Below are 57671 nucleotides of genomic sequence, written 5' to 3'. Positions count from 1 at the left end.
GCGATTTACGGTCTGGCCGCCATGCATGTCCTCTCCCATGCCCCTTACGGCCGTGCGATGCAGGTACGCGAAATCGCAGCGATGACGAAAATATCCCACGGCTATCTCGAACAGCTTTTGTCGATGCTGCGCCGCAATCATCTGCTCAACAGTACACGGGGAGCAAGCGGCGGATACAAACTCGCGCGCCCTCCGCATGAAATCGAAGTGCTCGAAATCATCGAGGCGTTGGAAGGACCGTTTTACAAAATCGACGGGAATGTCGGATCGAGCCTGATCCTTGAGTATTTCTGGGGCGATATCGAAGAGAAGATGCGCCGCCTTTTCGGAATGAAGCTTTCCGAAATCGATCAGGCGTACCAGCCTTATCATTACGACATCTAAGGCTTAGTTTCCCCGTCCCCGTTTGGCGTCGATCAGCTTGCGGTTATGCCGCATCATCGATTCGATCTCGGACGCGTCTTTGACGAGATACTGCTGGCGGAAGCTTTGGGCGTTTTTGGCGTCGACTTCGCGGTAAAATTCTTCGAGGGTGGCCCCGCGTCCTACGCTCTGAGGAGTGAAAGGGCGGCTTTCGATTTTTACCGTCGTCGGGGTATAGCGGTCGATAATCAGGTCTCGGGCGGTTTTTTTACGCATGGGAAACTCTTTGTGTATTCGGAATACAGACGACAAGCAAATCGCGTACCCGAAATCTTGAGGGGATACTTGAAAGATCAAAGACCTTCATTGATGACGTACCATAGCCTTTCCACTTCGCGGTCGTCCAAAAAGAGGGTGGAAGCGTGTTCGTAAAGCCATTCGAGCCCTTTGGGATTGATGCTCAGGGTGTGGGAGCACTGGCGGTGGGCGGGTAAAAAAGCGCGAATCAGCGATATGTCCCCTTCGATCGGGAGATCGCAAAAAAAACAGTCCATATCGCGGTGCAGCCGCCCTTCGTGTTCCAGGAGGCGTACGTAGGCTTCGACGGCGACCCGTTTGGGGTTTTGTTCTTTCCATTTGGATGCCGCATCGTCGAGAAGGGCAAAATAAAAGCTGCCGATCTCTTCGGCGTCTTTGAGGTGAGGGTAGAACAGGGAGATAAATTGCTGCCACAGCCTCATCCGTTCAAAATCCCCAAGCCACGGATACCCTAGGTGAATCACGTCGCGCAGTCGGGCGATGGAGGACTTGAGCGAATGCTCGGCTTCGAAATCGATTTTGTAGCCGACATTGATCGGGCTGTGCCGTGCGCCGTAAAAACGATAAAGCGTCTGTAAGCTTTCCTCGGCTATGATGGTGACGATCGTATCTTCTTCCCGCGCACGGTTGAGACGGATGATGAAGCCCTGCATATTTGGTTCTACTCTACACAAAAATCTGATAAATTTCTAAAACGCTCCGCTATTTTAACCTTTTTTAACCTGACAATCGGTATAATTTACGAAATTTTGACCTCTATAAACTACTTATGTTTAAAAAGAGATTAAAAAATAACAATTTGCCGAAATTGTTCCGGTGAAAGGTGACGATTCCAGTGGAATACCGAGATTTATTACGTTCATTCAAAGACAACTGCGGGTTTGGTCTGATCGCCAACATCAAAAACCGCCCTTCGCACGAAAACCTCGAAAACGCGATTACCGCGCTCGAGCGGATGATGCACCGCGGCGCCGTCGCGGCGGACGGAAAAACGGGGGACGGCAGCGGACTGCTCCTTTCCCTTCCCCGCGAGTTCATGCGCGCTACCGCGGCGGAGCTGGGAGTAGAACTCCCTAAAATGTACGCCGTTGCGGTGGTGTTCACCCGTGATGCGTCCCAACTCTCAACGCTGGCAAAAGTATGTGCCAACAACGACCTCAAAGTGGTGCTGGACCGTGTCGTTCCGGTCGATACGAACGCGCTCGGAGAGCAGGCGCTGGCCACTCTGCCCGAAATTCACCATATCTTTATTACGCCCAATTCGCTGATGGCGTCCCAGCGCTTCGATGCGCTGGTCTACCTGAGCCGCAAAGAGACCGAACACGCCCTGGTTGACGATCCCGATTTTTACATCGCGTCGATGTCGACCCGCGTCGTCTCCTATAAAGGGTTGATCATGCCGACCCATATCAAAGAGTTCTACCCCGATTTGCAAAACGAGAAATTTAAAATCTCGTTTGCGCTGTTCCATCAGCGCTTTTCGACGAATACCCTTCCCAAATGGCGTCTTGCCCAGCCTTTCCGCGCAGTCGCCCACAATGGGGAAATCAATTCGGTCGAAGCGAACCGCTTCAACGTCGCGGTCAAATCCGAGTCGATCAAAAGCGACGTGTTTACGGCCGAAGAGATCGAGCGCCTTCTGCCGATTCTTCAGCCGGGAGGTTCGGACAGTGCCAGCGCCGACAATTTCTTTGAGTTCCTGATCGTCAACGGGATGGACTTTTTCAAAGCGGCGCGGGCCGTCATCCCCGCACCGTGGCAGAACGCTCCGCACATGGACCCCGAGCTGCGCGCATTCTACGAATACCACTCGACCGTGTTCGAAGCGTGGGACGGTCCTGCGGCGTTCTCCCTTACCGACGGACGCTACATCGGGTGTGTACTCGACCGTAACGGGCTTCGTCCTTCCAAATACATCATTACCGACGACGATACGCTCCTCATCGCGAGCGAATACGGTGTTATCGATATTCCCGAAGAGAACATCAAGGAACGGGGACGCCTCCAGTCGGGACAGATGATCGGGCTTGACCTCAAATTCGGGAAAGTGCTTAAAGACGAGGACATCAACAATTACCTCAAAAGCTCCAACCCGTACATGAAATGGCTCAACGATCATATGATCTACCTGCAAGAGCACGTCGAAGAGCAGTACGTCACCCGCTGCGACTACGATGCCGCCAACCTGGTCGCCCGCCAGCGCTTTTACAACATCACCCAGGAAGTGGTCGAGCAGGTGATCGAGCCGATGATCCGCGACGGCAAGGAAGCAGTCGGATCGATGGGAGACGACACGCCTCTTGCCGCGTTCAGCACCGTACAGCGCAGTTTCAGCGACTATTTCAAACAGCGCTTCGCACAGGTGACCAACCCGCCGATCGACCCGATCCGTGAAAAAGTGGTTATGAGCCTCAACACCGGCTTCGGCGAAACTCATAATATTCTTGATGAGATCCCAAGCCATGCCCATCGCCTCAAGGCGACGTCGCCGGTCATCACCCGTGAAAAACTCGACGTCCTCAAATCATTCGGGGATAAAAACTCTCCGCGATTCGAGCCGTTTTACGCAAACCGCACGTTCTCGACGGCCTACAAAGGTTCTTTGAAACCGGCTCTTGAAGCGTTGGTGGACGAAGTGGTTAAAGCAGTCCGCGAAGAGGGGATCCGTATCGTGATCCTTGACGACGCCGGTTTCGATGCCGAACACAAAACGATTCCGATGCTGATGGCGGTAGGGCGCCTGAGCCGTGCGTTGCTGGATGAAAAAATCCGCCACCTCACCTCGATCGTCGCCTGTACGAGCGAAGTAGTCGATTCTCACGGTGCTGCAACGCTTATCGCCTACGGGGCAAGCGCCGTTTATCCTTCGCTTTTGTTTGCGACCGTGGCGGCGCACCTGGATGAGCACGGCAAAGAGATCAGCTGTTCCGAAGCGTTCAAGTCGGTCCATCACGCCATCAATTCCGGATTGCTCAAAATCATGTCCAAAATGGGTATTTCGACGATCGCGTCGTATCGCAATTCCGGTCTTTTCGACGTCATGGGACTCAGCCGCGAGATGGTCGAGGAGTGTTTCGGCGACTCGCACGTCCTTATTCCGGGGCTGACGTACGACGACATCGACGCGCGTCTTGAACGTAACCACAAAGAGGCGTTCGCCGCAGGCGGGTTCAATCGGATGTTCCCGCTTAAAATCGGTGGCTTCTATAAATTCTACAACGGGCAGGAACACCACGATTTCAGCCCCGACGTAATCCATGCGATTCATCGCGTTTCGAAAACAGGAAAAAGGGAAGACTTCGACCGCCTCAGTGCACTGGTCAACGGCCGCGGTCTGAAATTTATCCGCGACTTTTTCGAATTCAAATCCGACAGAGCACCGATCGACATCAGCGAAGTCGAGCCCAAAGAGGCAATCTTCAAGCGGTTCGCTTCCGCGGCGATGTCGCTGGGATCGATCTCTCCCGAAGCGCATGAATGCCTGGCGGTAGCCATGAACACCATCGGGGCACAGTCCAACTCGGGTGAGGGCGGCGAAGACGCGGCGCGTTTCGGAACCCTCAAAAATTCGAAAATCAAACAGGTCGCATCGGGACGTTTTGGGGTTACTCCCGCATACCTTCGCAGCGCCGAAGAGATCCAGATCAAAATTGCCCAGGGGGCCAAGCCCGGAGAAGGAGGACAGCTTCCGGGGCACAAAGTCAGCGGCCTGATCGCCCGATTGCGCTATACGATGCCGGGCGTCACACTGATTTCGCCTCCGCCGCACCACGATATCTATTCGATCGAGGATCTGGCACAGCTCATTTTCGACATGAAACAGGTCAATCCTGATGCAACGGTGGCGGTCAAACTCGTCTCCGCAGCGGGTGTCGGTACGATCGCGGCAGGGGTTGCCAAAGCCTATGCCGATAAAATCATCATCTCCGGCGGCGACGGCGGTACCGGTGCGGCTCCGCTTACGTCGATCAAATTTGCGGGGAACCCTTGGGAACTGGGCCTCTCCGAAGCCCATAACGCCCTCAAAGCGAACAACCTCCGCGGACTCGTCCACGTTCAGACCGACGGCGGGCTCAAAACGGGGACCGATATCGTCAAAGCGGCCCTTCTGGGTGCCGAGAGCTATGCGTTCGGTACGGGTGCGCTGACCATTATCGGATGTAAGATGCTCCGTATCTGTCACGTCAACAAATGTTCCGTCGGGGTTGCGACGCAAAACGAAAAACTCCGCAAAGAGTATTTCACCGGAACGGTCGATCAGTTGATCAACTATTTCACCTACCTCGCTGAAGACGTGCGCAAAATCATGGCGCAGCTCGGATACCGCACGATGGAAGAACTGATCGGGCGTAGCGACCTTCTCCGCGTCGTGGATGATGAATTCGCGAAAAAATTCGATTTCAGCTCCGTCCTCCACCGCGAAGAGGGGGTTAATACCTGCCAGTCGCGCTCAAACGAGCCCTTCGACGACAACGCGTTCGAGAAAAAAGTTCTCGCCGAAGTGATGGATGCGATCAAACATCCCGAACGCGGAGTTCGCGTTGTCCGTGACATCTGTAACCTCAACCGGAGTTTCGGTGCCCGTATCAGCGGTGAAATCGCACAGTATTACGGAGATGCGGGGCTTAAAGAGGATACGATCCGCATCGATCTTAAAGGGATCGCCGGTCAGGCCCTCGGCGCTTTCTTGATCAACGGCGTGTCGATCCGTCTGGACGGCGTGGCGAACGACTACATCGGTAAAGGGATGCACGGCGGTAAAATCGTCATCAAGTCCCAGAATCAGGGAGAGGCGTTCAGTGCCGGCGGTAATACGTGTCTTTACGGCGCAACAGGCGGTAAACTCTTTATTGCCGGTTCGGTCGGAGAGCGTTTCGCGGTTCGTAACTCGGGTGCGCTTGCCATCGTCGAAGGGACGGGTGACAATGCGTGCGAATACATGACCGGCGGTGTCGCCGTCATCCTCGGTAAAACGGGAATCAACTTCGGTGCTGGGATGACGGGAGGGTTTGCGTTCGTGTACGACGCCGACCACAGTTTCGTTGAAAACGTCAACCGCGAGCTGGTCGACGCGTTGCGGATCGATACCGATGACGGCGACGAAGCGCGCCACTACCTCAAACGTCTCCTCAAAGAGTACGTTACCGAGACCGAGAGCGAAAAAGCGAAAGAACTATTGAAAAATTTCCGTGTCGAGATCCGTAATTTCTGGCTCGTACGCCCGAAAAACCTAACCAAACTCCCACTCAATCCGGACAAAGGGGACTAAACCATTATGAGAGAATTTTTAACGATTGAGCGTATCGATCCCAGCAAACGGCTGGTGGTCGAGCGTCTGAAAGACTTTAACGAAATTTACGAGCAGATGGGACAGAACGACGCATCGGCCCAAAGTGACCGCTGTATCCAGTGCGGTGACCCGTTTTGTCTGAATAAATGCCCCCTTCATAACTACATTCCGCAGTGGTTGAAATCGGTCGCGGAGAAAGATTTGAAATTCGCGTTCAAGCTCTCCAACGAACCTTCGCCGTTCCCGGAAGTGATGGGTCGCGTATGCCCGCATGACCGTTTGTGTGAAGGGGACTGTACCCTCAACGACGGCCACGGGGCCATCACGATAGGAGGAGTCGAGACGTTTATTAACGAAGAAGGGTTCCGTCAGGGGCTCAAACCCTATTTCCCCGGGATCACCACGGATAAAAAAGTGGCGATCATCGGTTCGGGTCCTGCGGGCCTCTCGTGTGCGACCTATCTGCTCCGTTCGGGAATCGCCGTGACGATGTACGAGCGAAGTGACCGTGCGGGCGGGCTGCTCACCTACGGCATCCCCAACTTCAAGCTCGACAAAAAAATCGTCGAGCGACGCGTGGAATTTCTCAAAGAGGCGGGGCTGAACCTGGTTCTTGAATGCGAAGTAGGCAAAGACATTGAATTTAGCGAAATCGCCGACAAACACGACGCGGTATTCGTCGGGATCGGCGCGACCAAAGGGAAATCGGCCAAAATCGCCGGCGAAAACGCTTCGAACGTCTACGTGGCGATGGATTACCTGACGGCGATCCAGCGTAAAAATTTCGGCCTTTCCTACGATAAAAAATTCGATTTCAAAGATCTCGACGTCGTCGTCATAGGGGGCGGGGATACGGCGATGGACTGTGTCCGTACCGCACGCCGCGAAGGGGCGAAAAACGTCACGTGCCTTTACCGCCGCGACGCGCACAATATGCCCGGATCGGTCAAAGAGTATAAAAACGCGATCGAAGAAGGGGTGGAGTTCGTCTTTCACGCTTCCCCCAAAGAGGTTATTCTCGGAGATAACGGCAAAGCGGTCGGTATCCATATGGCCAAAACCGTTCTCGGCGCCAAAGACGAAAGCGGCCGCCAGAAAATGGAAGAGGTAAAAGGGGGAGATTTCAAGGTTAATGCCGACGTCATCATCATGGCGCTCGGTTTCGATCCGGTCGTCCCTCCGTTCCTCGCCGAAAACGGCATCAACGTCAACAGCTGGGGCGGTATCGTCGTCAATGATAAATTCGAGACGACAACCCCCGGTATCTACGCCGGCGGCGACTGCCAGCGCGGTGCCGATCTGGTCGTCACCGCGGCATATGACGGCCGTGAGGCGGCCAGAGCGATCGCCAAATCATTGCTGGGCTGATGAGCCGGTTTGTCGAGTCGGCGATTGCGGCGTGCCAGGAAGTGCGCCGCGTGTGCGGTGAAGAAGGTGCCGCCCATTTCGCTTCGCACGATCGAGGCTTCGGCGGCGACGTGAGCAGCGGGATCGACCTCAAAGCCGAATCGATCTGTTATGCCCATCTGCACCCGTATGGGGCGGTGTTTTCCGAAGAGGCGGGGTGGATGGACCCCGAATCTTCAGTGAACATTATCCTCGATCCGATCGACGGAAGCGACAATTTTCTCTCCCGTTTTCCTTACTACGGAATTTCGATTGCCCTGGAAAAAGAGGGAAAGACTCTCGAATCGCTGGTGTGCAACCTCGCCAATGGCGACGTTTTCGTCCGGACAGCCGAGGAGTATTACCGTACATCGCTCGATGCTCCCCAAACCCGCGAGTCCGTTATCGCCAATCCTTATGCAAAAATAGGCCTATTCGAAAAATCCCCGAACCATCCCGAACTCGCGGCAAAACTGGTTGCAGAAGGGCTCAAATTCCGCTCACCCGGAGCACTGGCCCTCTCGCTCGCTTACGCCCCTTATGTAAAATATGTGCTATTTTTGGGTACAATGCGCCCATACGATATACAGGCGGGTCTCCATCTGAGCCGTCATCTGCACACGTTTCAAAACGACTGTTTCTTGCTCGTAGCACAAGACGCAGAAGTGTTCGAACGTATTCTAGCGATTGTACAAAAGGAGATTTTTTGAGTCTATTCAATCTGTTCGGCGACTCCGAAAAGAAAAAACAGCCTACGAAAAGCGAGGCACCTTCGCACTGGGTGAAATGCCCCTCATGCCAGTCCCTGATGTACTATAAAGAGATCGAAAAACAAAATCACGTCTGCCCCAAATGCGGCCACCACCTCCGTATCGGAGTCAAAGAGCGTCTGGCCCTTATCGCCGACGAAGGAAGTTTCGTTGAATTCGACGCGAACCTCAGACCCGTCGATCCGCTTAATTTTGTCGATAAAAAAAGTTATGCGGCCCGTGTCGAGGAAGGACACGCTAAAAACGGGACCTACTCCTCGGTCGTCAGCGGCGAATGTACGATCAACGGCACGCCGGCGCAGCTGGTGGTCTTCGATTTCAATTTCATGGGCGGATCGCTCGGCTCGGTCGAAGGGGAAAAAATCGTCCGTGCCATCAACCGCGCGATCGAAAAACGGATGGGGTTGATCATCGTCAGTGCCAGCGGCGGCGCCCGTATGCAGGAGAGTACCTTCTCGCTGATGCAGATGTCCAAAACCTCTGCCGCGCTTGCCAAACTTTCCGAAGCGAAGCTTCCCTACATCTCGCTTCTCACCGACCCGACGATGGGCGGGGTGAGCGCCTCTTTCGCGACGCTTGGGGATATTATCATCGCCGAGCCCGGTGCGCTGATCGGCTTCGCAGGACAGCGGGTCATCAAACAGACAATCGGGAGCGATCTCCCCGAAGGGTTCCAGCGGGCTGAATTCCTCCTTGAAAAAGGTTCTATCGACATGGTGGTATCCCGCGACGAGCTCAAAGACACCCTCGGCGACCTGCTGAATCTCCTGCTTCCCTGATATGCGCCTTTACGCACTCTGCGACGCCGATACTCTGATGGCCAAAGGGGCGGACATCAACGCTTTCGTGAACCGTGCGAACGCACTGGGGGCCGAAGTAATCCAGTATCGGAACAAACATGCCGACATTGCCGCGATCAAAGCCGATTTGATCGTGTTGCGCCGGTTGTGGGACGGGTTTTTGATCGTCAACGATCACTACGAACTTGCCCCGTTTTGCGACGGCGTTCATATCGGCCAAGAAGACCTCTACGCCATCGATCCCGATCCGCTCAAAGCGCTCAAAATTCTCAGACTGTCGATCGGAACCGACAAGATCGTCGGTCTCTCGACCCATAACGAGCGTGAGATCGCGGTGGCCAACACCCTTGATCTCAATTACGTCGGGCTCGGAGCCTACCGTGCCACCGCTACCAAATCCGACGCGAAAGTGTTGGGTGAACGGCTCGATGCGATCGCCGCTCTCTCTCGCCATCCCGTAGCCGCGATCGGTGGAGTACGGCCGGATGACACGTTTCAAAACGTCACGTACCACGTGATCGGAAGCGCCATTCTATGAACATTTCGATCGTCTCCATCGCGAAAAAAGAGCGTTCGCTTTACGATCCTCTTTATCAGGAACAGATGAAGATGATCTCCCGTTTCGCCAAGATTGAGGATATCGAGCTGTTTCCCAAAGAGATCGCCAAGGCTCACACCATCAGCGCGGAGGCCTCTCAGGGAGCGTATACGAAACTGCTCTCCCCGATGCTGGGGAAAAGCTATTCGATCGCGCTCCATCCCGAGGGGAAAAAACTGGACAGTTTTGCATTTAGTAAGCTTATAAGTGATAAAATCGCCTTGCAATTTTTTATAGGCGGCGCATACGGCTTTGAAAAGAGCTTTGTGGAACGGTGCGACAGCGTCATCAGCCTGTCGGATCTGACGATGAGCCACAAAATCGCGAAAGCGGTGTTGCTGGAGCAGATCTACCGCGCCTATTCATTGGCTGCAAACCATCCGTATCACAAATGAGGAGCATTGATGAGAGACCATGAGTTGCATTATTTCGAGGAAATATTGCTGACCCGGAAGGCCCAGATTATCAAAAACATCACCGGCGTTGAAAGCGAAATGAACCAATTGCGCGAGCTTGAACTCAACGATGAGGGTGATTATGCGTCCGTCAGCAACGACAACATGGTAGAAAACGCCATCGGTGCGCAGCAGATGCAGGAGTTGCAGGAGATTGAAGCCGCTTTGGCCAAAATCAAATCAAAACAATACGGTATTTGCGAAATGTGTGAAGACGATATCGGTTTCCAGCGCCTGAAAGTGAAACCGCACGCCAAATACTGTATCGTATGCCGTCCGATCGTCGAAAAAAACAAACACTAAGAGAGGTAGAGAATGCAGCTTAAACGTTACACCCTCGCATCACTGCTGCTGATGCTGTTGGTTGCGGCCGCGACATACAGCATCAACAACGGTGCGGTATCTTTCGACCTGCTGGGAATGCATTTCCCGAATCTTCCGATCGCCTTTTGGGTAGTCGTTCCTCTCGTAATCATGTATTTTGCCAGCCTTCTGCACATGGGCGTGTACGCGCTCGTCGGCAATTACAAACTCCGCCGCCTGGGCAAAGACCACGACAAGATGATGGACGCGTTGCGCGATTCCCTGCTGGGAAGCGGCGAACGCAACTACGTCTACAAAAGCGACGCCTACAAACTGATGGGAAAACTGATCGACAACAGCCTCATTCTCCCCTTCGAAACCCTCCGCTCTATCGGGAACGAAAAAATCGACGAGGCCCTTGAACTGATGCGCGACGTCAAAGAGAAGAAAAAAGTGGAGATCAAAAAGTTCCACCTTCCCGCAACCGCTTCGATCGTCATACAAAACAACCTCAACCGTCTCGAACGCGGCGAAATCGATGCGGATGCGGTTCTTTCGCGCCCTGACAGCTACGGCGACATCGTATGTGCCAAAGCGTTCGAAGATTACGTCAAAACGGCATCGGCCGGTTCGATTCTGAAGTTCAAACGTTTTTTCACCAAGGCCTCGTTGCTTACATTCATCCAGCGGGTCAATGCGGCGGAAAACGGCATCGAGATTTCGAACGAGGAATTGATCGGTCTATTCTCTACCCTTAAACTGCAGGGTGCCGACTGGCTCGATCTTTCCGAGTCGATGGCGAAAAACATGCTCCCCGAGCAGCGTATCCGCCTTTTTGAAATGCTCAGCGAAAACAATGACGATGCGATGGAAGGGTATCTTTACACCCTTTACGATCTGCAGATGAACGATACCGCCAACGAGATCCTCAACAATACGTCCCACGACGAGTACCAGATCTTCAAAGCGTACCGCGACCTCAAAAAAGCCAACAAGCACTACGATATCGCCATCTTTCTTCGCCGGAGCTGCCATTAAGCGCGGTTCAGCCCTCGCGGGCTCTGAAACTTCGCCCGTCCGGGTGAAATCATCGTTCTACAGGTAAAACATCATGACCCCCAAACTCGATTTTTCCAGACCCGTATACGCTCTTGCCCCGCTCGCGGGATATACCGACCTTCCGTTTCGTAACGTCGTCAAAAAATTCGGCGCCGACCTCACCGTCAGCGAAATGATCAGTTCCAACGCTCTCGCGTACGGTTCGCAAAAGACGATAAAAATGCTCGAACGCAGCCCGAACGAGGATCCCTATTCGGTTCAGATCGCCGGCGCGGACGAAGAGGTGGTGCGCCGCGCGGTAGAGGTGCTCAATGCCCAGGATGAGATCGACATCATCGATCTTAACTGCGGGTGCCCCGTCCCCAAAATCGTCAGCCATGGGTCGGGGAGTTCGCTGCTAAAAGACCTCCCCAAAATGGCCCGTATTATCCGTACGATCAAGGAGACCTCGAACAAATCGACCCTGAGCGTCAAAATACGTCTGGGATTCGAGTCAAAAAACCACATCGAGATCGCCCGGCTCGTCGAAGAGTGCGGCGCCGATTTCCTCGCCGTCCACGGACGCACCCGTGCGGGCAAATTCAAAGCCCCCGTCGACTATGACGCGATCGCCGAGATCAAAGAGGCGGTGAATATCCCCGTCATCGCCAACGGGGACATCGATTCGTTTGAGAAAGCGCAATGGGTGCTCGAACATACCGGGGCCGACGGTGTCATGATCGGGCGCGGTGCGGTAGGGGCCCCGTGGATTTTCCACCAGCTCAAGACAGGTTCGGCCTCCGTCGATCCGCTCATCAAACACGCGATCATTATGGAACACCTGGACGGGATGGTCCGTTTCTACGGTCCGCGCGGCGTCGTGACGTTCCGCAAGCATGTCCACACTTATTCCAAAGGCTACGAGGGGGCATCCGCGATGCGTGACCTCGTCAACCGGATCGACGACCCCGTCCACTTCCGCGCCGTCGTCGACGAGTTCTTCCTCACCCACCGCCAGATCAGCGAAGGGTTCAGCGCTTCGGACCTTGCGTGCGAGTGCTGAGACGCACGTTTTAGAAAATATACGATAGTTTTGTTGTTACGTTAAAACGGATTAGAATGCCGCGAAGGGCGGGAGAAGAAGGGGATCAATAGACCCCTGACGCTTTTTCCTTGTAGGAATCGAACGGTTCGTCGGCCGCCGAACCGAGCTGGAAGAAACCGTCGAGTTCGCGGTGTTTGGACTGCAGCAGCGATTCGAATTCGTTCTGGGTGACGGGGATGTTGTCTTGGAATTTGTCCAGAAGCACGGTATTCGTTCCGATCAGTACCAGGTAGCTTTGCGTCCCGTAATCAAGCATTGCGACACTGTTGATTGCATCGAGGCTTTTCTGGAAACGGATGTGAACCCCTCCGCTCTCTCCCGCTTTGATCGGGGCGATCGGCATGGAAGGCGTCGATACGGCCTGTACTTCGGCGGCGGGTTTATTGAAGAGCCACGGCGTTTTGGGCTGCTGCGGCTGGATCACCCCGCTGCGCTTGGCGATGCTTTGTTTGAGCCACAGCAAAATTCCGATTCCGATGACGAGGATGGCGATGACGACGTAGTAGCTTTGTTCGAACTCGTTGCTTTTTTTCGTCGGAAGGCCGGTAAGGGCAGTTTCGTCGACCGGAGAGGGGGCAGTGGAACTCGCGATACCCGCGGCGCTCATGAAGCGTAGGCGCAAGCCGTAGGAATCGGACGTTTTCGAAGCCTGCATCGTCACGTCCGGCGAGACTTTGGCGATGATCTCGAGGTGCTCGCCCTGCGGTGCGATGGTGAGTTTGTTCAGATAGGCAGAATTGACGTCTTTGGTTTTGGAAGCTTCAATAAACGCTTCTTCGAGTTTGACGACGATGGTGTCCCCCTGACGGTTTTGGCGCAGGACCCCTTCGTAAGGGGTGTCGAAAGTGAGCATGACGTCGACCCGGTCGTTGCGGTCGTAGACGTTGTAGCTGAGGACTTTGGCTCCCCAGAGCATGGGGGTGAGGATAAACAGGGCGATCAGATATTTCATAGTCTCTCTTTTGAAAGATAATAGAGTACGGCGCTCGAGTCGAGTACCTCGTTGATACGGATGGCAAGGTTTTTTTCATAAACCATGACTTCCCCTTTGCCGATGATGCGGCGGTTGACGTACGCTTCGACGCTTTCCCCCGCGGGTTTGCCAAGATCGATGGGGTCCCCTTTTTTGAGTCTGAGAATTTCTCCCAGCGTCAGGGTAGTCTGTCCCAGGTCGGCGACAAACTCGACTTCCATATCCAGCAGCCCTTCGTAATCCATCCATTCGAGCTCTTTTTCGAGGTCGACATGCTCGGCTTCGTGGTGGAGAGGAATTTCGGTTTCGGGTGGTTGTGTTTCGTCCATCTTTTAAAGCCTTTTCAATGCTATGGTCAGTTCGCCGTCGTTAATCCCGATGCATTGAAGCTCATCGGGCCGGATCTGCGAGAGTTCCTCGGAAACGAAAAACGGTGTCGCGATCATCATTGACGTATCGTATGCTTCGGCGGCGAGCACTTTCGCACTGCCGACGATCATGTTCGCCGTCTCCAAGAGCATATCGGTGAGGGTCTGCTCGTCGCTTTCGTCTTCTCCGAGAAAGATCTCCGCAATGGCCTGGATCAGGGTCGGATCGCAACCGATATAGGCTCTGTGCGTACTGCCGTTTGATTCGATATCGATAAAAGCAAAAAGTGTTCTCTTTTTGGGGGGAAGCTCGGTTATTTCGTAGGGAAGGCGTATCTGGTGAAGGCAAAAGTTGGCTGCGGCTTCGACGATGATCGGTAACATAATCCCTCGTTTCTTATTTTAAAGTATCAAAAATCATTATAGCGTAAAACAAACCGATTCGAAAAGGGTTCCCTGAAGCGACAAAGGGGTATAATCGCGCGACCGGAAAATCAACATAAAGCAATGACATGACGCTGGAACTGGCACTACTGGGAATCGGGGTAGGGACCCTGTCGGGTTTCTTCGGGATCGGGGGAGGGACGGTGAGCGTTCCGATCCTTCTCTATCTCGGATTCGGGATCAAAGAGGCTATCGGAATCTCGGTGACCCAGATGGTGGCGGGTTCGCTGATGGCCGCGCTGATCCATCGGCGCCGGCAGACCTACTCGGCCGGGGACGTGAAATATTTCGGCTACGGCGGGATTGTGGGGGCTGCTGCGGGAGGCTATCTCGTGAAGGTGTTGGAATCGGCGGTGCTCGAATGGATGTTCCTCTCGATCGTCGCGTTCACCCTCGCCCGGCTGGCGTTTTCGGCTCCCGTTCCAACGCGTCCCGAGATCGTCAACCGTCCCCTCTATTCACTGGTAGGGGGCGGTGTGGGAGTTTTCTCCGGCCTTTTGGGTGTGGGGGGATCGATCCTGATGACTCCGATTCTGGTGAGTTTTATGGGGTTTCCGCTTAAAAAAGCTTCGGCCGTCGGACTGTTTTTTGTCATGTTCACGTCGATATCGGCATTCGGGACCCTCGCGTGGCTTGGGCTGATCCATTTTTACGAAGGGCTTGTCATGGCTCTTTCGTCGCTGGTGGGGATTATGCTGGGAATTGCCTTGCTCAACAAGATCAAGGTCGCTCAGTATAAACGGATTCTGGTGATTTTTTACATTATTATTTTTGCCGTGACGGCAAACAAACTTATTGCGGGGTAACGTCTATGGATACGATCAAAATTATCGGTGCCAAAGAGCACAATCTTAAAAACATTTCGTTGGAAATCCCCAAAAACGCCCTGGTGGTCTGTACCGGGATCAGCGGCAGCGGGAAATCGACGCTTGCGTTCGATACCCTCTATGCCGAAGGTCAGCGCCGCTACATCGAATCGCTTTCTTCCTATGCCCGCCAGTTTCTAGACCGTGTCGGGAAACCCGACGTCGACAAGATCGAAGGGCTGACTCCCGCCATCGCGATCGATCAGAAAACGACCTCAAAAAATCCCCGCTCGACGGTCGGGACGATCACCGAAATTTACGACTATCTGCGCCTTCTGTACGCCCGCGTGGGAGTGCAGCACTGCCATCTGTGCGGCAAGAAAATCTCGAAAATGTCGGCGCAGGACATCATTGACCAGGTTTTGAAACTTCCCGAAAACGCCAAGATCGTGATCCTCGCACCGCTGGTGCGTGAAAAGAAAGGGACGTTCGCCGACATCCTCGAATCGCTTCGCCACAAAGGGTACGTACGGGCGATGATCGACGGGGTTATGGTCCGCCTGGATGAGGAGATCGACCTGGCAAAAACGAAAAAGCATACCCTCAAAGTCGTCATCGACCGCCTCGTCGTCCGTGCCGATAACCACGACCGGATCGCGCAGGACGTCGAAAAAGCGCTCAAAGAGAGCTACGGCGAAGTGGAGATCGAGGTACAAAATCACGAAGAGATGGGGCTGCGCGAAGCGCTGATCCACTACAGCGAACACAGCGCCTGTTTCGACTGTAAGGTAAGTTTCGACCCCCTAGAGCCGCTGTCGTTTTCGTTCAACTCCCCCAAGGGGGCATGTCCGGAATGCGACGGGCTTGGGATCCGCTACGCGCTTGATTACGACAAGATCATCGATTCGGAGCTTCCCATCGAAAAAGGGGCGGTGAAGATCGTCTACGGCTTTAACAAAGGGTATTACTTCACGTTCCTCAAAGCATTTTGCGCGGCGTCAAAAATCGACATAACGGTGCCGTTTTATACCCTTGAAGAACATGAGAAAAAAGCGATCCTTCACGGCAGCGTCGAAGAGGTGGAATTCAAATGGCAGGATCACCCGATCAAACGGACGTGGCCGGGAATCGTCCGGATCGCCTACGATATTTTCAAGGATGAAAAAGACCTCGCCGACTACATGAGCGAAAAGCCCTGTAATGTGTGTGGTTCCAACCGCCTCAAACGCGAGTCGCTGGCCGTACGCGTCGCCGAAAAAGGGATCGGGGAAGTGATCTCGATGCCCCTCAAAGAGACCTACGAATGGTTCGCCGAGCCTAAGACGTTCGAATATCTCAGCGACCAGAACGCGATGATCGCCGCCCCGATCCTGAACGAAATCCGCGAACGCCTCTTTTTCCTTTATGACGTGGGATTGGGATACCTTTCCCTCAGCCGCGACGCCCGTACCATCAGCGGCGGTGAAGCCCAGCGGATCCGTATCGCCAGCCAGATCGGCAGCGGGTTGACGGGGGTCATGTACGTTCTGGACGAACCCAGCATCGGGCTGCACGAGCGTGATACCCTCAAATTGATCCGTACCCTGCGTTCCCTGCAGGAAAAAGGGAATACGGTCATCGTCGTCGAACACGACAAAGAGACGATCGAGCATGCCGATTTCATCGTCGATATCGGCCCGGGTGCGGGGAAATTCGGAGGAAACGTCGTGTTTGCCGGAACCCTTGAGGAACTAAAAAAATCCGCTACTCTTACCGCCGACTACCTCTCGGGACGCAAACAGATCAAGTACTTCTACCGCCGTCCCCAGGAGGCGTGGATGGGGATTAAAAATGTTTCATTGAATAATATCAAAAACCTCGATGTCCGGATCCCGCTGCAAAACTTCGTCTGCGTCACGGGGGTGAGCGGAAGCGGGAAAAGCTCGCTGATCCTCCAGACGTTGCTTCCCGTGACGCGCGAGATCCTCAACCATGCGCGCAAAGTAAACCGCATCGCCGGCGTCGAAGTCGAGGGGCTGGAGAAGCTCGACAAGGTGATCTATCTCGACCAGAGCCCCATCGGGCGGACGCCGCGATCGAATCCGGCAACCTATACGGGGGTGATGGACGAGATCCGCAACCTTTTTGCCAAAACGAAGGAAGCACAGATCCGCGGCTATACCGCGTCGCGCTTTTCGTTCAACGTCAAAGGGGGACGATGCGAAAAATGCCAGGGGGAAGGGGAAATCAAGATCGAGATGCATTTCCTCCCCGACATCATGGTCAAATGCGACGCGTGCCACGGCAGCCGCTACAACCTTCAGACATTGCAGGTGGAATACAAAGGCAAAACGATCTCCGATGTGCTGAACATGAGTGTGGGCGAAGCGCTGGAATTTTTTGCCCCGATCCCCAAGATCAAAGCGATTTTGCAGACGCTCAGCGACGTGGGGCTCGATTACATCACGCTGGGACAGAACGCCGTGACCCTCTCAGGAGGGGAGGCGCAGCGGATCAAGCTGGCCAAGGAACTCAGCCGCAAGGACACGGGATCGACCCTCTATATCCTCGACGAACCGACGACGGGTCTGCATTTCGACGACGTCAACCGCCTCACCAAAGTGCTGCATAACTTCGTCGAACTTGGCAATTCCGTCCTCGTCATCGAACACAACCTCGACATGATCAAAAATGCCGACTGGATCATCGACATGGGGCCCGAAGGGGGTAGCGGCGGCGGGTTGCTTGTCGCCGAAGGATCGCCTGAAACGGTGGCTGCGGATTGGGAAAAAACGGGGAGTTTCACCGGAAAATATCTCGCTCTTGAGCTTGATAGGGTATAATAGTCCAAAAGCGTTTTACAAGTGTATACGAGGGTAAATAATGAAAAGTTCGATTGTCAACAGTATTAAATCTCTGCCGCCGCTCCCCAAGACGGTAATCGATATGCAGCGGGTCTGCAACGATCCCGACGGCTCGATACACGAGATGGTAAAAGTCGTCGAACAAGATCCCATGATCGTCGCCAACCTGCTCAAAGCGGCCAATTCTCCCCTTTACAGTTTTCGTCACGAGATTACGAACGTCGCGCAGGCGGTTTCACTTTTCGGGATGAGTATGACCCGCTCGATCGGTCTGGGGAATTCGGTCCGCAAACTGCTCAACGTCGACATGGAACCCTACGGCATCAGTTCGGAGCGTTTTGCCGAGATCTCTTCGATCCAGGCGGCATTGATGCACAAATGGTACGGTCAGATCGACCGCACCAAGGCTGATAAACTTTTTCTCGCGTCATTTTTGCAGGAGACGGGAAAAATCCTGATCGCCAGCGACGTGATCCAAGAACACATGGAAACGAGTTTTCGCTCCGACATCGATATGGCGATCGATATCGCGCAGGTAGAACGCAACTACGTCGAGGAGACGACCGCGACGGTGACCGCGGCGATTTTCACCCACTGGAATTTTGACGAAGAGTTTGTCGACATGATCCGTTTCTCCGATGCCCCCGAGGAAGCTCCCGAAGCGGTGGCCGAATTCGCCACGGCGCTTAACATCGTCAAAACGATCGTTCCGGTCAACAACCCCTTCGGAGACCATCCGCTCACACAGGGGCTTAAAAAAGCCGAAGCGGCGGGGTATGACGTCTCAAAACTCCAAGAAGCCGTCGACGCGATCCGTGAAATCGAATCGGTATAACGAAGCCGACCGATGGGACAGCCGACCGTTACGATCATCGATACTTTCGGATTTTTTTTCCGCAGTTTCTACGCACTTCCGCCCCTCTCCAACAAGCACGGTTTCCCCACCGGGCTCTTGACCGGATTCGTTAATTTCATCGCCTCGCTGCACAAAGACCATAGCTGCGATTACCTGATTTTCGCCCTTGACGCTCCGGGCCCAAGTTTCCGTGCCGAGATAGACCCGCAGTACAAAGCCAACCGTTCCCCCGCTCCCGAAGAACTCAAAAAACAACTGCCCGTCGCGATCGAGTGGATCGAGAAAATGGGATACAAGTCCCTTTCGCGCAGCGGGTTCGAAGCCGACGACATGATTGCCTCCGTCGTTGCCCAGGCGCGCGCGAAAGGGTATCTGGTACGGATCGTTTCGCACGACAAGGACCTCTACCAGCTGATCGAGGACGACGTCGTCGTCCTCGTCGACGCGATCAGCAAAAAAGTACTCAACGAGCGCCATTGCGACGAAAAATACGGGGTTCACCCGACCCAGTTTATCGATTATCAGTCGTTGATCGGAGACAGTGCGGACAACGTGCCGGGGGTAAAGGGGATCGGCAAAGTAACCGCCCAGAAACTCCTCTCCCAGTTCGGTACGCTTGAAGGAATTTACGCGCGTCTGGATGAGGTGACGCCGCCCCGGATCCGGGGCTTGCTTGAGACCTACCGCGAAGATGCGTTTCGTTCCCGCGAACTGGTCCGTTTGAGCGCCGATGCCCTCGAACCGCTCGATTTCGATCAGTTTACGATGCACTTCGAGAATCCGTTTCTTCCGATTTACGATGATCTCGTCCATTACGAAATGAATGCCGTTTTGCGCAGCCTCAAAGCCAAGGCGCTTTTCGAAGAGTCCCAAAACGGCTCTGTGGCCGAAGTTCCCCCGAGCGCTCCGATGCCGCCCAAATGCGATAGCCCCGAAGGGTGCGCCGTACTCATCGATACCGATGAAGCGCTACAGCGGCTGATCGCTTTGATCCCGAACGACGCGGTGGTGGCATTCGACACCGAGACCACCGGGCTCGATCCGCGGAGCGATCGGCTGGTGGGATTCAGTTTCAGCTGGGACGGGAAAAACGGCTATTACGTCCCGATGGCTCACAGTTACCTCGGCGTCGGAGCTCAGGTGAGCCACGAAGCCGCCAAAAAAGCGATCCGGACATTGTTTTCTCACAAAATCATCGGTCACAACATCAAGTTCGATCTCCATTTCGTCACCCGTTTCCTGGAATGCGAACGCCTTCCGATTCTTGCCGATACCATGGTGATGGCATGGCTGTGCGACCCTTCGCGTTCGCTTTCCATGGACAACCTCTCCGCATCGCTCCTCGGCCACGAAATGATCCATTTCAAGGATACCGTCAAAAAAGGGGAGAACTTCGCATCGGTCGAAATCGAATCGGCGTGCCGCTACGCGGCGGAAGATGCCTACATTACCTACCGGCTTTACGATGTACTGCGCGACCAGCTCTTTCAGCGCGGCGGGGAAAAAGCACTGGATGAAGCCTATGATGTGGAATTCCCTTTCACCTTGACGTTGCTGTCGATGGAGAAAGAGGGGATTGCGGTCGATTCGGCGGTACTGGAGGCGTTTAAAAAAGAGGTCGCCGCCGAGATCGCGACCCTGACCGAACGGATACACGCCGAAGCGGGGAGTGTATTCAACCTCAATTCGACCAAGCAGCTCGGGGCGGTACTGTTCGAAACGCTGGGATTGCCGTCGGGGAAAAAGACGAAAACGGGATACAGTACCGACGAACAGGTGCTCGAGGGGCTTCGCCACGAACATCCCGTCATTCCGTTGCTGTTGCAGTACCGCGAATACCATAAACTCTATTCCACCTACATCGAGCCGCTGATCGCGCTGGCGCAAAGCGACGCCGATTCACGTATCTACACCTCGTTCATCCAGACGGGGACGGCGACGGGGCGGCTGAGCTCGAAAAACCCGAACCTTCAGAATATTCCCGCCAAAACGGCTCTGGGGCTGCGCATACGCGAAGCGTTCGTCGCAGAGAAAGGGAAAGTGCTGATCGGTATCGACTATTCACAGATCGAATTGCGCCTGCTGGCCCATTTCAGCGAAGACGCCGTTTTGGTAGACGCATTCAACCACGGCCGCGACATTCACATGCAAACGGCCATCGCACTTTTCGGGGAAGCGGAAGCCCCCTCCAAACGCCATATTGCCAAGACGGTCAATTTCGGCCTTCTCTACGGCATGGGGCAAAAGAAACTCTCCGACACGCTGGGGATCAGCACCAAAGAGGCCAAAACGATCATCGAACGCTACTTCGAGACGTTCCCGAGCGTCAAGGGGTATTTTGCCGGGGTCGTCGAACAGGCCAAAGCGGCGGGTTACGTCGAGACCCTGCTGGGCCGTCGGCGCTATTTCGATTTTGCCGCCGCCACGCCGATGCTCAAAGCCGCGTACGAGCGCGAGTCGGTCAATACGGTATTTCAGGGATCGGCGGCCGACCTGATCAAACTCTCGATGAACAAGATCGACGCGATGATCCGCGAGGAGGGGATGAAAGCCGACATGCTCCTTCAGATCCACGACGAACTGATTTTCGAAGCGGATGAAGAGGAGGCCGAAGGGTATGCGCGCCGTTTCGTCGAGGCGATGGAGACGGTTGCGCACCTGAGGGTCCCCCTTAAAACCTCGATGCACATAGGTAGACACTGGGGCGAACTGAAATAACCGAAGGGAGAGGGCATGGTCGAACGCATCCTCGCGAATCTTAAACAGTCGAACGTCAATACCGACAATACGTTTTTGCAGGCGGTCAGCGAAGTGCTCTCGTCGCTTGAGCCGATCGTCCGGAGCGATCCGCGCTATGAACGTTACGCTATCCTCGAACGGCTTGTGACCCCCGACCGTGTCATACAGTTCAAGGTCCAGTGGGTGGACGACCAAAGCCGCGTACACATCAACAACGGCTACCGGATACAGTTTAACAATTCTCTGGGACCCTACAAGGGGGGATTGCGGTTCCATCCCAGCGTCGATACGGGGATATTGAAATTCCTGGCATTCGAGCAGATTTTCAAAAATTCCCTGACCGGGCTCCCCATCGGCGGGGCGAAGGGGGGGAGCGATTTCGATCCGAAAGGCAAAAGCGACTTCGAGATCATGAAATTCTGCCGCGCTTTCATGCGCGAACTCTACCAGTACATCGGCGCGCGCGTCGATGTACCGGCGGGGGATATCGGGGTCGGAGCACGGGAAATCGGCTACCTCTACGGCGAGTACAAGCGGATCACCCGTAATTACGACGGGGTCCTCAGCGGCAAACCCTACGAGTTCGGCGGGTCGCTGATGCGTCCGCAGGCAACGGGGTACGGGGTCGTCTATTTCGCCGCCGAGATGCTCTCACAGGAACTTCAGGAGACGCTTGAGGGAAAAACGTGCTGCGTCAGCGGGGCAGGGAATGTCGCGCTTCATACGATCGAAAAGCTCCAGCAGATGGGGGCTCTGGTCGTTACCTGCAGCGACAGCGAAGGGACGATCTATGATCCCAGGGGGATCGACCTGTGCGTCGTCCGCGAACTCAAAGGCAACGGCGCCCGCGCATCGCTCGAAGGGTACGCGACGCGCGTTCCCGGATCGGTATACACCGCCAAAGCCGACTATCCCGCCGGGGGACATGCGGCGTGGCATTATCCCTGTTTCGCGGCGTTCCCGTGCGCGACGCAAAACGAACTTAGCCGCACCGACGCCGCCAAGCTGATCGAAAACGGATGCGTTGCGGTCGTCGAAGGGGCAAACATGCCGACCGAACCGGATGCGATCGAACTGCTTCAGCGCGAAGGGGTCCTTTTCTCCCCGGGTAAGGCTTCCAATGCCGGAGGGGTGGCGGTGAGCGAGTTCGAAATGAGTCAGAATGCCTCGATGGAGAAATGGGACTACGATAAAGTCGACCGCAAGCTGCAGGAACTGATGGCCCAGATATACAAGCGGGTCTCCCTGACGGCAAAAGAGTACGGATGTGAACGCAACTTCGTCGACGGGGCCAACATCGCGGCGTTCAAGCGGGTTGCCGAGGCAATGATTTTAGAGGGTGTGTGACTATTTACACGGGGTTAACAAATATTTACCGGTTTGCGACTACAATTGCACCGATATTACAGGACAGGTCTTTCAATGAATAAAATACTCTCCCTTCTGGGGTCCATGAAAACGATGGCCGTTTTGATGCTGGTTTTTGCCGTGGCTATCGGCTATGCGACCTTCATCGAAAACGACTACGGCACCATGAGTGCCAAAGCCGACGTTTACAACGCGCGCTGGTTCGAAGTGCTGCTGGCGCTTTTGGCCCTCAACCTGACGATCAACATCGTCAATTTTAAAATGGCACGGCGTGAAAAAGCGCTGGTGTTTTTATTCCATGTCGCTTTTTTGATCATCCTGATCGGCGCGGCGGTCACCCGCTACGTCGGATACGAGGGGATGATGCACATCCGCGAAGGGGAAAAGAACGACGCGATCACAAGCGCGGAGCCTTATATCACCTTTTCGGTGCTTAAAGGCGAAAACACCTATACGTTCGAAGAGCCTCTTTTCCTCTCCAAGCGCTCGACGAACGATTTCGAGCGGACGCTTGACGTCGGCGGCGAGCAGGTGAAGGTCAAGCTGGAAAATTATATGGGTGACGCATCGTATGAGATGGTTGCCGATCCTGCGGGCAAGCCCCTCATCGAATTGATGGTCACGGGTCCCGCCGGGGCACAGCAGGTTCAGCTGATGCAAGGGGAGTTCGTCGAAGCCAACGACGTGGTGATCGATTTTAGTTCGGGCAAAACCTTCGAAAAGCCCGTCGTATCGCTCAGTGTCGAAAACGGTCGGCCATACCTGACGACGCCGCAGCCGTTGATGACGCTGAGCATGGATACGCAGCAAAGCGCTCCTCTTAATGGCGGGAAACACCTTTTTGCGGGACGTACCCTCTACCAAAGCCCGCAAAGCGGATTCGTGATGCGCAACTTCCTCCCCAAAGCGGTGAAAAAACTGGTTTCGCTCCCCGCCAAAGGGCCGATGATGAAAGGTGCCGATGCCTTGACGTTTAGTTTCGTTAAAGGGAAAGAACGCACGCAGGCCCTCGTCATGGGAACTCCCGGCGAGATCGGCGAAGCGGTGCAGGTGAAACTCGGCGATATGCTGATCCAGGTTTCCTACGGCTCGATCGAGCGTAAACTTCCCTTTGCCGTTGCCCTGCGGGATTTTCAGCTGGAGCGCTATCCGGGATCGATGTCTCCGGCGTCGTACGCCAGTGAAGTGACGGTGATCGACGATGCGAACAAAAAAGAGTTCGATTTCCGCATTTATATGAACCATGTCCTGGATTACCAGGGATACCGTTTCTTCCAGTCCTCGTACGACCAGGATGAACTGGGAACGGTCCTCTCGGTCAACCGCGATCCGGGCACCCTGATTACTTACATCGGATACCTGCTGCTTGCGATCGGCCTTTTTGGCGTATTGTTTGTCAAAACGGGCCGTTTCAGCGCACTGGGCGAAAAACTCAAATCGATCAATGCGCAAAAAACCGCGGCTTCGCTTCTGATCGCCGTGATGGCGTTTGCATCGGCCGATGCGGTCGCTTCGGATGAGTCCAACCCGGTTATCCAGACCGCCAAGGCTTTTGACAAAGCCCATGCCGAACGATTCGGGCACCTCGTCGTCCAGGACGCCAGCGGACGGATGAAGCCGATGGACACGCTGACCCACGAAATCCTTGCCAAACTGAACCGTAACGATACGTTTATGGGGCTTACGTCCAACCAGGTGGTTCTGGGGATGATGCTACGCCCCGACGCGTGGCGCGAAATCGCGATGATCCGCACAGCAGACAAGGAGATCAATAAACTCATCGGCATCCCCGAGAATGCCAAGACGGCCGCATTTTCGCAGTTTTTCGAATTTCCCGACGAAATCGCGGGCTACAAACTCGCCAAACTCGTCGATGAAGCCAACCGCAAATCTCCCGGAAAACGGGACAAACTCGACAAGGCACTGTTGCAGGTGGACGAACGGGTAAATGTCGCCTATATGGTCTACACCGGTTCACTGGTGCGCATGTGGCCGCGACCGAACGATAAAAACCACAAATGGGACGCGACGATCGAGGCGCTCCAGACGTTGCAGCCCAAAGAGGGCGAAGTGGTCCGTTTGCTCGCAATCGGCTATTTCAGCTCCATCGACGCCGCGATCAAAAGCGGCGACTGGAAACAGGCCGACGAAGCGCTCGCGCGGATCGACAAATACCAGCGTTTTGTCGGGGCAAGCGTCTATCCGGCCGACATGAAGCTCAAGGCCGAGATTTTCTACAACAAAGCCAATATTTTCGAACAGCTCTGGCCGTTGTATTTCGTCGTCGGTTTCCTCCTGCTGATCCTGTCGTTCGTTAAAATCCTTAAACCGTCGTTTACGATGGAGTGGTTTACGAAACTGTCGTTCGGGCTGCTGGTACTGTTTTTTGCGGCCCATACCCTCGGGCTGGCGGTCCGTTGGTACATCTCGGGGCACGCCCCGTGGTCGAACGGCTATGAATCGATGATCTACATCGGATGGGCGACCGTGCTTGCGGGCTTCATATTCTCCCGCCGCTCGGTCATGACGATGGCCGCGACCTCTATCCTGACGGGGCTTATCCTCTTCGTCGCCCACCTGAACTGGATGGATCCGCAGGTGACGAACCTCGTTCCGGTCTTGCAGTCGTACTGGCTCTCCATCCACGTCTCGATGATTACGGCCAGTTACGGGTTCCTCGGTCTGGGAGCGTTGCTGGGGATGATTACGCTGCTGCTTTTCGTCTTTAAACGGGGCGAAAACGCCGGACGCCTCAACCTCGCGATCAAAGAGCTCAACGCCATTAACGAAATGAGCCTCATCATCGGCCTGGTGCTCCTCACCGTCGGAAACTTCCTCGGCGGCGTCTGGGCGAACGAAAGCTGGGGCCGTTACTGGGGATGGGACCCAAAAGAGACGTGGGCGCTCGTGACGATCCTCGTCTATGCGGTGGTTATCCACCTGCGCTTTATCAAGGGGGCGTACAGCGACTATATTTTCAGCGTCGTCTCCCTGTTGGCGTTTACATCGGTGCTGATGACCTATTTCGGAGTCAACTACTACCTCGCCGGGCTTCACTCGTACGCGAAAGGCGACCCTGTGCCGGTTCCCGATTTCGTCCCCGTCACCTATGCCGTTATCGCGATCGTGATCGCAATGGCATACCCCAAACGCAAAACCGCGTAATTCTTTTCCTTTTTTCCTTATCGCCGCTTTGTATGGCGGCGATTTTCTCCATTAAAATTTTTCCAAAGTCTAAAAATTGTTCACATAGCAGCCTCGACAAATATTTTTAATTGTTGTAAAATATTCATAGTTGGTAACCAAAGCAATTGCACTTGGATAAGCTTTTTACAAATGGTATCATGAACAGCGTGGCTGAAGCATTGCAAAATCAACGCGAGCAACAAGGAAATCCGAGCATAGCATTACTAAACTATAATCAGACCCATGGTATTGTCGGAGATTTGATCGAAGTAGGACAAGATAAGCTTGCAGTTACAACCAATATGACTCAACTGGCTACGGGGGGAGCACGACAAAGCGGAGAGATCAAAACACAATTGACTAAACTTACAAACGGAAATCTCAACTCGGCCGCGCATTCCGCAGGAACGGTGCAGGATTATCTGGGCACGAAACTAAACCAGGACGAAATCGGTTCAATCGTACAAAACAATCCAAATGCGAAATTCACGACCCAATATGACGGTTCTCCGGTAAGCTCTGATGCGGCAGGGGAGTTGTTTGTTGAGATAAATGGAGGGATTGAAACAATCAATACAAATTACAAAAATGATTTAGGTGTTCTAAATATCTTCAAATCTTCCGTTAATCCTGGGGATTTGGTGGCAATACTAGGCGGCAACACGGCAGGAATTAATAACCAAAAAGATTTTTGGAAGAATTTGGGATACGATTTGACCCGAGGATTACCAACTCTCTTTAACGGCGGGCTGGAAGCCAATTTGGATAATCCGGATAAAACATCTTCGCATTCAGGATATAAGTGTGTGATAGGGTGTGGGGATGAGGGAGTAACAAGCAAAAAAGATTTTTATTATGATCCTACAGTAACAAACCAACAAACTCTATTACAAGATTTTTACCTGAAAATTCATACGGATCCTAGCATATCAAATGTTTATCATCTAGAAACTACGACAAAAGAGGGAGATGAATTATGATAAAAAATATTATTTTTAGCGCTATGGTATTGTTGATTACAGGATGTGCTAATCAACCTGGTCAAACAGCGGTACTTAATGTTTTTACTTCGGCAGATAAATTTAACCACCACTGGATGCTGAAACATGAACATTATGAAGCCGCAACACCAGTTGCAAAGGATGGTGATTGGAATGAAATGATGAGAGGGTGGATAACAGGACAGAGTGATTCAGGGCACGGTCTGCATTTGATGACAAAAAAAGATAGTTATCTGGCATATGATATTGATTTTTACGTTTCCATCACCCCTTACACCGACGCGGATAGAGCATTGGAGAATGGAGATGAAGAGTTTATTCGAAAATATTACAATTCTTATGTTGGGAAACAATATGGAAATGGGGATATCGTGCGTATTCCTTTTCAAATTAAACATTACGGTAAAGAAAGTTATCCATGTACGGTAACCGAAACATATCGTCCAATGGGCAAGGGATGGAATACAGAAACATATTTTAAATATATTGAATGTTCTAAGTTTAATCCCGAACGGACAATGGCGAAAGGAGTAGGTATTAAACTTATTTACACCCGTGTTCCGAATCTCCCAAAAGAACTCGAACCGCTTGCACGCGAGTATACCTACGAAGACCTTCAGAAACGATCCCGGCGGATATTGGACAGCTTGTATATCAAAGACGGATGGGAGAAATAAACCAAAAGGGAGAAGATGAATTAAATCTTCGCCATTTCTGAATAAACATTGACATTGTACATCACTTGATGTACAATGATAGAAAAAGGAGGTTGTCATGACTGGAACTGCAATGACGGTACGAATCGACCCTGAAATTAAAAATAAAGCAGCTGAATACCTGAAGCAAATGGGTCTGACTACAAGTGAAGCGACGCGTCTATTTCTACATAGTGTCGTGTTGCATAAGGGATTACCGTTTGAACTGCGTATTCCAAACGATGAGACTGAAGCTGCAATTCAAGATGTTAAAAAAGGTAAAAATATCGTCAAACACACCTCTGCCAAAGAACTATTTGACGATCTTGGTCTCTAATGTACATTCCTGAGTACCATCGATTTTTTAAAAAAGACATTGAGCGAGATAGAAAAAGTGGTAAGTTTTCAGCCGATGATTTTACGCTTCTAAAAGAAGTTATGAGTACGCTCCTTGATAGCAAAATGTTAGATGAGAAGCATAAAAACCATTCCCTCAAAGGTGGATGGGAAGGTGCGTATGAATGTCATGTCAAAAACGATTGGCTACTGATTTATCAAATAAGCGGTGACAGTACAACTATGACGTTTATTCGTTTAGGCACGCACGCACAGATATTCAAAAAGTTCAAATGATTTTGAAGGAAAAAGGGCGGTTGTTTCCGAAAAAAGGGACAGGCTACCTAATGAAGCATATATTACTTATTGGGATGATTATGCTGATAAGCGGATGTTCACAGCCCCATATGTCAACCATCTACCCCGATGATAAGCAGATGATACTAAAAGATCGCGCAGTGGATTTACCGATGCCGTTTTACGATCTATCAATGAAAAGCCAAGACTATCCACGGTGCCATGAAAAAGGTTTTTGTTCATTATTTCCTGAATTCAGAGAGAGTGATTTTATTAAGATGAATCACCCATGGAATATGATGGTACATGAGAATGGATACTCGGTAGGAATAGGGCAAACTTTGCCAAATGGTGCGATTGTATTAAGTTATGACATCGGCTTCTCTAGTTATATCACCCCTTACACCGACGCGGATAGAGCATTGGAGAGGGGAGATAAGGAGTATATTTCAAATCGATACAGACAAGGAACCGAGAAGAATGGACGTGTGTATTATATAAATGCACATGTCGAACACCATGGAAAAGAGAATTATCCATGCATGGTATATGAAGAATATACTCCAGCGAATCGTTATTTAAAAACAGAAACACGAATAAAACATATTACTTGTTATAAATTCAATCCAGAGCGTACAATGAAAAAAATTGTGTCAATACAGCTTATTTACACCCGTGTTCCGAATCTCCCAAAAGAACTCGAACCGCTTGCACGCGAGTACACCTACGAAGACCTTCAGAAACGATCCCGGCGGATATTGGACAGCTTGTATATCAAAGACGGATGGGATAAATAAAATAATGTGGAAAACGTCGTTAATCATTTTTAAGCTGAATTAGTTTAATATTGTTCAGAAAAGATACTACTTTAAAAAGTGTAATACTTCTCTTATCTCTCCAAATAGCCTTTCACTCAGCGTAAAAAGGATAATCATGCAATCGTCTCAAATCATCAAAAAGTTATGTATGGCAGGGCTGTTTGTTGCGGCATGCGCGTATGCAAAACCGTACGTCGTGCCCAAGAACATGGAAATGTTCGGTAAACAATATACGTTGGCTTTTCAAAATGAAAACAGTGCAATGGCATTGTATGAATACACCACCGATGACGAGCCGGTAGAAAACTGGAGTCGTTTGATTACCCTGATCCATTATAAATTCAAGGTAGATGCGTCAAAGTTTATACAGGCGACCAAAGCCGGACTGGACAGCAAAAAAATTGTTCCCCATTATTCGCTTTACCAAAAAGGGGAGAGCGGATATGTGTTGTTGATTTTCGAGCCGTCGCATGAACATGCACATTTCGAGGCCGACGTACAAAAAACTTTCCATCCCGCCGAATGCGACGGAACGTTTATGCTTCAATACGGTATCCGCAAACCCGTTTTCGAGCAGCTTTCGTCCGAAGAAAAAAACAAAATGCTCAAAGAAATTTTTGAACAACTGCAATCTGATGCTGCCAAAATCGCCGAATATCAGTGGAAACCGGAATGCAAATAGAGATGAAGATGAAAAGTTTATTTGTCATCGTACTGATAGGAACCGTATGGACGGGATGTGCGGGTGTATCGGGATATTACAATGTCGATGCGTACAATTCATCGGGCGAATTGCTCACCAAAAATGTCAGATTTACAGCCGATGGAAGCAGTATCTACACTACCGTCAACGGTATGTGCTCGGCCTATCCGAAATCGGTGGTCATCGTGCGTGATACAAAAACGGGCGAACAGCTAAAAGGGGTAAGCCCGCATCAGTGTCGTTAATGGCGGGCGGTTACTTGAACCACCCTTTGACTTTTTCGAAGGCCGATTCGAAGAGGCTTTCGTGGGGTTTGGATTCGATGCCGAAGCTCTCCTGGAGTTTGAGAAGAAGTTCTTCCTGCTCGCCGGAGAGGCGTGAGGGATAGGTGAGGCGCACCTGCGCGATGAGGTCGCCCTTGCCGCGACCGTGAACATCGCTGATCCCTTCGCCGCGGAAACGGTACTGCTGGGTGTCTTTGGTCCCCGTTTCGAGTTCGAGGGTGAGTTCGCCGGTGAGCGAGGGGATCGTGATCGCTTCGCCCAGTACCGCCTGGGTAAAGAATACGGGAACTTCGAGGTAGACGTCGTTGCCGTTACGGATGAAGTGGCTGTCTTCTTCGACGTCGAAGGTGACGTACAGATCGCCCCGTACGCCGCTTTTGCCGGTATTTCCGCGTCCTGAAACGCGCAGGCGGTTGCCCGTGTCGATTCCGGCCGGAATTTTGACGGTTACTTTCTCCTGGTTCTCGGTATAGCTTTTGCCGTTACAGTCGGGGCATTTTTCGCTCGCCATCGTCCCTTCGCCGTGACATGCGGGGCACGTCTGCGAGAAGGTCATGAAGCCCTGGCGCATGTAAACCTGTCCCTTTCCGCCGCATTGCGAACAGCCGGTTACTTTACCCTCTTTGGCTCCCGTCCCTTTACAGCTTTTGCACGAGGTTTTGGAAGTAAAGGTGATCTCTTTTTCGCAGCCGAAGACCGCTTCTTTGAAACTGATGCGCATCTCGACGCCCATGTCTAGGGGGAATTTATCGGCTTGTGAACGCCCTCCGCGGCGTCCGCCTCCCGCAAAGCCGTTGAACATCTCTTCGAAAATGCTGCCCAGATCGTCGAATCCGCCGAATCCGCCCCGCGAGGAGCCCATGCCCCCCTGAAGCCCCTCTTTGCCGTAGCGGTCGTAGATGGAACGCTGTTTTTCGTCGCTGAGGACCTGGTAGGCTTCGTTGCAGAGTTTGAATTTGTGTTCCGCGTCCGGATCGTCGGGGTTACGGTCTGGATGGTAGAGTTTGGCCATTTTGCGGTAGGCTTTTTTGATTTCGTCGCCGTTCGCGTTGCGGCTTACTTCCAAAATTTCATAATAGCTCAATTCTTCCACGCGTATGCTCCGTAATGTCTGTGAAGTTAGGTTTTTGCGAATTATACCATACGGAAAATGATGTTAGCTTAATTGAGCCTATAAGACTAAAGTTTATCTGTTCCCGATCAGAGGCATTGTCGGGAAAGCGTGTTGTAGTATAATACCCGGATGAAACGATCCCTGGACAAATTCAACCGCCTCGTCGACGCTTTGCAGAGTCTGCCGACGATCGGACAGAAATCGGCGACGCGGCTGGCGTATCATATGGTCATGCATGACAGTTTCGGCGCGCTCAAACTCGCCCATGCGATCGAAAGCGCGATCTCCGGCCTGAGAAAATGCCGTTCGTGCGGCGGTCTGAGTGAAGACGAGCTCTGTCCCATCTGCAGCGACGAGCACCGTAACCACGAGTTGCTCTGCATCGTCGAAAACGCCAAAGACATCCTCACGTTCGAGGAAAACGGCCTGTTCGAAGGACGTTATTTCGTCCTCGACTCACTCGATGAGCTCGACGTCTCCCATCTGCGCGATGTCGTCAACAGCGGAATCAAAGAGGTGATTTTCGCTCTTACCCCCTCGATCGCCAATCAGGGGGTGATTCTCTACATCGAGGACAAGCTCGCCGACTGCAACGTCCGCTTTACCCGTATCGCGCAGGGGGTTCCGACGGGGGTGAGTTTGGAGAACGTCGATATCCTCTCCCTTACCCGCGCGCTCGAAGACCGCGTGAGCATTTAACCCTCCATAAATTTCTTTGTTTTTTTCGTCGCCTGGGCTATTGCCGGGTCGTCGGGCCAGTAGTGCTTGGGGTAGCGCCCTTTGAGCTCTTTTTTGACCTCTGCGTACGAGCCGCTCCAAAACCCGACCAGATCGCGGGTTATCTGAATCGGGCGGTGCGCGGGGGAGAGGAGATGGAGCGTCAGGGGCAGTTTTCCCGCCAGTACCGAGGGGTGGCTGGTCGTTCCGAACATCTCCTGTATCCGTACGGCAAGCACGGGTGCGTCGGGATCACGATAGTCGATAGCGATTTCACTCCCCGTGGGGGCTTTGAAACGCTTGGGCAAAAGACGGTCGAATTCGCACCGGCTCTCCCAGGAGAGCGAAGAGAGCAAAATCTCTTCCCATGCCATAGCGGCGCATTCTGCGAGCGAGCGTTCCCCACCCAGATGGGGGAGAAGCCACGATTCCAGTCCGCACAACAGCGCGTCGTCGCTGAAATCGGTGTCGCAGTGCTGCGGGCAGTGATGTTTCAATGCGATGAGGCGCGAGCGCAATTGCCGGACATTATCGTCCCATCCGAGCGATTCGAGACCGTGGAGGCGGATACCCTCTAAAAGGGCGGCTTTGGTTTTTTCCGGATCGGGATCGGGGATCGGGCGGCTGGAAAGGAGCACCGCTCCGAGGCGTTCAAGCGCGCGGGCTTCGACCCGTCGGGTCTGAGGGTTCCATTCGACGAGGGTTTCGGAGCTAAAGAGTCCGGGATGGTAGTGTCGCAATGCCGTTTCCTCAAGCAAGGCCGCCAGATGGATCCGCGCACTTTTGGCGTCTCCGTCGCTGCGGGCAATGACGAGCCATTCGGCGGTTGCGAGAGGATCGTTAGGGGGGAGGTATGCCTCTTTCCCCTCGAAGGTGAGAAATTTTCCGCCTCCCCGTGCACGGGCGATGCGGTCGGGATAGGCGAACGAGAGGAGCACGGCGAGCGTTTCGCCCGCCATGTTTTCGCTCCATTGAAGCGGGGTGCCGAGTCGGCGTGCGATGTCGCGCACCGCTTGAACATGGGTCTGGAGGTGCGTTCCGACGCGGTTGGAAGCCAGCGCGTTTCGCAGGATGCGAAAGCGTTCGCCGATGTCGCTGAAGCGCTCGTCTGCGGGGATGAAATCGCGTTCGGAAACGAGGACCGCGAGGAGGATCGCTTCGCCCTCAAAGCCGAGTCCGCGTGAGCCTAGCAGCATGTGGGCCGCACGGGGATGAAGCCCAAGCGAGAGGATTTCCCGCCCGTGCGGGGTGATATTTCCTTCCAAAGCCCCCAGTTCGCGTAACAGTTCGCGTGCGTGCGAGAGGTGCGAGGGATTGGGCGGATCGATCCACCGCAAGTCGTCCGAACCCCATGCGGCCAGCTCGAGGGCGAGCGGGGCGAGATCGGCGGTGAGAATGTCGGGGTGGCGGAAGGGGCTCAGTGCGTGATGGGCGTATTCGCTCCACATCCGGTAACATTTCCCTGCCGAGGTTCGTCCCGCGCGTCCCGCACGCTGATCGGCCGACGCGCGTGAAATGCGCTGGGTTACGAGGCGCTCCATACCGACAGCGGGATCGAACCGGGAGAGACGTTCGAAACCCGTGTCGATAACGATGCGGATCCCTTCGATGGTAAGGCTTGTTTCGGCGATGTTGGTCGCGAGGACGATTTTGCGCCGCGATGCGGGGAGGATGGCGGATTGCTGCTCTTCGCGGGTGAGGTTTCCGTACAACGGGGCGATCAGCAGACCCGGGAACGTATCGCGTGCCCCCTCCAGACGTGCCGCAAGATCACGGATTTCCCGCTCGCCGGGGAGGAATACGAGAATATCCCCCTCGTCGCTGCGGAGCGCTTCGAGTACGGTACGGAACGTTTCGCCGGTAAGGTTCTTGGGATCGGGGAGAGCGGCCGAAGGGGGACGGTAGACGATATCGACGGGATAACTGCGCCCCTCGCTCGTGATGATGGGAGGGTGTCCCATCAGTTCGCTGAGCCCGCGGGTATCGAGGGTAGCCGACATCACCAGCAGTTTCAGGTCCTCGCGGAGCGCCTCCTGCGCCTGAAGGGCAAAAGCAAGCGAGAGGTCGCTGTGGAGGTTTCGTTCGTGAAATTCGTCGAAAATCACCAAAGCGGCTTCTTCGAGGGCGGGGTCGTTTTGGAGATAGCGGGTCAGTATCCCCTCGGTAATGACGAGGATGCGCGTCCGGTTCCCGCAGCGGCGTTCTCCGCGGATGTGGTATCCGACCCTCTCGCCGAGGGGTTCGCCCAGCATCTGGGCCATACGCATCGCGGCCGTACGTGCGGCGATACGTCTGGGGGAGAGAAGGATGATTTTTTTCTCCCCAAGCCACGGCTCATCCAGCAGCGAAAGGGGAACGGCAGTCGTTTTACCCGCTCCGGGCGGGGCTTGGAGGATAAGGCGGTTGGAAGAGAGCAGTTCCGAGCGGATCGTGTCGATCCGCTCGGCAATCGGAAGAGCCGAAAACTCCATTAAGATGCGGGTTTTTCGGCTTTGGCGGGGCTTGGTTTGGAGACTTGGGTGACGTTTTGGTTTTCACGCATCAGCCCTGCGGCGGTGTAGACGTTGCGCGGATTCCACAAAATCCATCCGTTGCTTCCGAAATCTTCGCTGGCGCGGATCTGGTCACGAATCTCCTTTTCGCCGTAGATGCGGCGGTCGAAAGCGTAATCGCGGAAAGCCTGAAGCCAAGGACGGAACGCTTTGGGCGACGTTCCCGATTTTTCGAGGGCCTTGTCGAGCGAGAGTTTGACGATTTCGTAATTGGCGGCGACGGGATTGGTGTAACCTGGAATTCCGGCGTTGAATCCGCTGGGGTAGAGCATCGGGCACATGTAATCGACGAACGGGGCGATCGCGTCGACGCGCTGGCCGATTTCGATGTCGGCGTTGTGCCAGCTGACGTAACCGAATATATCGGCAGAGACGAAAACGTTGTAAGGGAGCAGCTGGCGGCGGGCGCTTTCGAGAAAGCCCGAAATCGCCTTGACCCGTTCGGCCTGCGTATTCTCAACGGCGAATTTCACTCCTCTGGCATCGGGGAAGCGGATGTAGTCGAACTGGATTTCGTCAAATCCCGCCGCGGCACTCTCTTTGGCGATGGCGATCGGGTAATCCCACGCTTCGCGACGCGAAGCGTCGATCCAGTAGAGTCCCTCTTTGTCCTGGAAAAGGGTTCCGTCGCTGCGGCGGACGCCCAGATGCGGATTGGCGGTGACGAAAGGGGAATCTTTAAACGTTACGATACGGGCGATCGTATAGATTCCCTGTCCTTTGAGGTCGGCGACGAATTTTTTGAGGTCTTTGAAGAGGATGACCTCCTGCGCCCCGATTTTGTTTGCGGTCGGATTCGCCGTGCGGTAGGCGATCTGGCCGCGGTCCATTTTGATGTCGATGACGAGGGCGTTGATTTCGGTCGATTTGATGAGCTCCTTGGCGTTGCCCATCAGTTTCGAACTGGTGGCTCCGAAGCTGGAGAGATAAATCGCTTTGGGCGTAACGGGGCTGAGGAACATTTTCCCGCTCCCGGCGTAGAATTTCCGGTCATACCCTAGGGCGCGGACCCCGATCTTTTTCGAAGCGGGAATGGCAAAATTGCCTTCCGCGTCGGTGCGGTATTCTTTACCGTTGGCGGTGACGATCGCGCCTGCGATCGGCTTTTGGGTCTGTTTGTCCAGAACGGTCCCTTTGGTCATGGCGGGGGCTCCCCACGACAGTGTAACGACGGCGGCTAAAAGCGCAAATGCTTTCACAAGAATACTCCGAGATAATAAGTTGCGTAATCGTAGCAAAATTAATACCAAAATGCGGGGGTATAAGGACGAAAAAGGTATGATTTGCCCATCTAATTACAATATTCGGAGGATTCATGCCCTTTTCGACATTGAACCCCACGCTTCAGGCCAATCTTTCCGCACTCGGCTATACCGACCCGACGCCGATTCAGACGAAAGTCATCCCGCTGATGCTTCGGGGTCGGGATATCCTCGGCGCGGCGCAGACGGGGACGGGAAAAACGGCCGCATTCGCGTTGCCGATCCTCCAGCAGCTCGGAAAAGGCGATGCCGACGAGATCGCGCGTCCCCGTGCGCTCATCCTCGTCCCCACGCGTGAGTTGGCTACCCAGATGACCCGCGCGATCCGCTCATACGCGCTGGGCCTCGATCTGCGGATACTCAACGTCTTCGGCGGGGTGAACATCGACAAACAGATCGCGTCGCTTTCCAAAGGAGCCGACCTGCTGATCGCAACCCCCGGACGCCTGATCGAGCTGAATAAGCAGGGGCATATCCCCCTCTCAAAAATCAGCCATCTCGTTCTCGATGAGGCTGACACGATCATGGATATGGGATTTATCCGCGAAATCGAACAGATCGTCGACATGCTGCCTCCCTCACGTCAGACAGCACTTTTTTCGGCAACGATGACGGGGGCCGTCAAACGACTTTCGGAGCGGGTCCTTAAGCGCCCGCTGCTGGTCGAAATCGACAATCTCAAAGCCGCCGACGCCACGATCCGCCAGATCGTCCATCCGACCGAAGCCGAGCGTAAACGGGAATTGCTGGCGTACCTGATCGGCTCGAATAACTATCCCCAGGTTCTGGTCTTTACCCGTACCAAGGCAATCGCCGACGAGGTGAGCGAATACCTGCGCGAAAGCGGTCTGCCCTGCGTTACGATCCACGGGGACAAAAAACACGGTGCGCGCGACCGTGCGCTGCGCGATTTTCGGGAAGGGAAAAGCCGCATCCTCGTCGCTACCGACATTGCCGCGCGCGGACTCGATATCGATGGACTCGACGTCGTCATCAACTACGACATCCCCCACATCGCCAGCGACTACATCCACCGGATCGGCCGTACCGGACGGGCGGGCAAAGAGGGGACGGCGATAACGCTTCTTTCCGCTTCCGAATCGCTCTCGTGGAAAAAAATCGTCGCGATGCTGGGCAAAAACGTCGAGATCGTTCCGGTAGCGGGATTCGAACCGCCCTCAACCGACGGCCTGGTCAAAACGCGGGGCAAAAGCATGAGCAAAGAAGCGGAGAAAAAAGGGCGCACTCCCGGAGCGTTCGGGAACAAAAAGAAAAAAGAACCGGTACAGCCCAAACATATCGGCAAGCGCGGGCCGCGCGTGGCACGTGAAGAGGAACCGAAAAAAGCGGCTCCCAAAAAAGGAAAAGGGCGGGGGAGATAAGCTCTATCCGTTTCCTTTGATGTTTCGCGAGAGCTCCAGAAACACTTCCCCGTACCGCTCGTACTTCACTTCCCCGATTCCGCTGACGTTCAGCATCTCCTCCCGCGTCTGCGGAAGCCGTTCAGCCAGTTCGTAGAGGGTCTTGTCGCCGAATACGATGTAGGCGGGGACGCCGTTTTCTCGGGCGATGGTGGCGCGTAATGCCCTGAACTCCTCGTAATGCGCAGGGGCGTTCGGATGGGGGGCTTTGGATTTCTTTTCCGCTTTTTTGGGGCTCAGCCGCTCTTCGCGGATATGGACGCTTTGTTTTCCTCTCAGGATTTCCGCCCCCAGAGGGGTGAGGTGGAGCGCCTTGTACTCATCGGGCTCCAATGCTCCCAGCTCGACGAGCCGTTTGGCAATCGTCCCCCACACGCTCTTGCTCATCTCTTTGCCGATCCCGAAGACGCTGAGGCGTTCGTGGCCGTTGGAGAGGATTTTCTCCTTCTCCTCCCCGCAGAGCACCTCGCCGATGTAGGTCGCGCCGAACCGCTCCCCCGTCTTGTAGACGGCCGAGAGGAACATCCGGGCGGGGGTCGTGATCTCCTTTTTGCTCCCCTGTGTGTCCAGACAGTTGTCGCATTTATCACCGCAGGGGGTGATCGTGTCGCTGAAATAGGCCGCGATCGTTTTGTGGCGGCACTCCTCCGAGGTGGCGTAGTCCATCGCGGCGCGGAGCTTGGAAAGGGTCATCTCCCGGTACTGCGGGTCGCCCCCCTCGTCTATGAGCCGTTTTTTGGTAAAAAAATCGCTCCCCGAGTAGAACAGCACCGCCTCCGAATCGATCCCGTCGCGCCCGGCCCGCCCGATCTCCTGATAATAATTTTCGATCGTCTTGGGAAGCGAGGTGTGGATGACGAAGCGGATGTCTCCCTTGTCGATCCCCATCCCGAATGCGACGGTCGCGACGATGATCTGCGTCTCGTCGTTCAGAAACGACTGGTGGACGCTGCGACGCTGCTCGGAACTCATCCCGGCATGGTAGGCTGAGCATTTGAGCCCCTTTTTGGAGAGGAATTCGGCCAGCTCCTCGGTCTGGCGGCGGGAGAAGGCGTAGACGATCCCGCTCTCCCCCTCGTGTTTTTTCAGGATGTTCATCAGATCAGTGCGCCATCCGCCGTCGCGCTCTCGTACGGTGATGGAAATGTTTTTGCGCAGCACGGGCGCACGCAGGATCAGCGGGTCGCGAAGCCCAAGCTGGGAGAGGATGTCCTCGCGCACCTTCGGCGTCGCGGTGGCGGTGAAGGCGGCGATCGGGGTGTGGGGGAACGCGGAGCGCAGTTCACCCAGCCTGCGGTAGTCGTCGCGGAACTCATGCCCCCATTCGCTGATACAGTGGGCCTCGTCGATGACGAAAAAATTGATATCGAGCGTCCCCAGCCACGCGAGGAAAGAGCCGTTGGCCAGCCGCTCCGGGGCGACGTAGAGGAGCTTCAGTATCTTGTTTTTCGCCTTGGCGAACGCCTCCTGTTGCTCCTGCCGATCCTGCGTTGAGGAGATCATCTCCGCCTCGATCCCCAGCTCTTTGAGCGCGAGGACCTGGTCGTGCATCAGGGCGATGAGGGGGGAAACGACGACCGTGATCCCATCCATCAGTAGCGTCGGAAGCTGGTAGCACAGCGATTTCCCCCCTCCCGTGGGGAGTAGCATCGCCAGATCGCGGCGCGAGAGGATCGCATCCACCGCCTCTTCCTGCAACGGTCTGAAACCTGAAAATCCAAAGGTGTGTTTGAGGACGGAGTATTTGTCGCGGGGAGGGTGGGGCAAGGGGGGGCCTTTTGTTTTGATAGTGGCATTATACCGCTGTTTCATCCGCTTGCTTTTTAGAAGAGATACGGACATTATTAAGATAAAAAGCGTAGAATTACTGAAAATATGTCATTTTGTTTAATTTGATGGATATGTTTTGAAATTTAGAGATTTTATGTGTCCGATGATCTGCTCGAAATTGGGTAGATAGGGATATTTTTGGAATAAATAGTTAGATTATTTAGGAGCATAAAAATAAATATGAGTGATAAAATTCTTGGGAATGCAACTTATAAGTGCTCCAATTGTGGTGCCAAACATTATCTTAGACCAGATGATTTTTACTTTGAATCAGAGTCAGGGTCAGAGCGAGGAATGGGCACAGAAACCCAATATGTTGCTGAGTTTGATGAACCGTGCCATAAATGCGCCAATCCAATTGATCTAAAATTTTATGTATGGGAATACCCTACTGGAGTCATAAACTATACTGACGAAGAATCCAGTGGAGCTGAGGTAATTGATAGTGGCTTTAATATTTATAATGCACCACCGGAAGAAAGTTATCATGAAGCAATCGAATTAATAAAGTCATTATTATCATTTCGGTTTGATAAATTCTCAGAACTATTTGTTGACATCTGGATAAGTAATTATAAAAAGGCACCTAAACCAACAACAATTATTTCGATAATTGGAATTGTGCTTGGAATAACAAGCATAGGGATGTCAATTCATCAAGCAGAAAAAAAGCGATCTGCAATTTTTCAAGAAGCTCACAATTATAAAGATCAGTACAAAATATTGAAAGAAACAGAAGATAATTTAGATCATCTTGCACGCTTTATTTCATCAAAGAAAGCGGAGATCCAGACTACACAAGAACTTATAGAAAACCTTGAGAAGAAAAAGTCTGAATTAGAGCCCATTGTAAATGCACGTCAAGAAGTGATTGATGCAATTTTCTTGCAGCAAAGAAAACAGCTTGAAGAGGGAATATGGGTGGAAAGAGGGATTAGTTTTCTTCTTGGAATTCTAGCATCACTTATAGCTTCTTTGATTTGGCATTTTGTTAGCAGACTCAGGAAACGTAGTGAGAAGAATATAATCTAACAAATCACTTGGAAATAGGGGGCAGGTGATAACTATAACTAGGGCAAAGGTGTCAAACACTTTTTGTAAGTCCCTTGTCACTTTTTTTGTGCCGGCAAAAAAAGTAACCCAAAAAACCTCGTCTTTCGAGCAAATCGCTCGCATGCTCCCGGCACTGCTGCCTCCGCATGCGGCTTTCAAGGATGCTCGAAAAACAGGTTGCTTATTGTTTTCGCGTTCCGCGAAAATGATTGCATCAAACTTTCCCGCGATTCATTACCTAGAGCCGTTCTGGAGGCAGAAGTGCCGGGAGGAACAAGCGTTCTTGGATCGCGGTATGCTCTTTTGGTACTTTTCTGGCTAAACAGAAAAGTACGAAGGTTTAAATAAAACAGAGTACACTTCCCCTCCTAATTTCACCACCGCAGGATTCCCATGACCCCTCTGATCGACCTTCTCAGCCAAAAAACGAATATCTCCCCTAAAAACGTCGCCAATATCCTGGGGCTCCTCGAAGAAGGCGCCACGATCCCCTTCATCGCCCGCTACCGCAAGGAGATGACGGGGGGTGCGAGCGACGAGCAGCTTCGCGCGTTCGAGGAGGTGTACGGCTACGCCAAAAGACTGCTGGAGCGCAAGGAGGAGGTGCTGCGTCTGATCGGCGAGCGGGGGCATCTGAGCGATGAGGTGCGCTCCCGCCTCGACGCGGCGCAGAGCCTGCAGGAGGTGGAGGATATCTACCGCCCCTACAAGGAGAAGAAAAACACCCGCGCCGCGAGCGCGATCGCCTCTGGACTGGAACCTCTGGCGAATCTGCTGGAGAGTGGACGGCTCGAGAAGGGGGAGTTTCTCCAAAAAGCGGCGCAGTTTGTCAAGGGCACGGTGAAATCGGCCGATGAGGCGGTGCAGGGGGCGAGAGACATCCTCGCCGAGCGCTACAGCGACGATCCGCGCGAGCGGGACCACTGGCGGCGGCAGATGATGGAATACTCCTCGTTCGAGATCAAGGGGGCCAAGGGGCTGAAAGAGGACGGTCTGTACGCCAAGCTCGCGGGCAAAAGCGAGCGGATTTCCTCCATCCCCTCCCACCGCTACCTCGCCCTGATGCGCGGCGTTGCCGAAAAGGAGCTGAGTGTCAAAATCTCCATTGACACGGAGCGGGTCGCGCAGTCGATCGAGCGGTTCCGCATCCCCCGCCACGCCAAAAGCTCCAAAGAACTCCTGATGGAGGCGTATATGGACGGCTTCAAGCGGCTGTTGTTCCCCTCGCTGGAGAGGGAAGTCCTTGCCCTGATCAAGGAGCGTTCTGACGCGCAGGCGATAGCGACGTTCGGCAAAAACCTCTCGCAGCTTCTCATCACCCCTCCGGTGGCCAAACACGCGATCCTTGGGGTCGATCCGGCCTACCGTACGGGGTGCAAGCTCGCCGTCGTGGACGCCAACGGCACCTATGTGACCCATGCGGTGATCTACCCGACCCCGCCGCAGTCCGATTACGAGAAGTCGGCCAAAACGGTGAAGGAGTTCGCGCAGCGCTACGGGATCGATGCCGTAGCGATCGGCAACGGAACGGGATCGCGGGAGACGCAGGAGTTTTTCGCCCGGCTCAACCGCGAGGAGGGGCTGAACCTCGCCTACACGGTCGTGAGCGAAGCGGGGGCGTCGGTCTATTCGGCCTCGAAGATCGCGCAGGAGGAGTACCCGCAGCTTGATGTCACGATCCGCGGCGCGATCTCGATCGCCCAGCGGCTTCGCGACCCGATGGCGGCGCTCGTGAAGATCGATCCCAAATCGCTGGGGATCGGGCAGTACCAGCACGACGTCAACCAGAAGCTGCTGGAGAAGAAACTGGGCGACGTGACCGAAGACCTCGTCAGCCGTGTCGGGGTCGACCCCAACAGCGCCTCGGTCTCCTTGCTCTCCTACGTCGCGGGGGTGGGGAACAAGGTCGCCAAAGCGATCGTCGAACACCGTGAGAAAAGAGGGGCGTTTCGCTCCAAAGCGGAGCTGCTGAAGGTCAAGGGGCTGGGGGCCAAGGCGTACGAACAGTGCGCGGGGTTCTTCCGTATTCGTGGCGGCAAAAGCGTCCTCGATAATACGGGCGTTCACCCCGAGAGCTACGGCGCGGCGTCGGCGCTGATGGAGCGCTACGACGTACAGGGCATCACGAAAGAGCAGCTCCCCGCCATCGCGCGCGAGCTGGGGATCGGGGAGGCGACGCTGGGAGACATCGTCGCGGAATTGAAAAAACCGGGGTTCGACCCCCGCGAATCTCTCCCCCCGATCGCTTTTCGCTCCGATCTGACCGACATCAAAGAGCTGAAACCCGGCTCGATTGTCTCGGGGGTCGTCCGCAACATCGCCGATTTCGGCGCGTTTGTCGACATCGGGCTCAAAAACGACGGCCTCATCCATATCTCCCAGATGTCGGAAAAACGAATCGCCCACCCTCTCGAGGTGCTCAGCGTCAATCAGCAGCTGGGGCGTATCCGGGTGCTCGAGGTGGATGTCGAAAAGCAGAAAGTGTCGCTCAGTCTGAAGGAAGAGTAGCCATAATCGAAACGTATCTTTATAATATGGCCAAGTTATTATAGATTTAGTTGGGTGTCGCTATTCTTCGGACAACAATACTGATACGAAGGATAAGATAGCACGATGAAAGTGAAACTTTTTTTGGCCTCCGCACTGGTGGCATTTTCCCTCCCGGCGTCGGCCTATGATGCCGATCTGGCGAAAAAACTCGATGCTTTTTACGGCAAGCTGACGTTTGAAGCGTTTGCTAACAGTACGATCTTCCTTAAACCTGAAGCGTTTGTTGAGGCAATCCGGAAAGACCCCTCGATTGTCGTGATCGATATCCGCACCCCCGAAGAGCAGGCGTTTATCCGCTCGGGGTACCAAAACACCCTTTCGATCCCCCTTTCTGAGCTCTTCGAGGCGAAAAACCTCGATCAAATTCCTTCCGACAAGCGGCTGGTGATTCTGTGCCATTCGGCGACGCGGGCATTTCCGGCGGCGCTGAACCTCAAAATGCTCGGTTTTTCCAACGTGCAGGTTCTGGAACAGGGGATTGTCGGGATGGCGCAGGTGAGCGCACCGAAAACCTGCCCCGTGAAATAAAGGGGGCACGATGAACGATAAAATCGCCACATTGCGCCTCATCGGAAACATCGAAGGGTGGTCGTACCTGATCTTGCTGTTCGTCGCGATGCCGCTCAAATACATGGCAGGAATTCCCATGGCGGTCAAGATCGTCGGGATGGCGCACGGGCTGCTATTCATCGCGTTCGTCGCCGCGCTCGTCGCGGCGGCCGCCGCCCATCGCTGGAACTATTCGTTCAGCGCCATGGCGTTCGTCGCTTCGCTCGTCCCGTGGGGGACGTTTCTCCTCAACAAAAAACTGGCTCGGATGTAAGGGAAATCAGGGACCTTTCGATCCGATGCGATCGGAAACGACCCCCTGAAGCCACGACCCCAGCAGAATATAGAACGTCAGCACGATCGTAAAAAGCCACCCGAAATACTCCACCATCAGCGGCAGGAGAGGGATTTTGATCGATCTCGCATACAAAAACGCCACCAGATAGCCGTCCCTGATTCCCCGCTCTCTCATCTCCTGCAGCATCGGATACCACGCGTACATCGGTCCGTGGCTGAGAACACCGCTGGCGAGGGAGAGGAACCACCCTTTTTTGCCGCTGTCGGCCCCGAAATGTTTGACGAACCGGGCGGGTTTGAGAAAATAGTTGACGAGGGCGGTGATGAGGATCACAAGAGCGAAGATCGGCAAAAGGCTCCACACGATTGTGCCGCTTTTCTCCAGAGCCTTGAGGCCGCTGTGCGGATCGAATCCCCAAAGCACTCCGTAGGCGACCGCGACGCCGAGCAAAAACCAGATACCTTTGAAATCGGATAAATTCATGAGAGGGCCTCGACGCTCATGACGGTTGCGATCGAGATGAGAAAGGTGAAAACGAGGGAGAGGAGATTGCGCACGACGGTAAACCGGATGCCGAAGACGCTGATCTCAGCAGGTAGGCCGACGAGGCCCAGCGTCACCCATGAGAGGATAAAGGCGGTGATCGCGAACAGCGAAATCCCCTGTTCCAATAATTCTCCCCCGACCATATAGCCGATCGACGGGTTCCCTGAAGCGACCGCGCCGACGGCCGTCCCGATCACGGTATCGATCAGAACCCCGTGACCGAAGAGTGAGGCGATCATCTGCGGACTTACCAGCGTCTGGACCATCCCGACGAGGAGAATGACTCCCATCAACAGGGGAAGGGTCGCGGCAAAAGAGACCGCCGATTTTTTCAGCACTTTGAAGAAAGAGGGCGATGGCTCGGGCTTCATTTTATTTAATCTTCATCTTTATCCGTTGATTTATTATCGTCCTTAGGCTTCAGATATTCATATACGATCATGATCGCGACGAAGGTCACGGCCAGACTGATGGCTTCATTCATATTATACTCTCCCCTTAGTGGGAACTTTCCTCTTTTTCGAGGAACTTTTCCATCCGTGTAAAGTGGGCCATGTTGAACGCTGCGAACTTGTATCCCAGATAGATGATCAGCGGCCATGCGGCCAGCCAGATCAATGATTCGGTGTAGTCGATCATGACGATCTCCTTAATAGTGGTGTTCGCCCGAAGAGGTGATTTCCTCCTCGGTGATTTTGACCCGGTCCATCGCATGCCAGACGTAGGCGATGTAGGCGAGGACGAAGGGAACCATCAGCGACGCATACGACATCGCTGCAAGAGTATAGTGGCTTCCCGATGAATTTTCAATCGTGAGTGAATGCTGCAGGTCGTATACCGAGGGGTAGTACGACGTTCCGTTCAACCCGACGTTGAGCAGCAGGGCCATGACGGTAAGGACCGTTCCTATCCCGACGGTGAAGATGCAGCAGTTTTTCGCTTTGAAAACCGAGTTGAAAACGGCGACGAGAACCATCACAACGCCGAGGAGGAACATCGCCCCGATCCAGGGCAGTTCAATAAAGGTGCCCAGGTGCTTCATCGGGACCAGCGTGACGGCTTTGCTCACCGGATCGTACGCGAACCCGTCCTTGAACAGCACCCATCCTACGAATGCGAGGAAGAAGGGGAGAAAGTAGAGGATATTGCGTTTGATCATGGCGCGGGCGCGGTCACGGATCGGCTCATGGTCGATGTTGTTGAGAAAATACATTCCCCCGATGATCCGCACGAGAAAGATCATCGCAAAGGGGAGGAGGTAGTTCTGCCATACCGCCAGCGCTTCGAGGCCGCGGGTGGAACTCATCCAGTAGACGAAGTTGTTGTCGTCCAGCCGAAACTCCGCACCGCTGAAGAAGGTGCTGATTGCCGCCCCCAGTAAAAAAGTACCCAGATAGCCGTTGATCGCGAGGAACGTCTCATAGGTACGCGCCCCGAAAACGTTTCCGGCTTTGGTGCGGTATTCGTACGAGACGGCCTGAATGATGAACGTAAAGAGGATGGCGAGCCACACCCAGTAGGCTCCGCCGAAACTTGTCGCGTAAAAGAGGGGAAACGCCGCGAACAGTGCCCCCCCGAAAAGGACGAGGGTCGTGAACCCAAGCTCCCATTTGCGCCCCAGCGAGTTGACGAGCATCGTTTTTTCCGTTTCATTGCCGGAAAGTTGGTTCAGGAGCGTCTGTCCTCCCTGAACGAACATGATGAAGACAAACAGTCCGCCAAGCAAAGAGATGATGCTCCACCAGTAGATTTGCAGCTCGTGCAATGTTAGATTTTCAAACATCAGTGGCCTCCGTGGATGCCCTGCGCGATCTGGCGGAGCATGATTTTGATTTCGGCGATCAACAGTCCCGTAAAGAGGAGGGCGAAGAGCCAGAACGAGAGCTGGACGTTCCCCGCTTCGATCTGCGTCGCCGCGATGCCTACGGGAAGGAGATCCTGGATCGCCCAGGGCTGGCGTCCCACTTCCGCGACGATCCATCCCGCTTCGGCGGCGACGTAACCCAGCGGCAGCGAGAAGAGGGCTACCCACAGCACTTTGCGGAAGCGGGTGATGTCGTTGGCCATCAGCAGGTAGAGGACGACCAGGAACAAGACGATGAACCACATCCCCAGCCCCACCATGACGTGGAAACTGTAGAAGGTGATTGCGATGGGAGGAACGATATCGGTCGGTTTTTCGAGGTAGCCGTAACCGAAATAGCCCATGTATTGCTGGAGCTTTGCGTTCGCCGCGGCCATCGCTGCTTCGTCGCCCGCTTTTTTCGCCTCTTTGTAATCCGAGAGTGCTTCAACGACGATTTTCCCCTTGATCATTTTGGAGGCGGCGCTTTCGACGTTGTGCTCGGGGTTGCCGTACACCAGGTCGTCCAGTCCGGGGACAAAGGCGTCGACGTCGTGGTATCCCAGAAACGAAAGGGCGTAGGGAATCGTGACGTCGCCCAGAAATTCGGGCCGGTCGTCACCGATCTGTTTGTCGGGATTGAGGACGCCCCATGCGACGATTCCGGCGCGCTCTTCCCCTTTGTAAAGTCCCTCCATTGCGGCCAGTTTCACCGGCTGATGCTGGGCGACCTGGTAGGCCGATTCGTCCCCGCTCACCGCAAGGAAGATCGATACGAGCAAACCGAAGCTGGCTCCGACCACCATCGAGCGTTTCGCTTCGATGACGTCACGCCCTTTGAGAATCAGCCATGCCGAAACCCCGATCACGAACAAGGCGCCGATCACGTAGCCGCTGCCGATGGTGTGGAGGAACTTCGCCACCGCGACGGGCGAGAGGGCGACGTCCCAAAAGGAGGCCATTTCGTTGCGGACGGTGTCGGGATTGAACACCATCCCCACCGGGTATTGCATCCAGCCGTTGGCGACGAGGATCCAGAAGGCCGAGAGATTCGATCCGACCGCGACGAGCCACGTCGAGAGGAGATGGAAGCCTTTGGAGACTTTGTTCCATCCGAAGAACATGACGGCAAAAAAGGTCGATTCCATGAAGAAGGCCAATATCCCCTCGACCGCCAGCGGCGCACCGAAGATGTCCCCGACGAACCACGAATAGTTCGACCAGTTGGTTCCGAATTCGAACTCCATGATGAGACCCGTTGCAACCCCGATCGCGAAATTGATCGCGAATAGGGTCATCCAGAAACGGGTGATTTTTTTCCATTTCTCATCCCCCGTTTTCACATAGATCGTCTCCATGATCGCGACGATAAACGAGAGTCCCAGGGTGAGAGGGACGAACAAGAAGTGGTACAGGGCCGTCAGGGCGAATTGCGCCCGGGACCAGTCTACCAGTTCGCTGGCCATTGGTTCCATGGTGTTTCCTTTTTAGTGGTGTGAACAGCTCATCTGCGGCTGCATGAGGCTCAGCCTGTTCTCCAGAAAGGCCTGAAGGGACTGATGGACGTTGAAGGATCGGTTGTCGTGGTAAACCGCCAATCCCCGGCTAACGAAACCTTCCAGCGGAGAACCGCCGATTCCCGAAACGATCAACACGTCCGCTCCCAGGGTGCAGATGTTTTCGACCGCGCCGCCGCAGCCACTATCTGCGTGCCCTTCGTTTTTGACGACGAGGACGTCTTCGATATGGCCGTTATCGGCTACTTCGACGACGGTGTAGAAATTGGCCCGTCCGAAATGGGCATCCCGTTTCGAGAGGAGGCCGTGGTGTTCATTGGTCGGAAAAACGATTTTTTTTGACATTCAGTCACTCCTTGGTTAAATTTTCCAGCACATGAGCGCTGCGCTGCGCATCGGTATCGAACCGTGTGTTGAGGATATCGGGAAAAAAAAGAATTTTCATCACCCCGAACAGGATCAAGAGTTTAAGCGCGATCAGAAGCCAAAGCTGCCGCCCCACTTTCATGGCGCGGAAGCCTTCGATATACAGGTCGGCGATCCGGCGAAGCAGCGATGCTTCAGTAGCCATGCCGGTGGTGTCCGTGGTGATGGTGTTCCCCGCAGTGCTGAAGATGAAGGTGCTCTTCTTTACGGTGGCGGTGCGGGCGTTCGACGTATTCGGCCATGTTGTCCGAGGTTACCCGGATAAGGGCGCCGTTTTTCATAAATTCGAGCGCTTCGGGGAGGAGGATGCGTCCATGCCCGGCATGGTAGCATTCAATCCCGGCGGAACTGAGCATCAGGTAGGGATTTCCACCCATATCCTGGAATACGACGCGGGTGACACCGCTTTTTTTGAAATGGTTGACCACTTCACGGCCGCTTTGAAGGGTGTTGTGCCAGAAAGTGATCTCTCCGGTTTTATCGATCAGGGCAAACCATTTGGCTTTGCCGAACAAGGGCGCGACGGCGCTTTGAGGGGTTTCGGTTTTGACGGGTATAGCGATCATGCTAAATCCTTTATAATGATTTTCACCCATCTTGAAACGGTCTTTACTCATTGCGCGCCGAAACCTTTCCGGCGGGTTTTCCAAAATGGGCATAAGTGACATCTGCGAAGGAGGAAACAGATGTCGCTTATAACCACTCTTTCAGGCAGCCGTAAACGACGAGACTGATCATAACGGTTAATGGTAAACGTGACGAATTATTAATAAATATGTTCATCCGATGTTGCAGTATTGTAATAAAACGTTTACCATTTGTTAATATCGACATGCTGTAATTTAACATATGTAAAATAAAAAGATTATTAAGCAATATTTATCATTTGTATAATTCAGAATGCATTAGCGGTATTTAGCCACAAAGTCCGTTTAAGGTGGGCTTGGGAAAAAAACGTTTATGATTTACAAATGTAAAAAAAGGTTCAGTATGAGCAAACAACGCAATTATTCCGTCAAACCGACCTGTCTGTCGTTCGGCCCTTTGACCTGTAAGCCCAAAGAGATGCTCCCGCTGTCGGCGGACGAGTTCGAAGCGATGGTGCTGGCCGATTTCAAGGGGCTGTACCATGAGGAGTGCGCGGCGGCGCTGGGGGTATCGCGTCCCACTTTTGCGAAGCTGGTCAAGCGGGCACGCAAAAAAATGGCCGAGATGGTGATGTACGGCAAGGGAATATCGCTCACGGAAGAGAAAAAAAGTTTCACCGTCGTTTTCCCCACGAATACCCGTTCCGAAGTCCATCCTTATTTTCTCACGGCGAAGCAGTTTGCTTTTGCCAAGGTGGACAACGGCTCCATCGTTTCGATCGTTTATAAAGAAAATCCGATCTATCGGGAGCTTACGGACAAAGGGGTCGAAATCGTTGACGATTCGACCGCAGCCGGGTTGGCGGCCGGGCGGATCATCCCTCCGCTGCTCAAAGGAGCCGATCTGCTGGTCGTGCGCAGTATCGGCGAGGGAATACGCCGCAACATCGAAGGGAGCGGCATCAACGTCGAAATGACCGATACCGTCGATATCGATACGGTTGTGGGCAAGATGATCTGAAAAAAAACTTCCGCGATCAAAACGGGATTCGAAGGGAAAATGAGACGTTTCTTCCCGTCCCCAGCGCATACCCTTTGTAGGTATCGAGAAAATCGCGGTATTCCGTATCAAAGAGGTTGTCCACTCTGATCCCCAGCCGTGCCGTGCGATCCATCATCGAAACGTCACTCTCGTATCCGATCCCCCATAAAACGTAACCGGCCGTATCGGCGGAACCGAAAGGCATCGTATTGTACTGCGCGAAAGGTTCATGCGCTCCGGCGGCTTGTTGATCGTCGACGGCTTTGAGGTGTACCGAGGCGGTATTGTTTTTGACGTTTCCGAAAGTTCCGAGGTTGTAATGGAGCCCAAGGCGCATATTGTTGGCGGGCATCATGGTCAAATCGCGGTCGTTGGCGGTGTCTTTGCCTTCGATGATCTCGAAAGCCCCGTCGAACCGGAGGGCATCGCACGGGCGGGTTTCGAACGCGAATTCGATTCCCTGCATGCGGGCATCGGTTTGACGATTCGTCATTTCGGCCATTCGTCCGGTGCCGGCAGAGGTAAAGCGTACCCCTGCGGTGTTGCGGTAGTATCCCGTATTGGCCAGGTAGATGTAATCGTCGATGTAGGTACGATAAAGGGTGAACGAGGCTTTGGTCGTTTCATCTTTATAGCGCAGCGAGAGGTCGCCCCCCAGCGTCGTCTCTTCGCCCAGATCCGGATTCCCGGTCTGGTATGCCTGCACTCCGCCGTGTACGCCGTCGGCGTAGAGTTCGAAAATGCTCGGCGCCCGGAACCCGCGTGAGATATTCACGGCGACGTTCCAGCGAGGATCGATTTTGTAGGTGGCTCCGATGGAACCGCCCATCGCCGAAAAGCGGCGGTTCCCCTCAGCCGTTTCTTTTGCTTCGATGTCGCGGGTGTCGTAGCGCAAGCCCCACTGTAAGACCCATCGTTCCAGATCGGCTTCCTCGAACAGGTAGATCGACTGCCCCGTTTCATCCGCATCGGGAACGAGATGCCCCGCCCGTACGTTTTGTTCTTTGTCGTAACCCTCGATACCGATCTCACCGTCGAATATACCGATTTGGGGATGGACCAGAGCGAGTTTCGCGTCGAGCCGGTCTACTTCGATGTCCAGATCGATATTTGAAGCGTTCATCGATTCATAGGGAACGTTGGTTGCTGCCTTTCGGCGGTTGAGGGTGCGGGAAACGGTAGGTTTGACGATCCATTCTCCCGCCAAAAACTCTCCTCTCAACTGCGTTTCGTTGTTGGAGAGATCCTGCCCCGCGGAAGCTACGGCATTATACGACGGTGCGGAACCGTGTCCCAGGTAGTTCTGGTAGCTTTGCCAGTAGGTGTGCTGCAAGGAGACGTTGCCCCAGTCGTCCGTGTAGCCGATCGCCGCGAGGACCGAGGTCGTTTCGAAATCGGTATAGGGGAGCTCTCCGGCAAAACGGGGAAGGGTTCCGGGGGTTGTCGGGCTTCCGAGCGCCCATGTGTCGGAAGTCGGAGTGTGGAGGTTTCCGGCTTTTCGTTTCGTAAATCCCGCATTTACCCCCAGTTTGCCCGACGCGGCCTGGATTTTGACGCCGCCGAAGCGTTCGTCGTTATTGGTGTGGTATTCTCCGAGCACATCGCCTCGGACTTCGCTCTCCCCCTCTTTGGCGTAGAGAAGTTCGGGGGAGAGGAGGTTAACGACCCCTCCGAGGGCATCGGAACCGTAGAGTACCCCCTGCGCTCCACGGATCACTTCGATCCGTTCGGCTAGGAAAGGCTCGGTGTTGGAAATATGACGGATTCCGTAGGTCTGGAAATCGGTCGCGTTGCCGTTTGAGAGTATTTTTACCCGTTCGCCGTTCATTCCACGGATCACCGGTTTACCCGCCTGAGAACCGGTTGAGAGGTTGTTGACGCCGGGAATGTCTTCGAGTATCGCACCCAGCGATGAGGTCGATTTCGCAATGATATCGTCACGCTCGAGCGCATCGATTTGGGCGGGGACGTCGAACGCGTCGTGTTCGTGGATGGGCGATGCCGATACGGTGATCGCTTCGATCATCAGATGTTCGGATGAAAGTTCATCGGCCAGCAGTGCGCCGGCGGCAAAAATGGATAGTAGTGTTTTGTTCATGGAAATATCCTGATCGTAATAAAGTGGGTTTGGCTGAAGAGGGATCAGAAAAGGGGAGGAGATCGGTTGCGGCAGTTGAGCGACGAGGTATGAAAATAGGAGGTTGCAGGGTCGGAAAAGATATCGTAGACCGATTCCACGACAGCGGCAACGACGGGATCGTCAAGCAATGCGGGGGCATGCGCAAGCAGACACACTTCGCACGTTTCGTCATGGTGATGGTCGTGGTCGAGTTCGTGCGCGACGGTGGCGAAAAGGGAAAGAATAAAAAGGAGAGCAAACCATTTACGGAGACCGCGCAAATCCTTTTCCCCTTTCAAAAATAGGTGGGAAATGATAGCGGCGGGGCTATAAATATTTGATAAAGTAAACAATCTTATCAAATAAATGAATCTATGAAAGGCGCAGTGACTGTTTTATCCATTGTTCCATGGCGACATTGATGGCGCTCATGGGAGCTTCGAGGAAGGAGAAAACAAAATTGTCTCCCATGTCGGCTACGCCGATCGATCGGGGGCGAGCGGCCATCATCTGGGGATTGGGAAGTTTCTGGCCGAAGCAGAATACGACCATTTTGGCCGCTTTGATGGCTGGATTGATCTCTCCGCCCAGGCGGTCGGTATGGGCATAATGGTCAAAATCGGCAATGTAGGCGGCGACGGGATCGGCGGCGATTTGGTTTTTGAGATTGTCGATGATCTCGTCAACGGTAGAAAAGAGGGATTCGTTTTTCGAAACTTCGAGGGTATAGATGGGGTATTTTTCCATAAAAGTAGTTTGTGTCATTGTTTGCTCCATTGCAGTTTTTCGATGAGTGTGTCATGAATCGTTTGGATCATGGCGGGAGAAGGTTCCCCCTTGTAATCCATCTGGGCGCGGGCGATCGTGCGGCCGTTCTCAAAGATCGTGATCCGGACGTAGCCGTCGAAATCGCTTCCCAGCGCTTTTGCAGAGGCGCTGCTGCACGCGGCGCGGTGGACGTAGACCTCGATTTTGGTCGTACTGTCGGAATCCGTTTTCAGGTCCGTTTTCAGATTCCCGCTCAGATCGATGACCTGCACCGATGAGGGGGGATGGCCGATCCGGGAGGGATCGGTGATTTCGCTGTAGATTTCTCTCTCCATGCATCCGCCGAGGATGAGGGCAGCGATCAGTGGGATGAGAAATTTCATCACATCCCCGGAATGCGGGGGATATACCCCATTTTGGAGAGTTTGTAGTACCATCCCCAGAAGATTTTGAGCCAGTGGCCGACGATCGGCATCGGGATCAAAAGCGCTTTTTTGTCATCGCGGTAGACGAATCCGGCCCCATTGCCCATATCCATGACGCAGAGGATGTTGAGATGGTCCTGATAGGTTTTTTTCTCTCCCGGTTTGAACCCGGCGTCGATCGCGCTGTTATGTGCGGCGTTACGGGCCATGACTTCGGCGATGTGACCTTGTTTGGCTTTCCACTCCGGTCCTTCGAGCGCCGCGGCGTCACCGACGGCGTACCATCCCTTGACCCCCTCGATTTCGCAGTAGTTGTCGATACGGATGAAACCGGCACCGTTTTGGGGAAGATCGCTGTTTTTGATCAGATCCATCCCGTCGCCTGCGGGGATGAACATGGTCAGGTCGCTCTCGAGCCGGCTGTCGTCTTCGAATACGACCGCTTTTTCTTCGAACCGTTTGATTTTTTTGCCGTATTGGGCACCGAAACGGTTACGCTTGAACATCATGTCCATCAGCTTGAGGGCTTTTTCTCCCATCCGTGCTCCCGGCGAGGCCATCGGTGCGAAGAAGGTCATTTCGAACTTGTCGCGGATTCCGAGTTTCTCGAGATGGTGGTGAAGGTTGAAAAACAGTTCGAACCCCGGTCCCCCGCGCACCCCGCTGGGATCGTTCGGATTGCCGCCGAAACCGAAGGCGATTTTTCCTCCCCCTTTGGCCACGAGCGCTTCGATTCGATCCTTGAGTAACAGCGATTGTTCGGGCGCACCGCAGATCGAGAGGGTGTGCTCAATCCCGTCGTGTTTGGTTTTGGCTGCACCGATCGCAATGACGAGGTGATCGATCCGTCGAGTTTCCCCCGATTCGAACGTAACCGTTTTATCGCTTTGGCGGATGGCGGCAACGCGTTCAACGGTGAGTTTAAAACCGTGGCGTGCGGCAAGTTTGTCCAAAGGGAACGCGACGTCGTCGAAACTTGCGGTGCGAACCGGAATCCAGATCGCGGTCGGATAGATGAAGACGTAGCTCCGGTCGCTGATGAGTTCGACGTCGAACCCCTCTTTACGGTAATAGATCGCGGCTTCGACCCCGGCTATCCCGCCGCCGAGTATGGTGACGTGCTTCATGCGGTCTCCTTTTGCGTCAGGGGAGAGAGGTTGAACTGGTCTTTATGCAGTTCGATGTAATTTTCGGGGGTGATCTCTTTTAGCGAACCGTTTTGGAATTTTTTGATGAGTGAACCGATCGAAACGGGCTCCTGGGCGGTCTGGTAGACACGAATCCCGTAACTTTTCAACAAAATGAACGCTTCGAGCGAAATGCGGTGGGTGATCAGCACGTCGATGTCCGAAGCGATCAAAGAACGGGCAACGTCTTTTTTCCGGGTCGCGTCGAGCGTGATTGAATTATTGTCGGTATCTTCGGTAATAATAATAAAGCGCCGGATGTTTTCATTCAGATCGGAAGTATTGGCGTCGAGAATATCATGGAACAGTTGGATGGCGATAGTCATAATCTCTCCTTTTTTTAAAAATCAGGCACAATTATAGTTCTATTGACGTATAAAGTCAAGTAAACTAATTAGTTTTATCGTCAGATTCTCCAAGTTGCCACAGATCCAGCTTGTGCAGATGGGAATGGCGATAAAATTATTAATATAATAGCTATTTATGATAATATTAACTTCAGATTATATTTATATTTGCGGTAGTACCATTTCCGTTCTAATTCACAGACCTGACATATTAAGGATGCAATAATGAAAACATGGACAACTACGGCAAAAGCAGCAGTGCTTGGAATCTTGGTAATGACTTCTGCGGCACACGCGGACGCACAAAAAGGGATCAAACTCTACCAAAAGAACCTCAAAGAGACATGCGGTATGAGCGGTGCGGTATTCGCCGCCAAATTCAAACAGGCAGAGTGGGACAAAGCCTACAAAGCGGGCAAACTGAGCCAGAAAATGACCGAAGCGTGCCCTAAAGGGAAGGCGTTCTTCGAAGGGGACAAATACAAAAAAGTCGAAGAGCACCTGTATGATTTTGTACATGAATACGCAAAAGACAGCGGTAACATCCCTTCTTGCTGACAGACGTTCACGGGCCTTTTGGGCTCGTGTCACCACTACTCTCTGATCCTTCCGCACCTCCCCCACAGATCCTTGGCCTCTTCAAACCTGACGCGGGATGCGTAAGCGCAGAAAAACAACCTAAGGAAGAATGAATGAAAAAGAGAACTTTTTCTTTGCTTGCCGCGATGGCGGTTACTGGCAACCTGATGGCTGACGAAGCGGCTCTTCAGGCGCAGATCCAGAAGCTGATGGAACGGATCGAACAGCTCGAAAAAGCCCAGGGGCTTATGCAGAACGAGACGAAAACGACGCTGGATCAAACCCGCACGACGTTGCAGGAGATCAAGGAAGAGCAGACCGCCCAGAGCGATATGCTCTCCCGGGTCAATGCCCAGAGCGCGAACGACAACATCAAATGGGATATCGATTTTCGCTCGGCCGTCCATAGCGTAGGATACGCCTACACCGATCATGCGCGCAACCGGACGAAAATCAGCGGCAATACCTACAGCAGCGCCTACAACAGCGGCGCCGATGCGGGAAAATCGCACACCAACCCGTCGTTGTTCACCAACCGCCTGTGGCTTGGGATGGGATCAAAAGTCAACGACGACCTGTTTTTCTACGGCCAGCTGGCGGCGTATTACAACTGGGGTGCAGACACCGCCGCGGCTGAAGATAAAATCTGGCAGGAAAGTTCGCGTCCGAACGATGTCGACATTCGCCTGCGCCAGGCTTATTTCGTTTACAAATTCGGTACCGACTGGGATGTTCCGATGAGTGTCAGTGCCGGACGCCGTGCCGCGTCGGACGGTTTTCTGGCCAATCACCGCGAGGGTAACGCCAAGCCGGGATCGCCGCTGGCGCACATCACCAATATGGAAGTCGACGCAGCGATGGTACAGTTTGACCTGGACCGGGTGTTTTTGCCCGGATCGTACCTCAAAGTGGTTTACGGACGCGCGCACGACCCTGCGGACCGCAGCGTTACGACGAACCCCTACATCGATACCGCCGCCGAAGACAACCAGGTCGATTTTCTCGTGTTGCCGATGTCGGTTTACGATGACGGGCAGCATAAGCTGATGGCCCAATATTCGGCGATTTTCAACTCCAAAGGGGAAAAACCCTCCGCAGACGGAACGACGACGGAGATCAAAACCGCATCGGGCACGACCCATTTGGCGGCGGTTTCCTATCAACTCGACGGTCTGAGCGACGAGAACGAATTTTTAGAAGAGTCGACCCTTTTCGTGAGTACCGCGATGAGCATGACCGATCCCGATCAGGGGTACCGGATGCTCGGTTCGGCCGAAAACAAAACCGGATACAGCTTCTGGGCCGGGTTCGTGTTTCCCGACCAGATTACCGAAGGGGGACGTTTTGGCCTGGAGTACAACTACGGCAGCAAATACTGGACGCCGATGACGTGGGCCGAAGATTCGACGATCGGATCGAAAATCGCTACGCGCGGAAACGCGTACGAAGGGTACTGGAACATACCGATTGTCGGCAAAAACCTCACGGCTCAGCTGCGCTATACCTATCTCGACCATCACTACCGTGCCAATACGACGTGCTACTGGGACAACCCGTTGGTTCAGAACCTCGATCACGCGCAAGAATTCCGTGCATTCGTACGTTACAAATATTAAGGATTGAAGATGTCTAAACTTGATCAGAACGGATATGTAAAAATCGTTTCGGGTATGAGCCGCCGGGACGCGCTCAAGATGATGGGGCTTTCCCCGATTGCCGCGGGGGTCCTGGCATCGTCTTCGGCCCCGGTCGAAGCGAAGGCTTCCGACGCCAAAGGGAAAATCGTTATCGTCGGCGGGGGTGCGGGAGGAATCATGGCAATGGCCCGATTGCGCCGCGCGCTCAGCGAGCCTGATATTACGATCATTGCTCCCAACGAGGTCCATCTCTATCAGCCCGGCCAGGTATTCATGGCGGCAGGCGAGTATACCCATGAAGATATCGTCGGCTCCAATCTTGATCTGATCCCAGACGACGTCAAATGGATCAAAGACGAGGTGGCCCGGTTCGAACCTGACAACAATCGCGTCGTCACCCGCGGGGGCGAGAGCGTAACGTACGATTTTCTGGTCGTCGCGACGGGGCTCGTTTACCATTACGAGCAGATCGAAGGACTAAGTATCGACATGATCGGTAAAAACGGGATTTCGAGCGTCTATCTCAACGATCTGGAAAAAGGGACCGCCGAGGGCGGGACGATTACGTGGAAATGGTTCAACGACCTCAAACAAGCGGCCCAGAAAGGAAAACCGCGCGTTATCTGCACCCAGCCCGCGACGCCGATCAAGTGCGGAGGGGCACCGCAGAAAATCCTTTATCTCGCCGATGATTTCCTCAAGCGCGAGGGCCTTGACGCCGATTTCGTTTTCGCTCTTAACGGGGACAAGCTTTTCGGCGTTCCCGAAGTGAATGAGACGTTGGCCAAAGTGGTTCAGCCCCGTTACGGAAACATCACGAATAAGTTTACCCACAATCTCGTCGCTATCGACGCCGAGAAGAAAATTGCGACCTTCGAAACGAAAAAATATACGCAGGGAGCATACGATGAAGATCTCGAAGAGTACGAAATGATCGAAGAGATCGTCCGCGTTCCGATGCAATACGATTTTATCCACATCGTTCCGCCGATGAGCGCTCCCAAAGCGGTCGTCGAATCTCCGCTGGCCTGGCAGCAGGGGAGTGCGCAAGGGTGGCTGGAGGTGGATCGTGAAACGCTCCAGCACACGCGATATCCCAATGTCTTCGGTATCGGGGACGTTTGCGGCATTCCGCTGGGCAAAACCGGGGGAAGCGCCC

Annotated in this window: 56 protein-coding genes (2 of these 56 cut by a window edge); 33 read left to right on the top strand and 23 right to left on the bottom strand. The window is 53.8% G+C overall.

What is annotated here, in order from left to right; genetic code table 11:
- Positions 1-384 carry the 3' portion of an Rrf2 family transcriptional regulator gene (locus E0765_RS05725; RefSeq protein WP_132812265.1) on the top strand. The gene continues 21 nt to the left of window position 1, outside the view, so only the last 384 of its 405 coding nucleotides appear in the window; the start codon falls outside the window, past its left edge; it ends in the stop codon at positions 382-384.
- Positions 385-387: 3 nt separating this feature from the next.
- Here the strand turns inward: E0765_RS05725 and E0765_RS05720 are convergent, their stop codons facing one another.
- Together E0765_RS05720 and recO are read right to left on the bottom strand one after the other, a co-directional pair.
- Entirely contained in the window at positions 388-639 is a 252-nt protein-coding gene (locus tag E0765_RS05720; protein ID WP_132812264.1) for a hypothetical protein, read from the bottom strand.
- A gap of 77 nt (positions 640-716) precedes the next feature.
- Entirely contained in the window at positions 717-1334 is a 618-nt protein-coding gene (gene recO / locus E0765_RS05715; protein WP_132812263.1) for a recombination protein RecO, read from the bottom strand.
- A gap of 182 nt (positions 1335-1516) precedes the next feature.
- On the opposite strand from recO, the gene gltB reads away from it, so the two are divergent.
- The 9 genes from gltB to dusB all read left to right on the top strand — a co-directional run bounded on the left by gltB (position 1517) and on the right by dusB (position 12384).
- Entirely contained in the window at positions 1517-5950 is a 4434-nt protein-coding gene (gene gltB, locus E0765_RS05710) for a glutamate synthase large subunit (RefSeq protein WP_132812262.1), read from the top strand.
- Positions 5951-5956: 6 nt separating this feature from the next.
- Complete coding sequence (locus tag E0765_RS05705) at positions 5957-7339, top strand: glutamate synthase subunit beta (protein WP_132812261.1); 1383 nt, start codon at positions 5957-5959, stop codon at positions 7337-7339.
- Positions 7339-8067 carry an inositol monophosphatase family protein gene (locus E0765_RS05700; protein WP_132812260.1) on the top strand — a complete coding sequence of 243 codons (729 nt, stop codon included), beginning with the start codon at positions 7339-7341 and terminating at the stop codon, positions 8065-8067. The genes E0765_RS05705 and E0765_RS05700 overlap by 1 nt, the downstream gene beginning before the upstream one ends.
- On the top strand, positions 8064-8906 hold the full coding sequence (gene accD / locus E0765_RS05695) for an acetyl-CoA carboxylase, carboxyltransferase subunit beta (protein WP_132812259.1): 843 nt from the start codon (positions 8064-8066) through the stop codon (positions 8904-8906). The genes E0765_RS05700 and accD overlap by 4 nt, the downstream gene beginning before the upstream one ends.
- Before the next feature lies 1 nt (position 8907).
- A complete protein-coding gene (locus tag E0765_RS05690) occupies positions 8908-9465 on the top strand; it encodes a thiamine phosphate synthase (protein ID WP_132812258.1) in 558 nt (185 codons plus the stop codon).
- Positions 9462-9920, top strand: coding sequence for a 23S rRNA (pseudouridine(1915)-N(3))-methyltransferase RlmH (locus tag E0765_RS05685; protein ID WP_132812257.1), 459 nt, complete (start codon positions 9462-9464; stop codon positions 9918-9920). Before E0765_RS05690 ends, E0765_RS05685 begins: the two co-directional genes overlap by 4 nt.
- Positions 9921-9929: 9 nt before the next feature.
- On the top strand, positions 9930-10283 hold the full coding sequence (gene dksA, locus E0765_RS05680; protein WP_132812256.1) for an RNA polymerase-binding protein DksA: 354 nt from the start codon (positions 9930-9932) through the stop codon (positions 10281-10283).
- 12 nt (positions 10284-10295) lie between these two features.
- Complete coding sequence (locus tag E0765_RS05675) at positions 10296-11321, top strand: hypothetical protein (protein WP_132812255.1); 1026 nt, start codon at positions 10296-10298, stop codon at positions 11319-11321.
- A gap of 73 nt (positions 11322-11394) precedes the next feature.
- Positions 11395-12384: a tRNA dihydrouridine synthase DusB gene (gene dusB, locus E0765_RS05670; RefSeq protein WP_132812254.1), complete on the top strand. Its 990-nt coding sequence runs from the start codon at positions 11395-11397 to the stop codon at positions 12382-12384.
- A gap of 85 nt (positions 12385-12469) precedes the next feature.
- Here dusB and E0765_RS05665 read toward each other — a convergent pair whose 3' ends face one another.
- The 3 genes from E0765_RS05665 to E0765_RS05655 are packed head-to-tail and all read right to left on the bottom strand — an operon-like array spanning position 12470 to position 14151.
- Positions 12470-13378 carry a hypothetical protein gene (locus E0765_RS05665; RefSeq protein WP_132812253.1) on the bottom strand — a complete coding sequence of 303 codons (909 nt, stop codon included), beginning with the start codon at positions 13376-13378 and terminating at the stop codon, positions 12470-12472.
- Positions 13375-13728 (bottom strand): flagellar motor switch protein FliN, encoded by a 354-nt coding sequence (gene fliN, locus E0765_RS05660; RefSeq protein WP_132812252.1) that lies wholly within the window; start codon positions 13726-13728, stop codon positions 13375-13377. Before fliN ends, E0765_RS05665 begins: the two co-directional genes overlap by 4 nt.
- Positions 13729-13731: 3 nt before the next feature.
- Positions 13732-14151 (bottom strand): chemotaxis protein CheX, encoded by a 420-nt coding sequence (locus E0765_RS05655; protein WP_132812251.1) that lies wholly within the window; start codon positions 14149-14151, stop codon positions 13732-13734.
- Positions 14152-14279: 128 nt separating this feature from the next.
- On the opposite strand from E0765_RS05655, the gene E0765_RS05650 reads away from it, so the two are divergent.
- The 13 genes from E0765_RS05650 (at position 14280) to E0765_RS05590 (ending at position 30104) form a co-directional block, all read left to right on the top strand.
- Positions 14280-15017, top strand: a complete 738-nt coding sequence (locus E0765_RS05650; RefSeq protein WP_223175678.1) for a sulfite exporter TauE/SafE family protein — start codon at positions 14280-14282, stop codon at positions 15015-15017.
- A gap of 5 nt (positions 15018-15022) precedes the next feature.
- A complete protein-coding gene (uvrA, locus tag E0765_RS05645) occupies positions 15023-17839 on the top strand; it encodes an excinuclease ABC subunit UvrA (protein WP_132812250.1) in 2817 nt (938 codons plus the stop codon).
- 40 nt (positions 17840-17879) lie between these two features.
- Positions 17880-18695: an HDOD domain-containing protein gene (locus tag E0765_RS05640; RefSeq protein WP_132812249.1), complete on the top strand. Its 816-nt coding sequence runs from the start codon at positions 17880-17882 to the stop codon at positions 18693-18695.
- 12 nt (positions 18696-18707) lie between these two features.
- On the top strand, positions 18708-21434 hold the full coding sequence (gene polA / locus E0765_RS05635) for a DNA polymerase I (protein ID WP_132812248.1): 2727 nt from the start codon (positions 18708-18710) through the stop codon (positions 21432-21434).
- Positions 21435-21449: 15 nt separating this feature from the next.
- Positions 21450-22802 (top strand): NADP-specific glutamate dehydrogenase, encoded by a 1353-nt coding sequence (gene gdhA / locus E0765_RS05630; protein WP_132812247.1) that lies wholly within the window; start codon positions 21450-21452, stop codon positions 22800-22802.
- Between the two features lie 75 nt (positions 22803-22877).
- On the top strand, positions 22878-25988 hold the full coding sequence (gene ccsA / locus E0765_RS05625; RefSeq protein ID WP_132812246.1) for a cytochrome c biogenesis protein: 3111 nt from the start codon (positions 22878-22880) through the stop codon (positions 25986-25988).
- Between the two features lie 179 nt (positions 25989-26167).
- A complete protein-coding gene (locus tag E0765_RS05620) occupies positions 26168-26989 on the top strand; it encodes a hypothetical protein (RefSeq protein WP_132812245.1) in 822 nt (273 codons plus the stop codon).
- Positions 26986-27687: a hypothetical protein gene (locus tag E0765_RS05615; RefSeq protein ID WP_132812244.1), complete on the top strand. Its 702-nt coding sequence runs from the start codon at positions 26986-26988 to the stop codon at positions 27685-27687. Before E0765_RS05620 ends, E0765_RS05615 begins: the two co-directional genes overlap by 4 nt.
- Before the next feature lie 97 nt (positions 27688-27784).
- On the top strand, positions 27785-28042 hold the full coding sequence (locus E0765_RS05610) for a type II toxin-antitoxin system RelB/DinJ family antitoxin (RefSeq protein ID WP_132812243.1): 258 nt from the start codon (positions 27785-27787) through the stop codon (positions 28040-28042).
- On the top strand, positions 28042-28338 hold the full coding sequence (locus E0765_RS05605) for a type II toxin-antitoxin system YafQ family toxin (protein ID WP_132812242.1): 297 nt from the start codon (positions 28042-28044) through the stop codon (positions 28336-28338). Before E0765_RS05610 ends, E0765_RS05605 begins: the two co-directional genes overlap by 1 nt.
- Positions 28335-29135, top strand: coding sequence for a hypothetical protein (locus E0765_RS05600; protein ID WP_132812241.1), 801 nt, complete (start codon positions 28335-28337; stop codon positions 29133-29135). The genes E0765_RS05605 and E0765_RS05600 overlap by 4 nt, the downstream gene beginning before the upstream one ends.
- A 136-nt stretch (positions 29136-29271) precedes the next feature.
- A complete protein-coding gene (locus E0765_RS05595) occupies positions 29272-29838 on the top strand; it encodes a hypothetical protein (protein WP_132812240.1) in 567 nt (188 codons plus the stop codon).
- An 8-nt stretch (positions 29839-29846) separates the two neighbouring features.
- Complete coding sequence (locus tag E0765_RS05590) at positions 29847-30104, top strand: hypothetical protein (protein WP_132812239.1); 258 nt, start codon at positions 29847-29849, stop codon at positions 30102-30104.
- A gap of 10 nt (positions 30105-30114) precedes the next feature.
- Here the strand turns inward: E0765_RS05590 and dnaJ are convergent, their stop codons facing one another.
- Entirely contained in the window at positions 30115-31236 is a 1122-nt protein-coding gene (gene dnaJ, locus E0765_RS05585) for a molecular chaperone DnaJ (protein WP_132812238.1), read from the bottom strand.
- A 150-nt stretch (positions 31237-31386) separates the two neighbouring features.
- Here dnaJ and recR point away from each other — a divergent pair, with 150 nt between their 5' ends.
- Positions 31387-31956: a recombination mediator RecR gene (gene recR, locus E0765_RS05580; RefSeq protein ID WP_132812237.1), complete on the top strand. Its 570-nt coding sequence runs from the start codon at positions 31387-31389 to the stop codon at positions 31954-31956.
- Here the strand turns inward: recR and hrpB are convergent.
- Together hrpB and E0765_RS05570 are read right to left on the bottom strand one after the other, a co-directional pair.
- The gene (gene hrpB, locus E0765_RS05575; protein WP_132812236.1) at positions 31953-34445 is read right to left on the bottom strand and encodes an ATP-dependent helicase HrpB; all 2493 of its coding nucleotides are present in this window, start codon (positions 34443-34445) and stop codon (positions 31953-31955) included. The two genes, recR and hrpB, sit on opposite strands and share 4 nt — an antisense overlap.
- The gene (locus E0765_RS05570; RefSeq protein WP_132812235.1) at positions 34445-35725 is read right to left on the bottom strand and encodes a putative glycoside hydrolase; all 1281 of its coding nucleotides are present in this window, start codon (positions 35723-35725) and stop codon (positions 34445-34447) included. The genes hrpB and E0765_RS05570 overlap by 1 nt, the downstream gene beginning before the upstream one ends.
- 116 nt (positions 35726-35841) lie before the next feature.
- Here E0765_RS05570 and E0765_RS05565 point away from each other — a divergent pair, with 116 nt between their 5' ends.
- Positions 35842-37170, top strand: a complete 1329-nt coding sequence (locus E0765_RS05565) for a DEAD/DEAH box helicase (protein ID WP_132812234.1) — start codon at positions 35842-35844, stop codon at positions 37168-37170.
- A 3-nt stretch (positions 37171-37173) separates the two neighbouring features.
- Here E0765_RS05565 and recQ read toward each other — a convergent pair whose 3' ends face one another.
- The gene (gene recQ, locus E0765_RS05560) at positions 37174-39021 is read right to left on the bottom strand and encodes a DNA helicase RecQ (protein WP_132812233.1); all 1848 of its coding nucleotides are present in this window, start codon (positions 39019-39021) and stop codon (positions 37174-37176) included.
- Positions 39022-39219: 198 nt separating this feature from the next.
- On the opposite strand from recQ, the gene E0765_RS05555 reads away from it, so the two are divergent.
- The 4 genes from E0765_RS05555 (at position 39220) to E0765_RS05540 (ending at position 43465) form a co-directional block, all read left to right on the top strand.
- Entirely contained in the window at positions 39220-40071 is an 852-nt protein-coding gene (locus E0765_RS05555) for a hypothetical protein (protein ID WP_132812232.1), read from the top strand.
- A 414-nt stretch (positions 40072-40485) separates the two neighbouring features.
- Positions 40486-42600, top strand: a complete 2115-nt coding sequence (locus E0765_RS05550) for a Tex-like N-terminal domain-containing protein (protein WP_132812231.1) — start codon at positions 40486-40488, stop codon at positions 42598-42600.
- Between the two features lie 105 nt (positions 42601-42705).
- Complete coding sequence (locus E0765_RS05545) at positions 42706-43170, top strand: rhodanese-like domain-containing protein (protein ID WP_132812230.1); 465 nt, start codon at positions 42706-42708, stop codon at positions 43168-43170.
- A 10-nt stretch (positions 43171-43180) separates the two neighbouring features.
- Positions 43181-43465, top strand: coding sequence for a DUF3817 domain-containing protein (locus E0765_RS05540; RefSeq protein ID WP_132812229.1), 285 nt, complete (start codon positions 43181-43183; stop codon positions 43463-43465).
- 6 nt (positions 43466-43471) lie between these two features.
- Here the strand turns inward: E0765_RS05540 and E0765_RS05535 are convergent, their stop codons facing one another.
- From E0765_RS05535 to E0765_RS05505, 8 genes are all read right to left on the bottom strand, one after another.
- Positions 43472-43972, bottom strand: a complete 501-nt coding sequence (locus tag E0765_RS05535; protein WP_132812228.1) for a permease — start codon at positions 43970-43972, stop codon at positions 43472-43474.
- On the bottom strand, positions 43969-44406 hold the full coding sequence (locus E0765_RS05530; RefSeq protein ID WP_132812227.1) for a permease: 438 nt from the start codon (positions 44404-44406) through the stop codon (positions 43969-43971). Before E0765_RS05530 ends, E0765_RS05535 begins: the two co-directional genes overlap by 4 nt.
- 127 nt (positions 44407-44533) lie before the next feature.
- The gene (locus E0765_RS12480; RefSeq protein WP_165921674.1) at positions 44534-44674 is read right to left on the bottom strand and encodes a hypothetical protein; all 141 of its coding nucleotides are present in this window, start codon (positions 44672-44674) and stop codon (positions 44534-44536) included.
- A 10-nt stretch (positions 44675-44684) separates the two neighbouring features.
- Positions 44685-45818 (bottom strand): cytochrome d ubiquinol oxidase subunit II, encoded by a 1134-nt coding sequence (gene cydB, locus E0765_RS05525; protein ID WP_132812226.1) that lies wholly within the window; start codon positions 45816-45818, stop codon positions 44685-44687.
- Entirely contained in the window at positions 45818-47353 is a 1536-nt protein-coding gene (locus tag E0765_RS05520) for a cytochrome ubiquinol oxidase subunit I (RefSeq protein WP_132812225.1), read from the bottom strand. The genes cydB and E0765_RS05520 overlap by 1 nt, the downstream gene beginning before the upstream one ends.
- Positions 47354-47365: 12 nt before the next feature.
- The gene (locus E0765_RS05515; RefSeq protein WP_132812224.1) at positions 47366-47740 is read right to left on the bottom strand and encodes a NifB/NifX family molybdenum-iron cluster-binding protein; all 375 of its coding nucleotides are present in this window, start codon (positions 47738-47740) and stop codon (positions 47366-47368) included.
- 4 nt (positions 47741-47744) lie between these two features.
- Positions 47745-47966, bottom strand: coding sequence for a DUF4492 domain-containing protein (locus E0765_RS05510; protein WP_132812223.1), 222 nt, complete (start codon positions 47964-47966; stop codon positions 47745-47747).
- Positions 47956-48387: a NifB/NifX family molybdenum-iron cluster-binding protein gene (locus tag E0765_RS05505; RefSeq protein ID WP_165921681.1), complete on the bottom strand. Its 432-nt coding sequence runs from the start codon at positions 48385-48387 to the stop codon at positions 47956-47958. The genes E0765_RS05510 and E0765_RS05505 overlap by 11 nt, the downstream gene beginning before the upstream one ends.
- Positions 48388-48811: 424 nt before the next feature.
- Between E0765_RS05505 and E0765_RS05500 the strand changes: the two genes are divergently transcribed.
- Positions 48812-49429: a DUF134 domain-containing protein gene (locus tag E0765_RS05500; RefSeq protein WP_165921680.1), complete on the top strand. Its 618-nt coding sequence runs from the start codon at positions 48812-48814 to the stop codon at positions 49427-49429.
- 16 nt (positions 49430-49445) lie between these two features.
- On the opposite strand, the gene E0765_RS05495 is transcribed toward E0765_RS05500, so the two are convergent.
- From E0765_RS05495 to E0765_RS05470, 6 genes are all read right to left on the bottom strand, one after another.
- The gene (locus tag E0765_RS05495; RefSeq protein ID WP_132812220.1) at positions 49446-51548 is read right to left on the bottom strand and encodes a TonB-dependent receptor; all 2103 of its coding nucleotides are present in this window, start codon (positions 51546-51548) and stop codon (positions 49446-49448) included.
- A gap of 44 nt (positions 51549-51592) precedes the next feature.
- Entirely contained in the window at positions 51593-51850 is a 258-nt protein-coding gene (locus tag E0765_RS05490; protein ID WP_132812219.1) for a hypothetical protein, read from the bottom strand.
- 91 nt (positions 51851-51941) lie between these two features.
- A complete protein-coding gene (locus E0765_RS05485; protein WP_132812218.1) occupies positions 51942-52334 on the bottom strand; it encodes a DUF6858 family protein in 393 nt (130 codons plus the stop codon).
- A complete protein-coding gene (locus E0765_RS05480; RefSeq protein WP_132812217.1) occupies positions 52331-52720 on the bottom strand; it encodes a hypothetical protein in 390 nt (129 codons plus the stop codon). Before E0765_RS05480 ends, E0765_RS05485 begins: the two co-directional genes overlap by 4 nt.
- Positions 52720-53889: an NAD(P)/FAD-dependent oxidoreductase gene (locus E0765_RS05475; protein WP_132812216.1), complete on the bottom strand. Its 1170-nt coding sequence runs from the start codon at positions 53887-53889 to the stop codon at positions 52720-52722. The genes E0765_RS05480 and E0765_RS05475 overlap by 1 nt, the downstream gene beginning before the upstream one ends.
- Entirely contained in the window at positions 53886-54275 is a 390-nt protein-coding gene (locus E0765_RS05470) for a NifB/NifX family molybdenum-iron cluster-binding protein (RefSeq protein ID WP_132812215.1), read from the bottom strand. The genes E0765_RS05475 and E0765_RS05470 overlap by 4 nt, the downstream gene beginning before the upstream one ends.
- Before the next feature lie 246 nt (positions 54276-54521).
- Here E0765_RS05470 and E0765_RS05465 point away from each other — a divergent pair, with 246 nt between their 5' ends.
- From E0765_RS05465 to E0765_RS05455, 3 genes are all read left to right on the top strand, one after another.
- Entirely contained in the window at positions 54522-54854 is a 333-nt protein-coding gene (locus tag E0765_RS05465; RefSeq protein WP_132812214.1) for a cytochrome C, read from the top strand.
- A gap of 134 nt (positions 54855-54988) precedes the next feature.
- Positions 54989-56491 (top strand): DUF3373 family protein, encoded by a 1503-nt coding sequence (locus tag E0765_RS05460; RefSeq protein WP_132812213.1) that lies wholly within the window; start codon positions 54989-54991, stop codon positions 56489-56491.
- A 9-nt stretch (positions 56492-56500) separates the two neighbouring features.
- Positions 56501-57671 carry the 5' portion of an FAD/NAD(P)-binding oxidoreductase gene (locus E0765_RS05455; protein ID WP_132812212.1) on the top strand. Its footprint extends 257 nt past the window's final position, so only the first 1171 of its 1428 coding nucleotides appear in the window; it begins with the start codon at positions 56501-56503; its stop codon lies beyond the right edge, outside the window.

The organism is Sulfuricurvum sp. IAE1 (genome assembly GCF_004347735.1).
Taxonomy (GTDB): domain Bacteria; phylum Campylobacterota; class Campylobacteria; order Campylobacterales; family Sulfurimonadaceae; genus Sulfuricurvum.
The sequence above is the reverse complement of the archived record's forward strand: the minus strand, read 5'-3'. Positions and strand labels throughout refer to the sequence as shown.

Coding starts and splice junctions, on each gene's coding strand:
- E0765_RS05720 (WP_132812264.1), bottom strand. CDS start 639: ATGCGTAAAAAAACCGCCCGAGACCTGATTATCGACCGCTATACCCCG.
- recO (WP_132812263.1), bottom strand. CDS start 1,334: ATGCAGGGCTTCATCATCCGTCTCAACCGTGCGCGGGAAGAAGATACG.
- E0765_RS05705 (WP_132812261.1), top strand. CDS start 5,957: ATGAGAGAATTTTTAACGATTGAGCGTATCGATCCCAGCAAACGGCTG.
- E0765_RS05700 (WP_132812260.1), top strand. CDS start 7,339: ATGAGCCGGTTTGTCGAGTCGGCGATTGCGGCGTGCCAGGAAGTGCGC.
- E0765_RS05690 (WP_132812258.1), top strand. CDS start 8,908: ATGCGCCTTTACGCACTCTGCGACGCCGATACTCTGATGGCCAAAGGG.
- E0765_RS05685 (WP_132812257.1), top strand. CDS start 9,462: ATGAACATTTCGATCGTCTCCATCGCGAAAAAAGAGCGTTCGCTTTAC.
- dksA (WP_132812256.1), top strand. CDS start 9,930: ATGAGAGACCATGAGTTGCATTATTTCGAGGAAATATTGCTGACCCGG.
- E0765_RS05675 (WP_132812255.1), top strand. CDS start 10,296: ATGCAGCTTAAACGTTACACCCTCGCATCACTGCTGCTGATGCTGTTG.
- dusB (WP_132812254.1), top strand. CDS start 11,395: ATGACCCCCAAACTCGATTTTTCCAGACCCGTATACGCTCTTGCCCCG.
- E0765_RS05665 (WP_132812253.1), bottom strand. CDS start 13,378: ATGAAATATCTGATCGCCCTGTTTATCCTCACCCCCATGCTCTGGGGA.
- fliN (WP_132812252.1), bottom strand. CDS start 13,728: ATGGACGAAACACAACCACCCGAAACCGAAATTCCTCTCCACCACGAA.
- E0765_RS05655 (WP_132812251.1), bottom strand. CDS start 14,151: ATGTTACCGATCATCGTCGAAGCCGCAGCCAACTTTTGCCTTCACCAG.
- E0765_RS05650 (WP_223175678.1), top strand. CDS start 14,280: ATGACGCTGGAACTGGCACTACTGGGAATCGGGGTAGGGACCCTGTCG.
- uvrA (WP_132812250.1), top strand. CDS start 15,023: ATGGATACGATCAAAATTATCGGTGCCAAAGAGCACAATCTTAAAAAC.
- E0765_RS05640 (WP_132812249.1), top strand. CDS start 17,880: ATGAAAAGTTCGATTGTCAACAGTATTAAATCTCTGCCGCCGCTCCCC.
- polA (WP_132812248.1), top strand. CDS start 18,708: ATGGGACAGCCGACCGTTACGATCATCGATACTTTCGGATTTTTTTTC.
- gdhA (WP_132812247.1), top strand. CDS start 21,450: ATGGTCGAACGCATCCTCGCGAATCTTAAACAGTCGAACGTCAATACC.
- ccsA (WP_132812246.1), top strand. CDS start 22,878: ATGAATAAAATACTCTCCCTTCTGGGGTCCATGAAAACGATGGCCGTT.
- E0765_RS05620 (WP_132812245.1), top strand. CDS start 26,168: ATGAACAGCGTGGCTGAAGCATTGCAAAATCAACGCGAGCAACAAGGA.
- E0765_RS05615 (WP_132812244.1), top strand. CDS start 26,986: ATGATAAAAAATATTATTTTTAGCGCTATGGTATTGTTGATTACAGGA.
- E0765_RS05610 (WP_132812243.1), top strand. CDS start 27,785: ATGACTGGAACTGCAATGACGGTACGAATCGACCCTGAAATTAAAAAT.
- E0765_RS05605 (WP_132812242.1), top strand. CDS start 28,042: ATGTACATTCCTGAGTACCATCGATTTTTTAAAAAAGACATTGAGCGA.
- E0765_RS05600 (WP_132812241.1), top strand. CDS start 28,335: ATGATTTTGAAGGAAAAAGGGCGGTTGTTTCCGAAAAAAGGGACAGGC.
- E0765_RS05595 (WP_132812240.1), top strand. CDS start 29,272: ATGCAATCGTCTCAAATCATCAAAAAGTTATGTATGGCAGGGCTGTTT.
- E0765_RS05590 (WP_132812239.1), top strand. CDS start 29,847: ATGAAAAGTTTATTTGTCATCGTACTGATAGGAACCGTATGGACGGGA.
- recR (WP_132812237.1), top strand. CDS start 31,387: ATGAAACGATCCCTGGACAAATTCAACCGCCTCGTCGACGCTTTGCAG.
- hrpB (WP_132812236.1), bottom strand. CDS start 34,445: ATGGAGTTTTCGGCTCTTCCGATTGCCGAGCGGATCGACACGATCCGC.
- E0765_RS05565 (WP_132812234.1), top strand. CDS start 35,842: ATGCCCTTTTCGACATTGAACCCCACGCTTCAGGCCAATCTTTCCGCA.
- recQ (WP_132812233.1), bottom strand. CDS start 39,021: ATGAAACAGCGGTATAATGCCACTATCAAAACAAAAGGCCCCCCCTTG.
- E0765_RS05555 (WP_132812232.1), top strand. CDS start 39,220: ATGAGTGATAAAATTCTTGGGAATGCAACTTATAAGTGCTCCAATTGT.
- E0765_RS05550 (WP_132812231.1), top strand. CDS start 40,486: ATGACCCCTCTGATCGACCTTCTCAGCCAAAAAACGAATATCTCCCCT.
- E0765_RS05545 (WP_132812230.1), top strand. CDS start 42,706: ATGAAAGTGAAACTTTTTTTGGCCTCCGCACTGGTGGCATTTTCCCTC.
- E0765_RS05540 (WP_132812229.1), top strand. CDS start 43,181: ATGAACGATAAAATCGCCACATTGCGCCTCATCGGAAACATCGAAGGG.
- E0765_RS05535 (WP_132812228.1), bottom strand. CDS start 43,972: ATGAATTTATCCGATTTCAAAGGTATCTGGTTTTTGCTCGGCGTCGCG.
- E0765_RS05530 (WP_132812227.1), bottom strand. CDS start 44,406: ATGAAGCCCGAGCCATCGCCCTCTTTCTTCAAAGTGCTGAAAAAATCG.
- E0765_RS12480 (WP_165921674.1), bottom strand. CDS start 44,674: ATGATCGACTACACCGAATCATTGATCTGGCTGGCCGCATGGCCGCTG.
- cydB (WP_132812226.1), bottom strand. CDS start 45,818: ATGTTTGAAAATCTAACATTGCACGAGCTGCAAATCTACTGGTGGAGC.
- E0765_RS05520 (WP_132812225.1), bottom strand. CDS start 47,353: ATGGAACCAATGGCCAGCGAACTGGTAGACTGGTCCCGGGCGCAATTC.
- E0765_RS05515 (WP_132812224.1), bottom strand. CDS start 47,740: ATGTCAAAAAAAATCGTTTTTCCGACCAATGAACACCACGGCCTCCTC.
- E0765_RS05510 (WP_132812223.1), bottom strand. CDS start 47,966: ATGGCTACTGAAGCATCGCTGCTTCGCCGGATCGCCGACCTGTATATC.
- E0765_RS05505 (WP_165921681.1), bottom strand. CDS start 48,387: ATGATCGCTATACCCGTCAAAACCGAAACCCCTCAAAGCGCCGTCGCG.
- E0765_RS05500 (WP_165921680.1), top strand. CDS start 48,812: ATGAGCAAACAACGCAATTATTCCGTCAAACCGACCTGTCTGTCGTTC.
- E0765_RS05495 (WP_132812220.1), bottom strand. CDS start 51,548: ATGAACAAAACACTACTATCCATTTTTGCCGCCGGCGCACTGCTGGCC.
- E0765_RS05485 (WP_132812218.1), bottom strand. CDS start 52,334: ATGACACAAACTACTTTTATGGAAAAATACCCCATCTATACCCTCGAA.
- E0765_RS05480 (WP_132812217.1), bottom strand. CDS start 52,720: ATGAAATTTCTCATCCCACTGATCGCTGCCCTCATCCTCGGCGGATGC.
- E0765_RS05475 (WP_132812216.1), bottom strand. CDS start 53,889: ATGAAGCACGTCACCATACTCGGCGGCGGGATAGCCGGGGTCGAAGCC.
- E0765_RS05470 (WP_132812215.1), bottom strand. CDS start 54,275: ATGACTATCGCCATCCAACTGTTCCATGATATTCTCGACGCCAATACT.
- E0765_RS05465 (WP_132812214.1), top strand. CDS start 54,522: ATGAAAACATGGACAACTACGGCAAAAGCAGCAGTGCTTGGAATCTTG.
- E0765_RS05460 (WP_132812213.1), top strand. CDS start 54,989: ATGAAAAAGAGAACTTTTTCTTTGCTTGCCGCGATGGCGGTTACTGGC.